This window comes from Ochrobactrum vermis, from assembly GCF_002975205.1.
In the GTDB taxonomy this organism is placed as follows: Bacteria; Pseudomonadota; Alphaproteobacteria; order Rhizobiales; family Rhizobiaceae; genus Brucella; species Brucella vermis.
The window spans coordinates 171,360-229,030 of record NZ_PCOC01000001.1; the positions used below are offsets into that span (position 1 = coordinate 171,360).

The window sequence follows — 57,671 nt, forward strand, 5'->3', positions numbered from 1 at the left end:
TGCAGGCGAGATAGGGGAACATGATGACGGCGAGACGGACCGTATTGTCGAATTTTACCGGATCGTCGGTGAAACCCGGCGCGATCACCGTCCGCACGATGAAGGGCATCGAAAGTTCCATCACGATGGTCAGGAACAGAAGCACGGTAAAGAGCACGCCAAAGACTTCTTCGGAAAAACGGCGGGCGCCGTCCATACCGTTCTTCTCGATTTCCTTGGCAAAGAGCGGCACGAAGGCGGAATTGAAAGCGCCTTCGGCAAAGAGCCTGCGAAATGTGTTCGGGAAACGGAACGCGGCATTGAAGGCATCGGCTACCGGACCGGTGCCGAGCGCTGCCGCCATGAACATCTCGCGCGTGAATCCGAAAATGCGGCTCATCAGCGTTCCGGACGCGACCGTGGCGAACTTTTTGACCAAACTCATATGACTGAAAAACCTATGCTGCGGCCTGCGACGAGCGACCGTTTGTCTTGCTGCCATTGTCCCCGCTGAGAACACCAAGCAGCTTGCGCCTGATATTGCCCTGGCGGGTGGCGTTTGAAATCTTGTGACCCACAAGGTCAGTCACATAAAAACTGTCGATCACCTTCTCGCCGAAAGTGGTGATGTGGGCTGAAGCAATATCCAGTGAAAGGTCGGAAATAAGGCCGGTCAGTTCTGAAAGCAGGCCGGGCCTGTCCAGACCTTCGACTTCGATGACGGTGAACTTGTTGGAGAGCGTGTTGTTGATCTCGACGCGCGGCTCCAGCTTGAAAGCCTTGGCGGCTCTCTTCGGCTTGGTGCGTTTGGCCAGTACGTCGGGCAGATGGGCCTTGCCGGACAGAACATCCTCGATGACCTTGCCGACGCGTTCGGCACGGCGGCGTTCGTCATCGTCAGTGTCGAACTCGCGGCTGATGAGAATGGTGTCCAGTGCGCGCCCGTCACCGGTGGTGAAAATCTGCGCGTCGACAATGTTGCCGCCTGCCGCCGCGCAGGCACCGGTGATGATCGACAACAGGCGCGGATGATCAGGTGCCAGAACGGTGATTTCCGTGACCGCCTCGAAAGTATGCGGTTTGGCCATGGTGGCCAGTGCCCGCTCGTTGCGATCAGCTTCGCGAATGAAATGGGCGTGCCTGACCTGATCCTCAAGGCTGACCGTCAGGAAATAGTTGGTGTAATGAAGGGCAAGATAGGCATCGCGCTTATCCTTCGGCCAATCGGAAAGCCGTTCCGCCAGTGCCTCCCGCGCCTGATGATCGCGGTCTGCGCGGGACAATTCCGAAAAACCGCCGGTCAGGACCAGCTCGGTTTCGTAGAAGAGTGTGCGCAGAAGCTGGCCTTTCCAGCCATTCCATACGCCGGGGCCAACCGCCTTGATGTCGCAGACGGTCAAGATCAGAAGAAGCTTCAGGCGCTCCATGGTCTGCACGGTGTCGGCGAAGTCGATGATGGTTTTGCGATCATTGAGATCGCGCGACTGCGCCACCATGCTCATGGTCAGATGTTCGCGCACAAGCCATTCGACGGTTTCCGTTTCGGCAGGGGTAAGGCCGAACCGTGGTCCAAGCCTGCGGGCAATGCGCGCACCGGCGATCGAGTGATCGTCCGGGCGCCCCTTGGCGATGTCATGCAGGAGCAGCGCCACATAAAGCAGGTTGCGGTCCCGCTTGATCGTGGTGATCAGGTGGTTTGAAAGTGGATGTTCGTTTTCCAATTCGCCATGCTCGATTTCCGAAAGTACGGCGATGCAGCGCAACAGATGCTCGTCCACCGTATAATGGTGATACATGTTGAACTGCATCATGGCGACGATCTTGCCGAAATCCGGAATGAACTTTCCAAGCACGCCGGATTCGTTCATGCGGCGCAGAATGAGTTCGGGGTTGCGCGGCGAAGTGAGAATTTCGAGGAAAAGCCTGTTGGCTTCGGAATTTTCACGCAGATCAGCATTGATGAGCTTCAGCGAGCGGGTCAGGCTCTGCATGGCTTCGGGATGAAATTCCAGCCCGTGCTTGTCGGCCAGATGGAAGAGGCGAATGATATTGACCGGATCTTCCTTGAAAACCTGCGGTCGTGCGATGTTGATGCGGTGATTTTCCGAAACGAAATCACCGTCTGCGGAAAGCTTGCGCTTGCGCCGCGAGAAGGTGAGGAAGATGCGGTTGAAGCCCGGCACATGCTTGGCCTGTTGTTCTTCCAGTGCCGCACTGATGATACGGGTGAGGTCGCCAACATCCTTTGCCACGAGGAAGTAATGCTTCATGAAGCGTTCGACGTAGTTCTGGCCGGGATGCGCTGTATAGCCGAGACGTTCGGCAATTTCAGGCTGGATGTCGAAGGAAAGGCGTTCTTCCGCCTTCAGCGTCGCAAAGTGCATGTGGCACCGCACGGCCCAGAGAAAATCCTCAGCCTTGTTGAACAGCTTCAGCTCGGCACGCGACAGAACACCAAGCTTGACCAGCTCTTCCTTCGTTTTGACGCGATAGAAGTATTTGGTGATCCAGAACAGCGTATGCAGGTCGCGTTGCCCACCCTTGCCTTCCTTGACGTTCGGCTCGACCAGATAGCGGGTTTCGCCTGCCTTTCGGTGACGCTGGTCGCGTTCGGCAAGCTTGGCCTGAATGAATTCCGGGCCAGTATCCTTGACGATTTCCTCTTCAAAGCGGGTGATAAGTGTTTTGAAGAGCTCGCGATTGCCGGTGAGAAATCGCGCATCGAGAACCGCCGTGCGGATCGTCATGTCCTCGCGCGCCAGACGAATGCATTCATCGATATTGCGCGTGGAATGGCCGACTTTCAGCCCCATGTCCCACTGCATGTAGAGCATATACTCGACGACCTGCTCGCCCCAGGGGGTCTGCTTGTAAGGTAGCAGAAACAGAAGATCGATATCCGACCCCGGCGCCAGTCCGCCGCGCCCATATCCGCCGACAGCGATGATGGCCATATTCTCGGCCTTCGACGGATTGACCATCGGATAGGCTTTGGTGGTGGCGAATTCGAACAGCGCCTCGATCAGCGTGTCCATGAGAAAGGAAAGGCGTTTGGCGCATAGCGTGCCGCCGCCATCCTTCATTAGCAAGCCTTCTGCATTGGCGCGACCGCGCACCAGCGCGTCCTTCAGAGCCTGAAGCACCACTTTGCGCACGGTAGAACTGGTGTAGCTTTCGTCCGTGGAATCCGCCAGTTCGTTGAGCTTGCGGCGCAGCGTCTCGGGATTGACGATCTCTTCCAGCTTAAGGTCGTGTGCGCTCATGCGGCATGTAGATCCGGTTTGCGGAGAAAGGATAGTGGACGGTGGTCACTATCCTATAGCCGCTTTTATGGATGATGAATATCCAAAAGCAAAGGCCGGGTTTCCCCGGCCTGTTTCACTATTATTCGCTGATTTTTCAGTTCGTCGCATTATAGGCAGTGATTGCCGCCATGTTGACGATGTCGGAATCCTTCGCACCGATGGTGACGATCTGCGCGGGCTTGTCGAGGCCTACGAGCAATGGACCGATGACTGTTGCACCACCCAGTTCCTGCAGCATGTCGGCGGCAATCGAGGCCGAATGATTGTCCGGCGTGACGATCACATTGGCCGGGCCTGACAGGCGGATGAATGGATACTGTTCCATCAGCTTCGGGTTCAGCGCCACATCGGCACTCATTTCACCGTCGAATTCGAAATCGACATGACGTGTCGCCAGAATGCGGACGGCTTCCTGAATGCGTGCGGAACGTTCACCACCCATATGGCCGAAAGTGGAGAAGGCGGTCAGCGCGACACGTGGCACATACCCCATGCGGCGCGCCATGCCTGCAGCTTCAACTGCAATATCGGCAAGTTCGGCTGCGGTCGGCATTTCATGGACGGCGGTATCGGCGATGAACACCGTACGACCGCGGCAAAGCGCGATGGAAACGCCGACCATGCGGTGGCCGGGCTTGGAATCGATCACACGGCGCACGTCGTCCAGACCCGTCGCGTAATTGCGGGTCACGCCCGTTACCATGCCATCGGCATCGCCGAGCGCGACCATACAGGCCGCAAAATGATTGCGGTCATTGTTGATGAGGCGGTGGCAATCGCGCGTCAGATAGCCCTTGCGCTGCAGTTTCTCGTAGAGATAGTCGGCATAGGCGGCATTGCGGCTCGACAGGCGTGCATTGATGATTTCGATGCCGGGACGGTCAAGATCGAGACCGGCAGCCTTGGCCGTATCCTTCACCCGTTCCTCGCGGCCAACCAGAATGGCGGTGCCGAGACCCTGATTGACGTAGGAAACGGCGGCGCGCATCACCTGTTCTTCTTCGCCTTCGGCGAAGACGATGCGCTTCGGCTGACGGCGGACACGTTCATAGATGCCGCGCAACGTGGAAGCGATCGGATCGCGACGCGCTGACAGTTCGCGCTTGTAGCCTTCAATATCGGCAATGGCGCGTCCGGCAACGCCGGTTTCCATCGCCGCCTTGGCGACCGCAGCCGAGACGGATGCAAGCAGGCGTGGATCGAACGGCACCGGGATGATGTAGCTCGAGCCGAAACGTGGGCGGCTGCCTTGATATGCGGCGACCACATCGTCCGGCACGTCCTCACGGGCAAGCTCGGCCAGCGCGTTGACGGCTGCAATTTTCATCGCATCGTTGATGGTGGTTGCACGAACATCGAGTGCGCCACGGAAGATATAAGGGAAGCCAAGGACATTGTTGACCTGGTTCGGATAATCCGAACGACCGGTGGCAACGATGGCATCATCACGGATGCGCGCCACTTCTTCAGGCGTGACTTCCGGGTCGGGATTGGCCATGGCGAAGATGATCGGGTTCGGTGCCATGGAACGGACCATGTCTTCGGTGAACGCGCCTTTGGCCGAAAGGCCGAACACGACATCTGCACCGTTCATGGCATCTGCGAGGGACCGCTTGTCGGTCTTCACCGCATGGGCAGACTTCCACTGGTTCATGCCTTCTTCGCGGCCCTGATAGACGACACCCTTGGTATCGCACAGGATGACGTTTTCCGAAGCAAAGCCCATTGCCTTGATGAGTTCGATACAGGCAATACCCGCCGAACCTGCGCCATTGCAGACGAGCTTCGTCGTCTTCATGTCGCGTCCGGTCAGATGCAGCGAATTGATCAGACCGGCAGCGGCAATGATTGCCGTTCCGTGCTGGTCGTCGTGGAAGACGGGAATATCCATCAATTCGCGCAGGCGCTGCTCGATGATGAAGCAGTCTGGCGCCTTGATATCTTCCAGATTGATGCCGCCGAACGACGGCCCGAGATAGCGTACCGCATTGATGAAGGCGTCGATGTCGGTCGTATCGACCTCAAGGTCGATGGAGTCGACATCGGCAAAGCGCTTGAACAGCACGGCCTTGCCTTCCATTACCGGCTTGGATGCGAGCGCGCCCAGATTGCCGAGGCCCAGAATGGCGGTGCCGTTCGAGATGACTGCGACCAGATTGCCCTTGGCCGTATAGTCATAGGCGCGGGCGGCGTCTTCGGCGATTGCCTTCACCGGCACGGCGACGCCCGGAGAATAGGCGAGCGACAGATCGCGCTGCGTGGTCATGGGCTTGGTGGGGTTGATCTCCAGCTTGCCCGGGCGACCCTGCGCGTGAAAGTCTAGCGCTTCCTTCTCACTGGCTGTGGGTGCGCGTTCTGATGTGTTGCCCTTCGGCGTCGAGGCTGGCATGTTCCCTCCGGTTTCATCTGCGGGAGAACCTCGATAGCGCCAGTCAGGCATCGTGTAAACAGTGCTTCGAGGAATAGATATTCATCCAAAAACGATGGAATACGAAATTTTATAACTTTAGCCTCGTCGGCTAAGCAATAAATGAAGGTTTTTAAATGGAAACGACGGCTAACGAAAACACCTCGGAAGCGGAAGACAATGCCGCCGAGGCAGCGCCCGTTCGCCTGACGCCCATGATGGAACAATATATCGAGATCAAGGCGGCGAATGTCGATTCGCTGCTCTTCTATCGCATGGGTGATTTCTACGAGCTGTTCTTCGATGACGCAGTGGAGGCATCAGCAGCACTGGGCATCACGCTCACCAAGCGCGGCAAGCATCTGGGCGAGGATATTCCCATGTGCGGCGTGCCGTTCCATGCTGCCGACGATTATCTGCAGAAGCTGATCGCCAGGGGCTATCGCGTCGCTGTCTGCGAACAGGTGGAAGACCCGGCAGAGGCGAAGAAACGTGGCTCCAAATCGGTGGTGAAGCGCGATGTGATCCGTCTCGTCACGCCGGGTACGCTGACCGAAGAAAAACTGCTGGATCCGTCCGAAGCCAATTTCCTGATGGCGATGGGACGCACACGCGGCGACGGCGCGCTGGCGCTCGCCTGGATCGATATTTCAACCGGAACCTTTCGCGTGGCGGAAACCACATCGGACCGGCTTTTCGCCGATGTGATGCGGGTAGACCCGCGTGAACTCGTCGTGGCCGACAGCGCCTTCCACGATGAGGAGCTGCGTCCGGTCTTCGATCTGGTCGGCAAGGCTGTGACGCCGCAGCCGGCGACCCTCTTCGACAGCGCAGCCGCTGAGGCGCGCATCCAGCGCTATTTCAACGTGGCAACGCTCGATGGTTTCGGCCAGTTCAGCCGTCCCGAACTCTCGGCCATTTCCGGCGCAATCGCCTATATCGAAAAGACGCAGATTTCAGAGCGCCCGCCCTTGATGCGGCCCGAACGTGAACATGAGGGTGGCACGCTTTTCATCGACCCGGCCACGCGTGCCAGCCTGGAACTTGCCCGCACCATGTCGGGCAATCGCGATGGCAGCTTGCTGAAGGCGGTTGATCGCACGGTGACCGGAGGTGGTGCGCGGCTTTTGGCGGAACGGTTGACCGCGCCGCTGACCGACCCCAAGGCAATTGCGTTGCGGCTCGATTCCGTTTCCTGGTTCCTGAGCGAGCAATCGCTCTGCGAGGCCATGCGTGCGGAACTGAAGGGTGTGCCGGATATGCCGCGCGGACTCTCGCGTCTCGCCGTCGGACGCGGTGGGCCACGCGATCTGGGAAGCCTTGCCCGCGGCTTCGAGGCCGCGCATATCATTGCGAGCCTGCTGGAAAGCGCCTTGCTGCCCGATGAACTGGCGCATGCCCGCGATGCTGTCAGCGCCATGCCCGCCATCTTTACTGCTCATCTCGACCGGGCTTTGGCCGACGAATTGCCGCTTCTGAAACGCGACGGTGGTTTCGTGCGTGGAGGTTATAATTCCGAACTCGATGAAATGCGGGCCTTGCGTGACCAGTCGCGCCGGGTGATCGCCGGTCTGCAGGCCAACTATATCGAAGAGACCGGTATCAAGTCGCTGAAGATCAAGCATAACAATGTGCTTGGCTATTTTATCGAGGTGACGGCCAACAATGCCGGGGCGATGACCGATACGGATGAAGCCAAGGGTCGCTTCATTCATCGCCAGACCATGGCTAATGCCATGCGCTTTACCACGACTGAACTGGCGGAACTGGAGAGCAAGATCGCCAATGCCGCCGACCGCGCATTATCCATCGAGCTTGCCGTGTTCGAGGAACTGACGGCGGAGGCCGTCTCCCACGCCGATAGTATCCGCGCCGCCGCATCGGCGCTTGCGGCTTTCGACGTCTCGGCATCGCTTGCCGTGCTGGCGGAAGAGCAGGGCTATTGCCGTCCTCAAGTCGATGACAGCCTGTCCTTCAATATTGTGGCTGGTCGCCATCCGGTCGTCGAGCAGGCGCTGCGACGTCAGGCGGCCAATCCGTTCGTCGCCAATGATTGTGATCTCTCGCCACAAACGGACGGCGGAAATGGTGCGATCTGGCTTCTGACCGGTCCGAACATGGGCGGTAAGTCGACTTTCCTGCGCCAGAACGCGCTGATCGCGATCCTTGCCCAGATGGGCTCATTTGTACCTGCTGGTTCTGCGCAGATCGGTGTCGTGGACCGGTTGTTCAGCCGCGTCGGTGCTTCCGACGACCTCGCGCGCGGGCGCTCGACCTTCATGGTTGAAATGGTGGAAACGGCTGCGATCCTCAATCAGGCGGGCGAACGCTCGCTGGTGATCCTCGATGAGATCGGGCGCGGTACGGCCACTTTCGACGGACTGTCCATTGCCTGGGCGGCCGTTGAATATCTGCATGAGAAGAACCGTTGCCGGGCGTTGTTCGCCACGCATTTTCATGAAATGACGGCGCTTTCGGAAAAGCTGGAGCGGCTTTCCAATGTCACCATGCGGGTCAAGGAATGGGATAATGATGTCGTCTTCCTGCATGAAGTGGCAAAGGGTGCTGCCGACCGGTCCTACGGTGTGCAGGTGGCGCGCCTCGCCGGTCTGCCGGAAGCGGTCGTCAACCGCGCGCGCGATGTGCTGCATCAGCTTGAAGCTGGCGAAACATCCGGCAAGGCGGACAAGCTGATCGACGATCTGCCGCTGTTCTCGGTCGTCTTGCAGCAGGAAAAGCCGAAGCCGCAGGCATCGGCAAAGGACAGCGAACTGGCGAAAGCCGTCTCTGGTATCAGTCCCGATGAACTGACGCCCCGAGAAGCGCTGGACCTGATCTACAAGTTGAAAGAACTGGCCGGAAAGGCGTGAGCTGGGCTTCAGAAGCAAAAAGGCGAAGCAGATGCTTCGCCTTTATTATTTACACGAAGCGGTTCGCTTCAGCGCCGTAATAGGTAATGTAGCGGCTGGAAATGCGCTCAATCGGCAGGATGATGAACACGTCGGTTGTGCCGAATGCTTCATCGATCACTGCGCCGTCCCCGATCATCGCACCAAGACGCAGATATCCCTTCACCAAAGGCGGCATCGAGAACAAGGCAACCTTGTTGTTGATGGCTTCCTTCGGCATCAGGTCCATGGCCTGATAGCGATTGGGCAGGGCACGAACGTCCCAGTCATCCGTGGCGCGGCAGTTGTGATGGAGGAATGACAGGCCGAGCGCGTGCGCAGCAGGCACAGCGCCGTGGAACGAAGCGCAGCCGAACATCACATCGATGGAATGGCGGCGGCAATAGGCCCACGCACCTTGCCACAAAAGCTCGACAGTACGCTTGGAACGATATTCCGCTTTCACACAGGAGCGACCCAGCTCAAGCAGACGAAGGTTCGGACGCGAAAGCGCGAGACGCTGCACGTCATATTCGTCGGCAGAGTAGAAGCCGAGTGCCTTTTCCGCCTGATCGCTGCGCATCAGACGATAGGTGCCGACAATCTGCTGGTGCTCCGGTACGGGCAGGGCTGTGTCGTAAACGAGCAGATGATCGCAAATAGCGTCGAAGCGGTCGGCATCACGAAGCTCTGCGGCTTCGATGGTCTCCCGGCGTGCGCCCATTTCTTCGAAGAAGACACGGAAACGCAGTTCCTGCGCGGCCTCGATAGCCTCGCGTGAGTTTGCAAGCCGTACTTCCAACGATCCGATGCGTCCCAGAACGATGGGATCGCCGTTGGACGCGAATAGCGCCTGTTGTGCTTCTAAGCCTGACATGACCGTATCATCAATGATTTGCTGGTCCATTCCAAGCAGTACTGTCATGATGATCGCTCCTGATTTGTCTATTCACGTATTCCTGAACGGCTTTCCCACTGATATTTCAGCAGGAGATAGAGGATTCCAATCCTCACCCGGTCTGATTGCGTGGACAGGATGTCCAGTTCGACCGAAGCAGTACAGATTCAGTGCTACGCGACGATGACAGAAGCATGTCACCAATGTGTCCATTCGGGTGGCCGGACCTTATCCCCTTCAAAAAGCTCTTAATTTCACGAGATCAAATTATGCGAAAGGTCTGAAGTGATCAAGCCGCGCCGTCAGCGGGCAGCCCGTTCGCGCCGCCAGCCGAGAAATTCCTCCAGAATTATGAGGCCGGCGCCGATGGTGATGAACGTGTCGGCGAGGTTGAACACGGCGAATGACCATGTTGGCAGGTGGAACAGAATATAGTCCACGACGTAACCGTGCATCACGCGGTCGATGAGATTGCCGATCGCACCGCCAACCACGAGCGCAAAGCCGTAGCGTGCAAAGATGCGGTCCGGTGCGTTGGTCCACCACAGATAAAGCACGAACAAAATAACTGCGGCGGTGAGCGCGACCAGTCCCCAATCGTGCAGCCAGGCGAGCATTGAAAAGGCAATGCCTTCATTGTGTGTGCGGAACAATGCAAGAAACGGCAGCAGGGCGATCTGCTGGCCATAACCCATCCGTGTTTCCACCAGATGCTTGACGCCCTGATCAATCAAGACTGTGAGAACGACGACGACAAGTGAGGACCAGACCGCGTGCCGCTTCATCCAGATGCCCTTTCATCGAGCGTAAGTGCGTCGCGACGGATTTCGTAGAGCATAACGCCGGTGGCAATTGCGAGATTGAGAGAATCTGCACGACCTGCCTGTGGAATGCGCGCGAGCTGGTCGCAAGCGTCGGCAAGATTGTCTGGCAGGCCTTGCTGCTCATTGCCCATCATCAGCACGACGGGCTTGTTGGCATAGGGAATGGTGCGATAGTCGACTGCACCTTTCAGATGAGTGCCGACGACGAGGCCGGAAAAGCCCTTGCGCCAGTTGAGGAAGTCGGCTTCCGTTGCCTTGTAGAGCGGCAGGGAAAAGACTGAGCCCATCGTGGCGCGCACGGTTTCCAGCGAATAGGGATCTGTGGTGTCGCCGATCAGAATAACGCCCTTGGCGCCGACCGCATCAGCGGTACGGATGACTGTACCCAGATTGCCGGGGTCGCGCACGCGGTCCAACGCGATGTAGACCTCGCTGTTCTTCGGCTTGAGACTTGAAAGCGGCCGGTACTGCTGCTCGAAAACGCCCACCACCACCTGCGGATTGTCGCGGCGGGTGATGGTAGCCATGATTTTTTCGGTTACTTCCAGCACCAGCCCGCCCTTGGCGAAGGTGCGGGCGGCGACCTGTTCGACCATTTTGTTGCCTTTGCCGGACTTGGCGAAGACCAGTGTCTTGATGCGCCAGTCCTGTTCCAGTGCGTCAATGACAAGCTTCAGCCCTTCGGCCAGAAAAACGCCCTGCTGGTCGCGGAATTTTTTCAGCGCCAGCGAGCGCAGGTCTTTCACAATAGGATTGGTGAGGCTGGTGACTTCCTTCACCTGGCCTACCTTCGAATATTCGGCACGAGAGCCGCTTTTGGAAAAATCGTCGTCACGGCTCATTTTGCTACCCAGCGGCTGAACATGGATGTGGAAAGCGCGCGTCCGCCAGAATGATCGTTCGAACGTTCGCGCAGAATAAGTTCGCCCGATTCGACCGTGCCGCCAAGGCCGGTGAAACGGTCGCGCATCAGCTCGTGAATGGCGAAGAACGATGCGCGGATCGAATAGGCAGTCAGGATGACGGCCAGCGGCTTCGGCGTCAGGATGGACCGGCAGGTATCGACCATGGCGGGCAGGTGCTCGAACAACTGCCAGACCTCGCCACTCGGTCCACGTCCGTAGGCAGGCGGATCAAGCAGGATGATGTCATAGAAGCTGCCGCGCCGTTCTTCGCGCGCCACGAACTTCATCGCGTCTTCGCAGATCCAGCGGATCGGCTTGTCGGACAGCCCGGCCATTTCCTGGTTTTCACGCGCCCAGTTGATGGCTTTCTTGGACGCGTCGACATGGGTCACTTCCGCGCCCGCACGTGCGGCCACCAGCGAGGCGACACCGGTATAGCCGAAAAGATTGAGCACCTTCACGCTACGTCCGGATTTGATCCCTTCCCGGATAAGCCCATCCATATACGACCAATGCGCGGCCTGTTCGGGGAACACACCGACATGGCGGAATGAGGTGAACCGGCCATGAAAGGAAATTCCGTCATGCTGCATAGGCCATGTTTCGCCGAGCGGCACTTTCGGAAACGCCCAGCGTCCCATGCCCTCCTCGTCGGTATTGCCGGTGAAGACGGCATCGGCCTGATCCCACTCCTTTTGCGGCAGGCTCGGCAGCCAGATGGCCTGACCTTCCGGGCGGACGATCCGATAGGGGCCATATTGCTCAAGCTTCAACCCGTTGCCGCTGTCGAGAAGCGCATAATCGGCAGATGGTTCGGTTTCGAGGATGACCGGTAATTTCTCGCCCGGGCGCGGGCCGGTATAGGGCTTGATTTCGCGCAGCAGGGAGACAGGACGTTCCCGCTCTTCGGTTATCGGCTTGGGCGCGGCCTTGGCGAATTGTGGGCGCGGCTTTTTGAAAGGCGCACCTTTACTCTCAAGCTTGCCTTCAAATTTGCGCTCTGGGCGTGGCGCATCATTTCTTGCGCGCTCGAAGCTGCGTTCCTGCTTGCCGCCCGACGGCTTTTTGCCTTTTCCTCTTGGCGTCTTCACCCGAAACTCCAATCATCATAATTGAGGTCTAGGTAGGATAAACAAGGCCAGTGGGGAAGGGGAAAACGACGTTCAATCGCGCACAAAAGGCTTTTCAAGGTTTGGAAACCCGGAAGTTTTGCTTCCGGGTTTGAGAATAGAGGGCGTTTCAGGAGTTCGCGACCGATATGTTGCGTTTTTCGGCGGCGGTGCTGCGTTCAAGCAGACGCGCCGCTTCCTGCTTGTACATGCGCTCCTTGCGGCGATGCTTGCCCTGCGTGAGCCAGGTCACCAGGGAACCGATGACGACACCAAGAAGAAGTGCGCCAAACAACCAAAGGAACAGCGGCGCATTATAGGACAGAGCGGGATTGCCTGGGTTGAACGGGTCGATCGTGAATTGCACCGATGCACGATTGGCAACCGACAATGCGATCAGTACCACTGCGAGCGGTACCAGAACGACGATGGCGATGATGCGTTTTGCCGCCATGATGTCTATCAGACTGCGCCGTTGAGACGGTCGCGCAGCTCCTTGCCGGTCTTGAAGAACGGGACCCACTTTTCTTCCACGTCCACCGTTTCGCCGGTGCGCGGGTTGCGGCCGCTGCGTGCAGGACGGTTCTTCACCGAAAAGGCACCAAAGCCGCGCAGCTCAACGCGATTGCCGTCGGCAAGGGCATTTGTGATCTCGTCGAATACCGCGCCCACGATGTTTTCGACATCGCGCTGAAAGAGATGCGGATTACGGCTGGCGATAATCTGAACGAGTTCCGATTTGATCACGGCTTTAAACCCCTGTTCTTCTGTTTGTTTCATCCGGTATCTACCGGATATTGTGTAAGTTTGCCCGGCTGGCGTCAATTCGCTTCAGGTGTACCGTCAACGTGCCAAACCGAGAGAAGTCCGTCAAGAAAGATGCGTTCCTTGGCGATCTCCTTCAACATGCCGTCGGCTTCCTGCGGCACGCCAAGAAGGCGCGCACCGGCATGAATGATAAGATCACGCAACGAGAAACCCGTGTCACTGCTGACCGGTTTCCATTCCAGGCGCGGCAAATCCTTGGAGAGCCCCTTGCTCGCAAGCCAGGCAACGGCCTCTTCTTCACCACCCAGTCCGTCGATCAATTTTTTATCCAAAGCCTGCCGTCCGGTAAAAACTGCACCATTGGCCAGTGCCAGCGCCTGTTCATGCGTAAACGAACGGCGCTTTTCGACAATATCCACGAACCATGCATAAGAATCCATGATCATGTTGCGGATCATGCTCTTGGCCTCTTCACTGGCCGGGCTGAAATAATTGGGCTCTGCCTTGAGCGGCGAAGATTTGATGGTCTCGACCTTGACGCCGATCGTGTCGAGAAGCTTCGAGACATCGGGATATTGAAACAGTACCCCGATTGAGCCCACGATGGAGGTCTGCCGCGCCACGATATGGTCAGATGCGCTGGCAATCATGTAACCGGCAGAGGCAGCAAGCGTTCCCACCTGGGTGACCACCGGCTTTTTCGCGGCAATCTTGCGCACGGCCTCAAAAATCGCTTCGCCGCCAACGGTGGTTCCGCCGGGCGAATCGAGGACCAGAATCACGCCCTTGACAGCGTCGTCCTTGGCGATTTTGTCGAGGCGTTTCAGCAATTCCTCGTTCTCGAAGATGGTGCCCTCGATACGAACCTTGGCGATATGCGGCTGGTTGAAATTGGTGCCGCGCATGGACCATGAAGCAAAGACGGCAATCAGGGCCGCAATCAGAAGCAGGAAGGCTGCACGCCAGATGGTCAGCTTTCTGCGCAGTTTCCGACGTTCAATGATTGCTTCGGCGTCTTGAGCCATTCCCGTCCATCCGTTCGTTCAACCAGCGCAGCTTGCGCCCGGCACTTCACCTTTTGCCTCGAATGAAGGCGAGCGGCAAGTATCTTTGGTGTAGCCATAGGGTCAGAGATAGTGCCTGAAATATATTGCAATGAACAATTCGCGATTCCGGTTGCTTCATTTGATAAGCCGTTCGAGCGCGCCGGGCCAGTATTATGTAGAAGCTGTAATTGGACCGGGTTTTGTGGTATCGAAGAGTTGATTAGCATTCTACCTAAATTCGGTGGAGTGTAAATTGGGCTGAATTATCAAAGGTATAAGCCGTTCCTGCTACCTGTTTGCGAGGCGGGTGCGGTGTTTTGTGCGGTATAAAGCTATTGAGCAACCGGCTATTTCACCCCAAATAAACCGTATTGAAATGAAACGGCGCGATATGGATGCGCTGATTATTGAACTCTATGAAAGCCGTTGAGGAAACGAACGAAACATGACTGCCGACACCACACAGAGCCATACGCCGCAGAACGCGACCGCTCCCGGTCGCAGCACGGGTGGCATGCGCTTTGGTGCGTCGGAGAAGGCCGATTCGCTCTTCCATGCTGCGCAGCGCCATTCGGTCCGTGTTCGTGTTTTGAAGACAGCTCTTCCGGTCGCCGCGATTATCGTTGGAGCCGTATTCTCTTGGTACACGTTCCTCGCAACGCCGAACACGCCCGTAAAGGTGGAAGTGAACAACGGTGGTGAAAGCGGCAAGCTTGTCATGACGAGCCCGCATCTGAATGGATATACCAAGGACAATCGGCCCTATTCGATGACCGCTTCCAAGGCGACGCAGGATGCGAAGAACAGTGGCGCGATTTCGCTTGAAGGTATCTCAGCCGAGCTACCAGTCGGTGAAAAGGGCACTGCCAAGGTCGAGGCAACGTCCGGTGTTTACGACAATGCCAACGGGCGTTTGCAACTTGATAAGGACTTTACTGTTACGACGGATGACGGTTTACGTGCAGTGCTGCGTTCTGCGGACGTAAACCTCAAGAGCGGGCAGATTACGACCGATAAGCCCGTCGATATCCGCAGTGGCAGCACGCATATTCTGGCTGACAGCATGCAGGTCAAGGACAACGGCAAAGTTCTGATTTTCGAGAACAAAGTTCGAATGACCGTTGACGGCAGCGTTGTTTCGCCCAACAAGGCTCCCTGAAAAGGGTCTTTGATTTGAGAATAGGGGAAGCGTTCGAGCCGATTTATATCTGTGCGGACGCTTGAGTGCATTCTGAAGCCGGTTTTCGGATCGGAATGTGCTCGAAAACAAATTGTTAGAGCGTGATTCTGATGCAATCAGAATGCTACACGCTCTAAACCACTTTTTTGATCGCATTTTGCGATGCCAAATGTTCCCATTTGGTCGCAAAGTGCTTAAAGTTGCGTCTGACCGCATGTCGGCCCAGGGATGGCTGAATGCTTCGGGGAGCTGAAATATATGAAACGCGAGACGGGCAAGATGAACAAGGGTACGATGGCCCGCACTTTGCGGATGGGATTTGCGGTTCTGGCGCTCGGCCTGACCGCGGCTCCGACAGCCTCTCTGGCTCAGGAAGGCGCAGCCGTAAACGGCCTGAAGCTTTCCAACAGCAAGGCGCCCGTCAAAATTGACGCTGACAAGCTGGAAATGCGCGACAAGGAAGGCATTGCCATATTCACCGGCAATGTTGCCGTGTCGCAGGGCGATGCTCTGCTGAAGGCAGGTCAAATGACGGTCTATTACAACAAGGCCAAGAAAGACGGCGAGGCGCAAGCTCCGGAACCGGCGAGTGCTGGCGTGGGCGGCCTCGATTCATCGAGCATTGATCACATCGACATCTCGGGGAAAGTTTATCTCAAGTCCGGTACGCAAGTCGCAACCGGTGATACCGGCCGTTACGACGCGAAAAACCAGGTGATGGTTCTTCAGGGGCAGAAAGTGGTCCTTACCGATGGCGACAATGTCGTGACCGGCTGCAAGCTGACGGCGCATCTCGACACAGGTCGCGCCAATGTCGAAAGCTGCAAGGGGCAGACCAAGGGTCGCGTATCGATCATCATGGCTCCGAAAGATCAACAGCAGGGCGGCGCCGCGCCCAAGCAGAACTGACCGGAGCAGGCGTGGGATTGTTCTGGAACAAGAAGGCCGACGGGCCGCAAGCCGCATCGCAAACTATGAACGCACCATCCGATGTTGCGGGCACTATGCCTGACCAACCGGGTAAATCAACGCGTCTCAAGGGCACGCTGGTAGCGCGCGGTCTTTGCAAGAGCTATCGCGGCAGGCAGGTCGTCAATGGCGTGTCGTTCGGTGTGCGCGCTGGCGAAGCGGTCGGTATTCTGGGTCCCAACGGCGCAGGCAAGACGACCTGCTTCTATATGGTAACCGGTCTTGTTCCGGCCGATGCCGGTTCCATCGAGATCGACGGTTTCGACGTCACTTCGATGCCGATGTATCGTCGTTCCCGTCTTGGCATCGGCTATCTCCCGCAGGAAGCTTCCATTTTTCGCGGCCTTTCGGTTGAGAACAACATCAAGGCTGTGCTGGAAGTGGTGGAGAAGGATCGCTCCAAACGGGCCTCCGAGCTGGATGCGCTGTTGGAAGAGTTTCACATCGCTCATCTGCGCAAGGCACCTGCCATTTCTCTTTCAGGCGGTGAACGCCGTCGCCTCGAAATTGCGCGTGCGCTTGCATCGCGCCCGAACTTCATGCTGCTTGATGAACCCTTTGCCGGCGTCGACCCGATTGCCGTTTCGGATATCCAGCAGCTCGTTCGTCATCTGACGAGCCGCGGCATCGGGGTTCTGATCACCGACCATAATGTGCGCGAAACGCTCGGTCTTATCGACCGTGCCTACATCATTCACGCCGGTCAGGTGCTGACGCATGGCCGCCCCGCCGAAATCGTTGCCAATCCTGACGTACGCAGGCTCTATCTCGGCGACCAGTTCACACTTTAAAGCATAATCCGATCGAAGTGAAACGAGGACGATCAAGATTATGCTTGAAATAGAAGAAGTTAGAGCGCCGATCTGATCCAATCGGATCGAAACGCGTTCTACTATCCAAGGCATTTTCAGGCCGTCCTGTGTTTTCTGGAAATGCCCTTCTTGCTGCCGGTTCAGGCCAGCAATGTTTTGTACAAAGTTGCAGAACACGCCGTTTAGGCGCGACTATTTTCCCTTTTGGACCAAATCCCGCACATTCTGAATTGACAAGCAAGGTTCATACCAGTTTTCATTGACGTGAACTTTCAGCTTGAAATGGCTGTGAGTGGGCGGCTTATTCCTCTGCGCCGGCTCAGGTCCGGTGCTGATGGAGTATCGCAAGAAGGTCGAATTTAACTGTCAGAGGGTGGCTTGTAGGTTGACCATGTGCTCCGCAGTTATTGGCAAGGATTAACTGGGGGAGAATAACGCGTCGCATGGCTTTGTCGCCCAAGCTCGATTTCCGTCAATCGCAATCGCTGGTGATGACACCCCAGCTGATGCAGTCGATCAAGCTGTTGCAGATGACGCATGTCGAGCTGGAACAGTTTCTCGACGTTGAAATCGAGAAAAATCCGCTGCTGGATAGAATTGAGGCAGCGAATGATGATTTTGCGGGCGCCGATCCTGCACGAGACAGCACCGACATCGGCGGGGATGAAGCCGCGTCAGACGACCTTTCGGATGGCGACTGGTTCAAAACAGGCGCCTCGAATGACGCCGAGGATCTCTCATCCACTTTCGACAGTTCGCTGGAGAATATCTTTCCGGATGATCCGGGGCGCTTTGACGAGATCGGCCCCGATCTTGCGGCGCAATGGAAATCGTCGGCCGGTGACGGATATGTTTCAGGCAGCAGTTACGACATCGATCAGGTTACGGCCAGCCGGGTCTCGTTGAGCGAGCATGTGACAGAACAGATCGCACTGAGTTTTTCCAGAACTGCCGACCGGTTCATTGCGACAGCACTTGCCGATGCGCTGGATGAAAGTGGCTATCTGCGTATCGATATAGTCGGGCTGGCCCAGAACCTGGGTGTGGAAACGGCTGAGGTCGAACATATTCTTGGAATAGTGCAAACCTTTGATCCGCCTGGCCTTTTTGCCCGTGATTTGGGAGAATGCCTGACAATACAGTTGCGTCTCAAGGATCGCTTCGATCCGGCCATGGAAGCGTTGATCGACCATCTTGATCTTCTGGCGCGGCGGGATTTCGCGACGCTCAAGAAGCTGTGCGGTGTCGATCAAGCCGACATTCTCGATATGCTGACTGAAATCCGCATGCTCGACCCCAAACCCGGTGCATTCTTCGAGATATCCGTGGTTGATGCCATTATTCCGGACGCGCTCGTGACGCCGTCGCGGGATGGTGGCTGGGCTATCGAACTGAATGCAGCCGCAATGCCGCGCCTCATCGTCAACAACGAATATTATGCCGAGGTGAGCAGCTCGGTAAAAGCCGAGGAGAAATTGTTTCTCTCGGACTGCATGCAGACTGCGAACTGGCTCGTACGCAGCCTCGATCAGCGTGCGCGCACCATCCTGAAGGTCACACAGGAAATCGTCCGGCAGCAGGACGGTTTTCTGCGCCATGGGGTGACGCATTTAAAGCCTCTTAATCTGCGCACCGTCGCGGATGCGGTTGGCATGCATGAATCGACAATCAGCCGTGTGACCGCGAACAAATTCATGGCCACGCCGCGCGGCGTGTTTGAATTGCGCTATTTTTTCACGGCGTCGATCGCCTCATCCGAGGGCGGCGACGCCCATTCGTCGGAAAGCGTGCGCCATCGTATTCGTCAGATGATCGACGCCGAAAAGCCGGACGATGTTCTCTCCGACGATGCTATCGTGGATGCCTTGAAGAAGGACGGTGTGGATATCGCGCGAAGAACGGTCGCAAAATATCGGGAATCGATGAATATTGCTTCATCAGTTCAGCGCAGGCGTGAAAAGAAGGCAAGATTGTCGGCCTCTTGATTGCGTAGCCAAGGCAACTCCACCGATCGCGCTGCGAAGGGGTTGTTTTAAATGACAGATTGCACCTCTGGGGTTCCATTCCCGTATTCGAATACGGAGATATGCTCTAAAATTTCGGATCTGCATCGCCGCTCTTTCAGAAAAATTCGATCTCGATTTGTGGAAAGAACGGCATTGCAAGACGACCAACTGGTAGGAGGACCAATTGACAAGCGCCAATTCACCCAATAGAAGCCCCGCTCGCGCTGCGGCACATGTCGGAAAGCCTTGGTTTTCTGGGGGCGATGATCGGTTGTCAGCGCGAGTTGGCGTGATGTAGGCAAAAACACCTGGTGTTTTTGCAACGGAAGATGCGTCGAAGCAGAATGAGGGCATGTCTCCCAAACGCGGAACCGGCTTTGGGGATACGGACATGGATAGGGCGTTTCCGGCGAATGTATTTTTGCGGGTACGCTTGATAATTTGACTGTAATTTCTGGAAGAAATTGCGGTTGTTCATATGCTTGAAGGAAGGGCAATGTGACGTTCCGGAATAATCCGGGCAACGGACCGGCTACTGGGGCGTTACGTAAATGAGCGATGTGCGGCAACCATCCCGTTGAGGGGCTATCTATGGGAACAGCTACGACTTCGGAGACTTTTGGGAAGGTGTTTCAACGCATCGCCGGAAAGTGTGCCGAGAAGTGTGCTTGCACCATGAATTTAGTTGGAAAACGCACAGGACGAAAAGCATCTTTGATGCTGGTTCGCTTTGCGCTTCGCTCGCCTTGTGATTAGACTGGGTCCTGTGGTGTAACGCAAATGAGGTGTGCCAAATGACTCTGCGTGTATCTGGAAAGCATATGGACGTCGGTGAAGCTTTCACAACCCGGATCGTTGATCGGGTGAATGAAGCTGTCGGCAAATATTTCGATCATGGCTTTTCCGGACAGGTTACGGTCACCAAGTCCGGTTCGCGTTACAGTGCGGATTGCACTTTGCACCTCGATAGCGGTGCAACCCTGCAAAGCACTGGCGACGCGCAGGATCCGCAGTTGGCTTTTGAAGCGGCTGCGGACAAGATCGAAACCCGCCTTCGCCGCTATAAGCGCCGTCTGAAGTCGCGCCCGGCTACGCAGCCAGATGCGATCTATGACGACGTTGCATATCGTGTTATGGCACCGCTGTCGGAGGAAGAGGAGGATCTTCCGGCGGATTATGCGCCGACTATCGTTGCGGAATCGTCCGTCGCTCTGCGCACCATGTCAGTGGCGTCGGCGGTCGTGGAACTGGATCTGATCGAGAACCCGGTTCTGGTATTCCGCAATGCTGGCAATGATGAAGTTAATATCGTCTACCGTCGCGCGGACGGCAATATCGGCTGGGTCGATCCATCGATGGTCACCCGGCAGGCCGCGCCACGCGCCTGACGGCAAACCTGAAGCGCACGCAGCGGATCGCGATTAGGCGGCCGCGTGCGCTTCCCAAAACCGGGCTTCAAAGGCCTGATTGAAGAAGGAACGGAGAGAATGGATCTTAGTGATCTGATTCAGCCTGGGGCGATTATCCCGGCGCTGAAAGCCAGCTCCAAAAAGCAGCTTTTGCAGATTCTATCTGAGAAGGCTGCGGAACTGACCGGTCTCCCTGAGCGTGAAGTTTTCGAAACAATTCTCCAGCGTGAGCGCCTCGGTTCCACCGGGGTAGGTAATGGCGTTGCCATTCCGCATGGCAAGCTGGCGAACATCAACAAAATAGCCGGAATCTTCGCTCGTCTGGAAACACCGGTCGATTTTGAGGCGCTGGACGATCAACCCGTCGATCTTGTTTTTCTGCTTCTCGCGCCGGAAAATGCCGGCGCGGACCATCTAAAGGCTCTCTCGCGCATTGCCCGTATGCTGCGCGACGCCGACACTGTTGCCAAATTGCGCGGCACGCATGACGCGCAGGCACTCTATTCATTCCTCACCACTCAGCCGGCTTCCAACGCCGCCTGAGTGCAAATAGTTTCGCGTAAACAAAACCGCCGTTCAGCTCGAACGGCGGTTTTGTTTGTTTGCTCGGAGAAACAATTTTCAAGGAATGGAAGCACTACAAGCAGAATGATGCTTACTGCGTGAAAACGACTAGCGGCAATTGAATGCACCGTAATCCTCCGCGCTGATCTCGCGCGGAAATGCGATACCGGCGCTTGCCGGTATCGCAGCATCAAACCCTAATGCAGCATCACCGTGCGCAGTTCGTGCTCTTGTGCACCCTGTAGTGCGGTGGCACGAACATCGGAAAGGACAATTGGCTCACCGCTGGCGCCAAAAAGCGCCCAGAGTTCCAGACCCGGTTCGATCGGTGGGAGAGCGGGGAAGCTGCGGGCAAGCTCATCAGAACGGATCTTGCGTACATAGGCAACTTCACCTTCGCCGAGATGGGCGAATTCATTTTCGGTGAAAATATGTCTGTTCATGGTCTTAGCCTCCATTTAGTCGGCATGTCATTTGCGACCACGCCGCATCAGAGCTTCACTTCTTCAATATAGCGGTATTGTGCTGAACAAAAACTGAACAAGTTCAATCCTTCACCGCTATGTTGATTCGTTTAACCAGTCGTTCGGGTTCTGGACGGTCGAGATCTATGGCCAGGAGACCATTCTTCAGATCGCAACCGAGAACCCTCATACCGTCTGCCAGAACGAACACGCGCTGGAACTGTCGGGCAGCGATGCCTCGATGCAGAAACTCGCGTTCGGTATCGTCGGTCTGGCGTCCGCGGATGACGAGCTGATTGTCTTCCGTCATGACTTCGAGGTCTTCGCTGGCAAAACCGGCCACCGCCAAAGTGATGCGCAGACGTTCGGAACCCGTCTCGCCGCGCAGGCGTTCAATATTGTAGGGCGGATAACCGTCGCCGGATTTTGCGATCCGTTCCAGCGTCTTTTCCATCGTGTCGAATCCGAGCAGCAAAGGGCTCGAAAACGGTGTCATTCTTGTCATTGCATCAGTCCTTGATGAGAAGCGACCGTTAAGAAGAGAACCCTGACGGCGTATCTCTTCGCTAACTGATATGGCTTGTGAAAAGCCTGACTTCAAGGGCCAATCCGGATTCCTTCGTTTCAGGATAAAACGACATTCAGGCACAATATAGCCGGAAAGATTAGGAGTGTTGCTATCGACGTGCTTCTGCGAGCGCTGTGCCGAAAGCCGTCGCAAAGCTCTCACGATCGTCTGGCGTAAGGAAGCTTCCTATCGCGACACTCTTTTCACGGCTCTCGATGCTCATGCCGGTAATTCCGATATCCGGCTTGCGTGCGACCTTGAAGCGAGTCCAGAACGGATTGAAGCGATGCACGGTCATCTTGCCTGACGCTGCGTATTTGCGAATATGCAAGGCAGAGCGCGACACGGAAATTTCCTCGCGAGCGCGGGCTGCACGGTAATTCCAACGAAAGGCCAGATAAATCAGCAATACGTCTAGGCCGAAAAAGCCGAAGATTGGCCAGGCGCCAATGGACCAGAAAAGAATACCGACGAATATCCAGCAGCCGATCAGGGCTCCCATCAGGATGGTGAAACCAGTCCGCCCCAGTGAACGATAGGGGGTGAGCAGGGCTTCGAAAATGGGTTTGTCGAACCGGTCAGGTTCTGCGCCGTCTGGATGATGCATAGCATTCAAGTCATCTGGCAGATTGTCCGCGTCGTCTTGAGGGGGCTGCGTCAAGCTGCTGATTGTTTTGTCGATAGGGAAACCATTATAGAGGCGGAATGGAAAAGGCCAAAATCAAATCGCCTGTGAACGCTTCTCTCGCCGCCCGCCCTCAACGTCGGGTGCGTGGTACGCTTTATACGGCGGATGAAATTCATGAGATATTCCGCCGTTTCTCCATCCAGAGGCCAGAGCCGAAGGGTGAACTTGAGCATGTGAATGCTTTTACACTTCTCGTTGCTGTTGTTCTGTCAGCGCAGGCTACCGATGCAGGCGTCAACAAAGCCACCCGTGGACTCTTTGCCGTAGCCGACACGCCACAGAAAATGCTGGCGCTCGGCGAGGAGAAAGTCGGCGACTACATTCGCACCATCGGTCTTTGGCGCAACAAGGCGAAGAATGTCATTCTTCTGTCCGAAGCGTTGATCCGCGATCACGGCGCTGAAGTGCCAGGGGATCGGGACGAACTGGTGAAGCTGCCGGGCGTCGGCCGCAAGACGGCCAACGTGGTGCTGAACATGGCTTTCGGCCAGCCGACTATGGCAGTGGACACGCATATTCTGCGTATTGGTAACCGGATCGGTCTTGCGCCTGGAAAAACGCCGGAGGCCGTGGAAGCCATCCTTGTCCGGGTCATCCCGGCGGAATACATGCTTCATGCGCATCACTGGCTCATCCTGCACGGGCGCTATACCTGCAAGGCGCGTAAGCCGGAATGCGAAAACTGTGTCATCGCCGATATCTGCAAATATCCGGCGAAAACTTGTGACGTCCCTGCGCCGCTTATCCCCTTGCCGCCGCAGGCGTGAGCCGGGCTTCGCGTTGCGAGACGGCCTTGTGCAAGTGCACCATCATTGTTGCGGCAAACAGTGGCGTCAGAAGATTGACGATGGGGATCGCCATGAAACCCGCAATCAGCAGTCCGGCCAGAAAGACCGTTACACCATAATGCGACCGTAGCGCTTTCGCCTCGGCCTCGGATCGATAGCGCATGGCTGCAAATTCGAAAAACTCACGCCCGAGCAGATAGGCGTTAATGACGAAGAAGGCGATCAGATTGACGCCGGGTATGAAGAGCATGAACAGCGCGACAATGTTGCCGAGGATGACGATGCCGAGAAATTTCAGTGAAACGAGGATGGAGCGGCCGGTCGGCAATGGTGTGCCGAGGGGATCGTTCGGATAGTCTTCGCGCTCGACGACATCTGCCACATCGTCGAGAAAGAGGCCCGCCACGAGCGCGGTGACAGGTGCGATCATCAATGCGAGCACCAGCGCCAGACCGAGACCGGCGACAATGGCGGCAACGATACCGAACCAGCCAGCCCATTCCGGCATGCCGGGCAGTATTTGTTCCATCCACGGCCAGGCAAAAGTAAAAAAGATTTGACGGGCAGCGGCCCAAAGGCCGACCAGAAGCAACAGTGTCAATCCAAGTGTCTTCCAGAAAACCGAGCGCAATTCTGGTGTGGTCAGACGTTTCAGGGCTTTCAAGGCAGCATCTAAGATCATTTTCGACCCAATTCTGAGCGTGGACGAAGATGGAAATAGGTATGCCTCCACCTTGGCGCAAGCTGCACTACCCACAATGTGGGAGGCGTGCAGGGTAGCCAAATGGGTTGCAAACGGCTAAACCCGCACCCGAATATCTATCTGATCGTATCATGCTAAAGGTAGATAGCTGGCGCCAAAGCCTCCTCCCGCCAAGTAATTGGGTGGGCTGGAGAATTGAAAAAAGGGGAGCTTCTCGCGCTCATGGCCACATTCGACGTTCTTTGCATCGGCAATGCCATTGTCGATATCATTTCGCGCACTGATGACTCTTTTCTGGAAACGAACGGTATCGTCAAAGGTGCGATGAACCTGATCGATGCGGAGCGTGCGGAATTGCTCTATAGCCGGATTGCGGGCCCTGCAACGGAAATGTCCGGTGGCAGTGCCGGAAATACGGCAGCAGGCGTGGCAAGCCTCGGCGGGCGCTCAGCCTATTTCGGCAAGGTGGCGACCGATCATCTGGGGCGTGTTTTTGCCCATGATATCCGTTCACAGGGCGTTGCCTTCGACACGCGCCCGCTGGAAAAAGGGTCACCGACCGCCCGCTCCATGATTTTCGTGACGCCGGACGGCGAACGCTCGATGAACACTTTTCTCGGCGCCTGCGTCGAGCTGGGACCGGAAGACGTCGAAACCTCGAAGGTATCCGATGCGAAGGTCACCTATTTCGAAGGCTATCTGTGGGATCCGCCACGTGCCAAGGAAGCTATCGTCATGGCATCGAAAATCGCACACGAGAAAAATCGCCAGATGGCCATGACGCTTTCTGATCCGTTTTGTGTAGACCGGTATCGCGAGGAGTTTCTGGAACTCATGCGTTCGCGCACGGTCGATATCGTCTTTGCCAATGAGGACGAGGCCAAGTCCTTGTATAAGACGAAGTCGCTTGAAACGGCGATAGCCTCCATACGCATGGATTGTGCGCTTTCGATCGTCACCCGTTCGGAAAAAGGCGCAATCATCGTCACGCCTGACCAGACCTTGACTGTTCCTGCCATCGAAATCGATACACTGATCGATACGACCGGGGCGGGCGATCTCTACGCTGCCGGTTTCCTTTATGGCTACACGAACGAGCGTTCGCTTGAAGATTGCGCTCGTCTTGGTTCCCTGGCAGCGGGTCTCATCATTCAGCAGATGGGCCCGCGTCCGCAGCTCAGTCTGCAGGCTGCTGCGAGCCAGGCTGGTCTCGTATAAGGCTTATTCCGGCCTGATGATCCGGTCGCGCTGAAGTTCTTCTTCCGTGCGCCCGGGACGGCTTTTGTAGACGGGCAGTGTCCAGCCAAAATAGAGTGCGCCCCCGCGAATGACAAATGCGGTCAAAGCTGCTGCGATTGCGCATATGGCTGGTTCAAGCTGCAGCCAGGCAAGCAGAACATAAAGATACGCACCGGCGAGCGACGCCGTGACATAGATTTCACGACGCATCAGCACGGAAGGCTCGCCAGCCACCATATCGCGCAATATGCCGCCGAGCGTGGCAGTAGAAATACCGGTCACTATAGCGACGGATGGCCCGAAGCCGAGTGCGAGCCCCTTGGCTGCGCCCAGTACCGTATAGGCCGCCATGCCGATGGCGTCGAGCCAGAGCAGGACGCGGTAGCGCGACTCGACCATATGTGCCGTGAAATAAACGAAGATGGCTGCCAGTGTACCGGCAAGCAGATAAGTGGGTTCGACAACCCAGAAAACCGGTGCGCCGAGTACGAGATCGCGGAACGTTCCGCCACCAATACCGGTAATATTGGCGAGGAACAGAAAGCCGATAATATCAAGCTGGCGGCGCGAAGCGGCGAGAGCGCCGGTCGCAGCGAAAACGAAAACGCCTGCGAAGTTCAGAAACTCAGGAATCGTCACGCTGCAGGTCTCCTCCATACATCCTGCGACAATTTTTCACCGGTTGGCTGCAATAGCAATATGCACTTCATTGCAAAGCGGACCGCAGATATGAAAAGAGCGGCAGACAAAGCCGCCGCTCCTGATTCATCAGTTATTACTGAAATCAGACATTGCCCTCGGAAGCAGCTCCGCCATTATCGACGGCTACCTTCGGGCCTCCCTTTGACACACCGACCATAGCGGGGCGCAGAACTCGGTCCCCAATGGCGTAACCATCTTGCACCACCTGCACGACGGTGTTGTTCGGCAAATCCTGATTTGGCACTTCGAACATGGCCTGATGGAAATTCGGATCGAACTTCTGGCCTTCCGGTTCCAGTTTCTTGACGCCATGACGTTCCAGAGCCTGCAGCATGGCGCGTTCGGTCATCTCGACGCCGTCCGCAAGCGATTTCAGGCTTGCGTCGGTGGCCAGAGCATCGGCAGGAATAGCCTCGAGTGCACGGCGCAGATTGTCGGAAACCGACAGCATGTCGCGCGCGAAATTGGTCACGGCGTAGGTGCGCGCATCCTGCACATCACGCTGGGTGCGTTTGCGTAGATTTTCCATCTCAGCCGCAGCGCGCAAGAGCTGGTCTTTCAGCTCGCCGTTATCGGCTTCGAGCGCGAGAAGCCGGTTAGCGGTTTCATCAGCCGCGTTGTCCGCTTCGTCTTCCGCAACTTCCGCGCTGGCTTCCGCCTTGCGCGCTTTCAGGAAATCGGCGGCAGCCCGGTTCAGCGCCTCACGATCCCGTGGATTGTTGATGTCGCGCTGCTCAAGATCGGGGTTCTGGGTTTTGTTCTTATCGTCAGACATAATGCTTCTTCCGTCTTGAATATCTTCTGGGGCGGATATCGAGTTTCATGCCATTAAAATCAAGGCTTAATTTCTGCTGACCCGGTAAGATTGACATCTCACCGCAACAGTCTCGACACGATCTGCGCCGTATAGTCCACCATCGGCACTATGCGCGCATAATTGAGGCGGGTCGGACCGATGACGCCAAGCGCCCCGACCACACGCTGTTCACTGTCGCGATAGGGCGCGACCACCAGCGACGAGCCGGAAAGCGAAAACAGCTTGTTTTCCGAGCCGATGAAAATGCGCACGCCCGAGCCGGTTTCGGCCAGATCCAGAAGCTGGACCATGCCGTCCTTGGTTTCCAGATCGTCGAAGAGATGGCGCAGGCGCTCGATATCTTCTTGAGCGTGAATGTTTTCCAGAAGATTGGCGCGTCCGCGCACGATCAGTCGCGATGGCTGGTCCGCACCGGTGCCGCCCCAGACGGCGAGGCCCTGTTCGACAAGTTCCTGCGAAAGCTGGTCGAGTTCCTGACGGGTTTCTTCCATCAGCACCTTAAGCTCGGCTTTAGCTTCGGAAAGCGTATGGCCGTGAATATGGGCGTTGAGGAAATTCGACGCTTCAATCAGCTGCGATGCGCTGATGCCGACCGGCAGATTGATGACGCGGTTTTCCACGTCGCCATTTTGCATCACCAGCACGGCCAGCGCACGGGTCGGCTCCAGCCGCACGAATTCGATATGTTTCAGCGCGCCTTCCGTCTTGGTGGCAAGCACCAGACCGGCACCACGCGACAGGCCGGACAGAACCTGACTTGCCTCGGTCAGCACACTTTCAACCGAATTGCTGTTTCCGGCGGCGCGCACCTGCGCCTCGATGGATGAGCGTTCGCCCGGCGGCAGATCACCGACTTCCATAAAGGCATCGACGAAAAAGCGCAGGCCGATCTGTGTCGGCAGGCGGCCCGCCGATATATGCGGTGCATAGATCAGGCCCAGATGCTCCAGATCGCTCATCACGTTACGAATGGTGGCAGGCGAGAGCGAATGCGGCAGCAGGCGGGACAGATTGCGCGATCCCACCGGGTCGCCGTCGTTGAGATAGCTCTCGACGACCAGCCGGAAAATTTCGCGCGACCGCTGGTCGAGCGAATTCAAAAGCTGATGTTCAGGCGATTTCATCATGATAGAGCGGCGAACCTGTTGATTGCTTGTCCTAAATATAAGGTTGCTGCGCCAAGCGTCAAAGCCTTTAGCTCCATACTGGCAATCCTCTCAACATATCTTTGGCTACGGACAGATGTGAAATGCCTTTCTATTTGCGCCCGGGGGGCCTAAAAAGCCGCACGGAAAACTTTGAATCCCAAAAAACTCGATCAAGGAATTTACTATATGCGTCCATCCAAGCGTGCTGCCGACGAAATGCGCGCCGTCTCTTTCGAGCGCGGCATCTCCAAACATGCGGAAGGCTCCTGCCTGGTCAAATTTGGCGACACGCATGTTCTGTGCACGGCAAGCCTTGAGGAAAAGGTGCCGGGCTGGATGCGCAATACCGGCAAGGGCTGGGTCACGGCGGAATACGGCATGCTGCCGCGCTCGACTGGCGACCGTATGCGCCGCGAAGCCGCTGCTGGCAAGCAGGGCGGACGCACGCAGGAAATCCAGCGTCTGATCGGACGCAGCCTGCGCGCTGTCGTTGACATGCAGGCGCTTGGCGAAGTGCAAATCACGGTGGACTGCGATGTCATTCAGGCCGATGGCGGCACGCGCACGGCAGCCATCACCGGCGGCTGGGTGGCCCTGCATGAATGTCTGCGCTGGATGGAAGCACGCCAGATGGTGCGGGTCGAAAAGGTGCTGAAAGACCACGTCGCGGCCATTTCCTGCGGTATCTATGAAGGCAATCCTGTTCTCGATCTGGACTATGCGGAAGATTCCGTCGCACAGACCGACAGCAATTTTGTCATGACCGGCACGGGCGGCATTGTTGAAATTCAGGGCACCGCCGAAGGCGCGCCTTTCTCGGAAGAAGAATTCCTGAACCTGATGAAGCTGGCGCGTAGCGGCGTCGATCGCCTCGTGTCACTACAGAAGATGGCGGTAGCCTGACGGTTCACCGTTATTCCGGCTCTGGCGGCCTGCAAATGGCGTTCTTTTTCGCTTCCGGTGCTCATGTACTTTAAGTACACTCCGCTCCGGGTCTCAAAGACCACCATTTTCGGCTCGCCATAACCGGAATCTCGACGAACCGTATCGGATGCGTCGCAACCGAGGGAAAATCCATGCGCGCTGCACGTATTCTTGAAACGGCTCTCTATGTTCGCGACGTCGCGGAGGCGGTAGAATTCTATCGCGACACGATGGGGCTGGAACCAGTAGGCCAGCTCAGCGAACGCAACGCTTTCTTCCGCTGCGGCGAGGGCATTTTGCTGCTCTTCAAGGCGGAAGAAACCTTGAAGCCGCCTTTGTCAGGCCACCTGCCTGTGCCCCCGCATGGCACGACGGGGCCGGGTCATATATGTTTTGCCGCAAGCCGCACCGAGATTGAGGACTGGCGGAAACATCTGGAAAAGCATGGCGTCGCCATTGAGGCCGGTTTCGATTGGCCCAATGGCGCACATTCGATTTATTTCCGCGATCCATCCGGCAATTCGCTGGAGATTGCCGAACCCAAACTATGGAATTGAAAATGAGAACGCTGGAAAAGGGCAAGCTGATTGTCGCCTCGCACAATGCGGGCAAGCTGAAGGAATTCGACGGGCTGATTGGCCCGTTCGGCTTCGATGTCAGCTCTGTCGCGGCACTTGGCCTGCCGGAGCCGGACGAGACCGGCACCACGTTTGAGGAAAACGCCTATATCAAGGCGCTTGCTGCGGCTGAAGCCACCGGCTTGCCCGCTTTGTCCGACGATTCCGGCCTGATGGTCGATGCGCTGGACGGTGAGCCGGGCGTTTACACAGCCAACTGGGCCGAGACCGAAGACGGCACGCGTGATTTCAACTTGGCGATGCGCAAGGTCGAAGATCTTTTGCAGGAAAAAGGCGCGACAACAGCAAACAAGCGCGGCGCGCGTTTTGTCTCTGTCATCTGCCTTGCATGGCCGAATGGCGAAGCGGAATATTTCCGCGGTGAAGTGGAAGGCGTTCTGATATGGCCGCCACGTGGTACGACCGGCTTCGGCTATGATCCGGTTTTCCTGCCGGATGGCCATGAAAAGACCTTTGGCGAAATGACTGCCGACGAGAAGCACGGCTGGAAGCCCGGCGACGCCGACGCCCTGTCGCATCGCGCCCGCGCCTTCAAGCTTTTTGCCGAAAAGGCGCTCAATGTGGAGCAGGTTTCCGCGAAATGAACAAGCTGTTTCCCCCTTTGCAGGCGATCGATACAGCCAGCGCGTTTCCTATCGCGCGGGTGAACGGGGAAAATGCGTTCGGCGTTTATGTGCATTGGCCGTTCTGTCTGGCCAAATGCCCTTATTGCGACTTCAACAGCCATGTCCGTCACAAGCCGGTAGATCAGGCGCGGTTTTCCGAGGCCTTCCGACGCGAGATGGAAACGCTGCGTGAGCGCACCGGCCCGCGCACCGTGACCAGTATTTTTCTGGGCGGTGGCACGCCATCGCTGATGCAGCCTGAAACGGTGGGTGCGCTGCTGGACAACATTGCATCCCATTGGTCTGTCGCCCCGGACATCGAAGTGACGTTGGAAGCCAACCCGACCAGTGTGGAAGCTGACCGTTTTCGCGGCTATCGCGCCGCAGGCGTCAATCGCGTCTCGCTGGGCATTCAGGCGCTCAACGATCCCGATCTGCGCCGTCTCGGTCGCATGCATTCGGTCGAGGAGGCAAAGGCGGCCATTCGCTTGGCGCGTGAGATTTTTCCGCGCCTGTCCTTCGATCTGATCTATGCGCGCTCGAACCAGACCATTGAGGCTTGGCGCGAAGAGCTGAAGGAAGCCATAGGACTGGCTGCTGATCACCTCTCGCTCTACCAGTTGACCATCGAGGAAGGCACTCAGTTCTATAATCTCTGGAAGGCTGGCAAGCTGACCACGCCGGAGCCGGATCACGCCGCAGCGCTCTATGAAGAAACGCAAAGGATCACGGCGGAGCATGGTCTTCCGGCCTATGAAATTTCCAATCATGCAGTGCCGGGGCGTGAATCGCAGCACAATCTCGTCTATTGGCGCTATGGGCAATATGTCGGCATCGGCCCCGGCGCGCATGGGCGTTTCGTGGAAAGCGACGTTCGCACCGTAACGATGACGGAAAAGCATCCGGAAACCTGGCTCGATCACGTTGAACGGCGTGGCCACGGCATTGTCGAGGAAGAATATCTCGACGGCGGGCAAGAGGGCGACGAGTTTCTGATGATGGGGCTTCGTCTGCGCGAGGGCATCGATCTGGATCGCTACAAGCGGCTGTCGGGTCACGATGTCGACCAGAAGCGTCTGGCGAAACTCATTGCCGAGGGCATGATCGAGACGATGGGCGGCAGCTTCATTCGCGCAACGCCGGACGGTGCGCTGGTGCTGGATGCGCTGGTCGCCGATCTGGCCGCATAAAGGACCCATGATGACGGAAGAAACAGGCGCCCAGAATCTTGGCGATGGACGGCGCGATTATGTGGTGGGTGGCACGGCCATGCGCGCCCGTCCGCTGGAGCCCGCGCTCTATATTGTCTCCACGCCGATCGGTAATCTTGGCGATATGACGCTGCGCGGCATCGAAACGCTCGCCGCAGCCGATGTTCTGGCTTGCGAGGACACCCGTGTGACCCGCGTTCTCCTCGACCGCTACGGCATTTCCCGCCGTCCGATCAGCTATCACGAGCACAATGCTGCGGAGGCTGGTGAAAAGCTGATTGCGGCACTGACAGCGGGTAAAAGCGTTGCGCTGGTGTCCGATGCGGGCACGCCGCTCATTTCCGATCCGGGTTTTCGTCTGGTCGGAGAAGCACGCGAGGCGGGTATTCGTGTCGTTCCCATTCCGGGCGCTTCCGCCGTTCTGGCCGCACTTGCCGCTTCGGGCCTGCCGACCGATGCCTTCATGTTCTGTGGCTTCCTGCCGTCCAAGCACGGGCAAAAGCAGACGAAACTCGAAAGTCTCAAGGGCATCGACGCGACGCTGGTTTTCTATGAATCGCCCAACCGGACTGCAGCGACGCTGACCGAAATGGCCGAAGTGTTCGGGACGGATCGTCTGGGCGCGCTCTGCCGCGAACTGACCAAGGCCTATGAAACCATTCGCACCGCGCCACTGGGTGAACTGGCGAAGGAGTTCGACGGCGAGGATCGCATTCGCGGTGAAGTGGTTCTGCTGGTCGGACCGCCGACAGGCAATGCCATTCCGCAAAGTGAGGAAGACATCGACAAGCTGCTTCTGTCGCTTGCCGCAGAGCTGCCGCCATCCAAGGCGGCAGGCGAAGCGGCGCGCATGACCGGCGGACAGAAATCGGTTCTCTATCAGCGTCTTATGCAACTGAAATTGGATCAGCAATGACAGGCCTCCGCGAGAAAAAGCGCATTGCTTTCTTTCGCGGACACTGCGCCGAACGCTTTGCGGCGATGGTGCTTCTTCTGAAAGGTTTTCGCATTGTCGCGCGACGCTATCGGACACGGCTCGGCGAAATCGACCTGAACGCCCGGCGGGGCAATCTGGTGCTGATCGTCGAGGTCAAGGCGCGGAGCAGTCTGGAAGCAGCGCAACTCGCCGTCACACCGCAGGCGATGCACCGTATCGAAGCCGCAGCCGATCTCTGGCTGCTACGCCAGCCCGACCATGCCCGCCTGTCGCTGCGCTTCGACCTGATTGCCGTGCTGCCGCTCCGCCTGCCGAAACACGTTCCGGCGTTCTTCACGAGCGGCGCTTATCGATAAGTCTATGTAAATCCTATAAAAATTGTGGGATATATTTCCGGTCTTATGGGAAATTAAAATCCCGCAATCGGCTGTTTTGAGAAAAAGTGATGCTCGCCATCATTTTCGCGCGCAAGCACGTTTCTTATAAATCTCCCGCTCTCCATAGATAATGGCGCCAACTTTCACAAGACGCATTCCCGCACGCGAAACCGGTATCCACTTTCGCTGGAAATGCTCCCAAGGATCGCGCCGTGTCTCTACCGCAAAAGCGTTTACTGGCTGATTTTCCTGCCTTCTTCCGGGTGTCGGAAGAGGTGGTTGTCGTCGTTGGCGGCGGCGAGGAAGCTTTGAACAAGGCGCGCCTCGTGGCGCAGACATCCGCACGTCTTCGCATCGTTGCCGAAGAAACAGAGCATCATCTGGCCGATTTTATTGCAAGCCATGGTGCGGAGCATGTGGCTGCACCTTTTGCGCCGAAACATGTCGCTGGCGCAAAGCTTGTTTTCGTGGCGACCGGCGATGAAGCGCAGGACCGCGCCGTTGCCGCTGTGGTCAAGGCCGAGAGGGTTCCGGTCAATGTCGTGGACCGTCCTGCCCTTTGCGATTTCCTGACGCCTGCCATCGTCAACCGCGCGCCGCTAACGATTGCCATCGGCTCGGAAGGAAGCGCTCCGGTTCTGGCGCAGATGGTTCGTGCACGTATCGATGCCGCCTTTTCGCCGCGCCTTGGCGAGCTTGCGCATTTCGCCGAAAGCTGGCGTCCACTGGTCGAGCGTGCGTTGCCCAAGGGTCTGGCGCGTCGCAGTTTCTGGCGCGGTTTCTTTTCGGGCCGTGTTGCCAGCGCCATTGAAAATGGCGACCGAGTGGAAGCCTATAAGGCTGCGAGCGACCTGATCGAGCAGCGCGACAATGCCGCCGGTTATGTCTGGGTGGTCGGCGCCGGTCCGGGTGCCGAAGACCTACTGACGCTTCGCGCGCACCGCGCTTTGATGGAAGCCGATGTCATCGTGCATGATGCGCTGGTGCCGGAAGGCGTCATCGCCATGGGCCGTCGTGACGCCGAGCGCCTTGCCGTCGGCAAGCGCAAGGGCTGCCATTCCAAAAGCCAGGACGAGATCAACCGTCTGCTGGTTTCGCTGGGTCGGGAAGGCAAGCGCGTTGTGCGGCTGAAATCCGGCGATCCTCTGGTTTTCGGGCGCGCAGGCGAGGAAATGGCGGCACTGCGTGCCGCCGGTATCGGTTTCGAAATCGTGCCCGGCATCACCTCGGCCTTTGCTGCCGCTGCCGATATGGAATTGCCGCTGACCCTGCGCGGCGTTGCCTCGTCGCTGGTGTTCACCACCGGTCATGACATGACGGGCGACGTGCTGCCGGGCTGGGCGAAGCTCGCCGTCTCGGGTGCAACGATTGCCGTCTATATGGGCTCCACGGTCGCGGCATCGGTTGCTGCGCGGCTGATTGGTGCGGGCCTGCACGAAGATACCGCCGTTGCGGTGGTGGAAAATGCGAGCCGGCAGGACAAGCGCCTGTTCCACGGCACGCTGAAGGATTTGCCGGATTTGGAAAGCCGCAAGGAGCTTTCGGGCCCGGTCATGGTGATCATTGGCGATGCAGTCGCCGGTGCCGCTATCGACAAAGCCGAAGCGCTGGCTCTCAAGCCGGTTTCCGTAGCAGCGTGATTTTGAGGAGTTTGGAAATGGTCGTAAAAGTTCTCACAGCAAACCGGCTGATCGACGGGCAGGCTGTGTGGCTCGGTGCTGACGGTTCGTGGCAGGAGACCATCGACGGCGCGCTGGTTGCTCGCCATGCCGAAGCTGTCACAGCGCTGGAAGACGCGGGCAAGGTTGCAGCGAAAGCCAATCTGGTTGTCGATGTGAATGTGATCGATGTCGAGGAGCGCGAGGAGGGGCTTTACCCAATCCGCCTGCGCGAGCGCATCCGCCTTTCCGGCCCGACCATCGTGACCTTTGGTGATCTGACTCTCGACAAGCCTGCTTTGAAGCGTGCCTCCTGAAACCGGACCTAGACTATGTATCGTTATGATGAATTCGACCGTGATTTTGTTGCGGCCCGCGTTGCCCAGTTCAAGGATCAGGTCGAGCGCCGCCTGACAGGAGAGCTGACCGAGGACCAGTTCAAGCCGCTGCGTCTGATGAACGGCCTCTATCTGCAATTGCACGCCTATATGCTGCGCGTGGCCATCCCCTATGGCACGCTGTCGAGCCGCCAGCTGCGCAGGCTTGGGTCGATTGCGCGCGACTATGATCGGGGCTTTGGCCATTTCACCACGCGACAAAACATCCAGTATAACTGGCCTTCGCTGAAGGACGTGCCGCGCATTCTGGAAGAACTGGCGGAAGTCGAGATGCATGCCATCCAGACCTCCGGCAATTGCATACGCAACGTGACCGCCGATCATTTCGCAGGCGCTGCCGCCGACGAAGTGGCCGATCCGCGTCCCTTCGCCGAAATTCTGCGCCAGTGGTCGTCGCTGCATCCGGAATTTTCCTATCTGCCGCGCAAGTTCAAGATCGCCATTGTCGGCTCGGACCATGACCGCGCCGCCATTCAGGTGCATGACATCGGCTTGCACCTGAAGAAGAACGAGGCGGGCGATCTGGGACTGGCCGTCTATATTGGCGGCGGTCAGGGTCGCACGCCGATGATTGCCAAGAAAATCCGTGACTTCCTGCCCATCGAGGACATGCTGACCTATGTTACGGCCATCGTGCGCGTCTATAATCTGCATGGTCGTCGCGACAACAAATATAAGGCGCGTATCAAGATTCTCGTCCATGAAACGGGCGTCGAAGAACTGACCCGCGAGATCGATGCTGAATGGGAAGATATTCGTTATGGCGAGCTGAAGCTGCCGCAGCGCGATATCAGCGCCATCGAAAGCTATTTCCGCATGCCGAACCTGCCGCAACGGCCGGAAGGCTGGGAAGTGCTGGCTGTTACCCAGAAGGCCGATGCGGAATTTGCAAGCTGGGTGGCGCGCAATGTCACGCCGCATAAGAACCCGGATTATGCCGTGGTCACCATTTCGCTGAAGCCCATCGGCGGCATTCCCGGTGACGCAAGCGCCGAGCAGATGGAACTGGTGGCGGATATTGCCGAAACCTATTCCTTTGATGAAATCCGCGTCAGCCACGAGCAGAATCTGGTTCTGCCGCACGTGGCGAAGGCCGATCTCGCAGCGGTCTATGATCTGCTGCAATCGGACGGTCTGGTGACGCCGAATGCCGGTCTCATCACCGACATTATCGCTTGCCCCGGTCTCGACTATTGCGCCCTTGCCAATGCGCGCTCCATTCCGGTGGCGCAGCGTATTTCCGAACGCTTCGGCGACCAGCAGCGCCAGCTTGAAATCGGCGATCTCAAGATCAAGATTTCCGGCTGCATCAATGCCTGCGGCCATCACCATGTCGGCCATATCGGCATTCTGGGCGTCGAGAAGAAGGGTGAGGAACTCTATCAGATCACGCTTGGCGGTTCGGCGGATGAGCATTCGACCATTGGTGACATCACCGGTCGCGGCTTCTCGTCGGAAGAAGTGGTGGATGCCATCGAAACGGTCGTGGACACCTATCTGTCCTTGCGTGAAAGCCCGGAGGAAAACTTCCTCGCCGCCTATCGCCGCGTCGGCATGGAGCCGTTCAAACGCGCGCTTTATGGAGAAATAAGCCGTGCAGCTTGATGCTGAACAAAGTGCCAGCGCCGAAGCCCGCCTTCTGGAGGTCAGCCACGGTGCGTCTACCCCGCAGGAAGTGATCGCGCTCGTCACGCGCGAACTCTTTGACGGGCAGATCGCGGTCGTGTCTTCCTTCGGGGCGGAATCGGCTGTGCTTTTGCATATGATCTCGGAAATTGACCCGGCCACCCCGGTGCTGTTTCTCGATACGGGCAAGCATTTCCGGGCCACGCTCGATTATCGTCACGATCTGGTGGACCGGCTGGGGCTGACCGATGTGCAGGATATCCTGCCGCTGGAGGATAGTCTTAAAAGCGATGATCCGTTCGGTGCCCTGTCGATGACCGACAAGGACCGCTGTTGCTTCATCCGCAAGGTTGAGCCGATGGCGCGCGCCGTCGCGCCCTATCGCGCCTGGATGACGGGCCGCAAGCAGTTTCAGGCATCGACGCGCGAAAGCCTGCCGGTGTTTGAATCGGTCGGCCCACGCATTCGCATCAATCCGCTGGCGCGTTTGCAGGCAGCAGACCTCAAAGCCTATGCCGAAAAGCATGATCTGCCGCCGCATCCTCTGACCGCGCAGGGCTATCGTTCCATCGGCTGCATGCCCTGCTCGCGGCCCGTGAGCGATGGCGAAGACCAGCGTGCCGGACGCTGGGCGGGATCGGAAAAGACAGAATGCGGCATCCATCTGACTGGCCTTGCCGACAGCCTTAAAACATTGGGAGCCACCGAGCGGAAATGAGCGATATCAACGAAACCAAACTCTGGTCCGCCGATGGCTTTCGTGAAGACGATTATGTCTTTGCCGACGATCTTGAAGCGGCGGGCGACGCCCCGGCGATCGTCATTCCGCTCGCCGTCTGGCTCGGGCTGGGTGAAGAGCGCCGCCGCGCCTCCAATCGCCGCATCGGCGTTTCGGTTGCACCGGGCGAAGCCATTGAACCGCTGCTGAATGATCTGGGCAGCGTGCCGCTGATCGCCTTGCAGTTCCCGGCTTTCAATGATGGTCGTTCCTATTCCAAGGCCGAGATTTTGCGCCGCGAAGGTTTTGCCGGTGAGTTGCGAGCCGTTGGCGACGTGCTGATCGATCAGGCCGCGCTGATGCTGCGCACCGGCTTTGACAGCCTTCAGGTGACCAACAAGGTTGCACAAGGCCGTCTCGGCGAAAATCGTCTGGTCGATACGCCCGGCTATTACCAGCCCGGTCGCGGTTCCGTGCAGGAAGAGGGCGGGTTTGCCTGGCGTCGTGTCCAGACCAGTTAGGCACATCACTCAAATTTGCCATTTTTCTGCGCGCCTTGATGCGCTAGACACGCCTCATTAGTTTCAAGGAGTCGAGGCGTGATCCGGCATATTGTTTTCTTCAGCGTCAAGGAAGGTCAGGATATAGAGGCCGTGAGGAAAGGGCTGGAGCAACTTGGCACCATCCCGCATTCCGAAGTCTTCGAAGTTCTGCCAAATTCCAAGGTCGATCCGATGTGTGAACGCATCGATCTCGTTGTCTATGCAGAGTTCAAGGATGAGGAGGCGCTTTTTGCTTTCAAAAGGCATCCGACCTATGACGCCACGACGCAGCTTGTGCGTCCGATGCGTGAATTGCGCTTTTCCGCAGACGTTGTGACAGACAAGCGCTGATTACCAGTCAGCCAGCGGCTTTTCCTGCAGCGGTAGACCACCAAACAGATCGGGCTCGCTAGAGATTTTGGCGCGCTCGATATTGAGAAGCTTCAGTTTCGTCGCCGTGCCCCCTGCCGCCGAAAAACCGCCAACCTTGCCATTGGCGCCCAGTACCCGATGGCATGGCACAATGATTGGAAACGGGTTTTTGCCCAGTGCATAGCCGACAGCCTGTGAGAGGCTGATATCGCCGAGCCGCCGCGCAATCGCGCCATAAGTCGTCGTCTCGCCCGGTTTCAGTTCCAGGATGATTTCATAGACCTGACGGTTGAGATCGGGTTGGGTATCGAGCGCCAGCGGTGCGTCGGAAAAATCGACAGCGGCTCCGGTCAAAAGCGCGCGCACCCCTTGGATTGTATTGGTGACGAAAACCGGAAGATCGGTATCTTCTGCACCGGGGAACCGCTCATCGAGCCGATAACGGGTTTCTTTCTCGTCGGCGTCTCCGATCTCGACGCCAACGATCTTTTGGCCGCGCCAGGCAATGCCGCACGGTCCGATCTCTGTTTCGAAAATGGTGATACCTGACGATTCCATGGAAGAGATACTAGCATGGTTTCGATCGCGGCAAGCCGGTTATCGGGCGACTATAGGAACGTTCAAGTGAAAAGTCGTAATAATTGCGGAAATTGCCGCAGTGAAATGGTTGAAGAACGACACGAATAATGATTGTGTGATGGCAACCGGCCAATGCCCTTAAATGGCCAAACGGATTGACGAGAGTTTCCGGCACCTGTCACGGCGGGAGCGGAACCGAGGAATTTAAATGGACGATTACGAGCGATATGCCACAGGGTTGATGATCGTTTTTGGTGCGCTGATTATCGGCGGCCTCATGGCGGCTAACCTGTATCACGGCGACAAGCCGGGCTTTTTATTCGCGCTAGGCGCTGCAGTTGTCAGCTGGTTCGCGGCCTTTGCCGTCTTGTTTGACAAGCCGCGCGTTTACGGCGTGATGATTGCAGTTGCGATCGGCCTGGTTGCGGCTTCAATCGGTGCCTACGTCACCTGATTTCTAAACCACGTCATTTAGAAAAAGCCCCGGACTATCCGGGGCTTTTTTGATTCAGAGATAGGGCGAGTAGCACTGGCGCCGCGGCCCGTAATTGGGCTGGAACGTGTTATCATAGGCTCGATAAGAGCGATAACGATTGTAGCACCAACGCACATGCGGGTTGCCGCCACGATAGACCGGAGCTGGACGGTAGCGATAAGCGGGAGGCGGCCCCCAATAACGACGATCATACCGATAGTAAGGGCGATAACGCGGACGGTCGTGTCGCCAGTGACGACGGTCTTCCCGCCAGTAGTCACGGTAGTCGTAATATTGAACATTCTGCACATTCGGTGCGGAGGTCTGTGCGGACGGTGTCACCATCAGAGACGGCTGTGCCGCATTTGCAGTCCCGGCAACAGCAGACAATCCCATGCCGAGTGACAAGCATGCGGCAAACAGGGAATAAGTAAACCTTTTCATAGGCCTCTCCTCACAGCGCATACCGAAAAGTGTGAAACGGCTTTCGGATAAGATGCGCGTAAAAATAAACAACACATACTGTCCTTGGTCCTATTTTGCCTGGACAATGTGGCGCAGCGGTGGCCCTGCGAAGTCACGATTTCTTCGAGCTGGCAACAGATGGGTGATGCTCGATTATAGGCCGGAGAACGGCTTCTCCGAATTGACATAAAGATATGTTTATGTCATTAAGCGACTTTCGCAATGTGCGTATGGCAGGCAATTTAGATTGGTATGTCCCGAACAGACCTGTTGCCTGGTAACAGATTGAATACAGGCGGTGTTTGATGGCCTCTTCCCTCGATGGTCTTTTTGGTGCAACGGCGGCGCAGCCGGATGGCTCTGAAGTACTGGCGGCTCTCACCAAGGCAGCGCGCGAGCGCATCCTGATCCTTGATGGTGCGATGGGGACGCAGATCCAGGGACTCGGTTTTCATGAAGAACATTTCCGGGGTGAGCGCTTCGGCGCCTGCGACTGTCAGCTTCAGGGCAATAACGACCTTCTGACGCTGACCCAGCCCAAGGCTATTGAGGAAATCCATTACGCCTACGCCATTGCGGGCGCGGATATTCTCGAAACCAATACGTTTTCGTCCACGACGATTGCCCAGGCCGATTACGGCATGGAAGAGCAGGTCTATGAGCTGAACCGCGACGGTGCGCGCCTTGCCCGTCGCGCGGCCTTGCGCGCGGAGCAGAAGGACGGTCGCCGCCGTTTCGTTGCGGGCGCTCTTGGACCGACAAACCGCACAGCGTCGCTGTCGCCGGATGTCAATAATCCCGGCTTCCGCGCCGTCACCTTCGATGATCTGCGCATTGCCTATGCCGAGCAGATCCGGGGGCTGATCGACGGCGGTTCCGACATCATCCTGATCGAAACCATCTTTGACACGCTGAATGCAAAGGCTGCCATTTTCGCCTCGGAACAAGTGTTCGAGGAAAAGGGCATCTTCCTGCCGGTGATGATTTCCGGCACGATCACCGATCTTTCCGGCCGTACCCTGTCGGGCCAGACGCCAACGGCATTCTGGCATTCGCTGCGTCACGCCAGGCCGTTCACGATTGGTCTCAACTGCGCGCTCGGCGCCAATGCCATGCGCGCTCATCTGGATGAATTGTCGACCATCGCCGACACATTCATCTGCGCCTATCCGAATGCCGGTCTGCCGAACGAATTTGGCCAGTATGACGAAACGCCGGAAGCGATGGCCGCCCAGATCGAAGGCTTTGCCCGTGACGGCATGGTCAATGTGGTCGGCGGCTGCTGCGGCTCGACGCCGGAGCATATCCGCGCCATTGCCGAGGCCGTTGCAAAGCACCCGCCGCGCAAGCCTGCCAAGGTCGCGCCGCTGATGCGTCTTTCGGGCCTTGAGCCTTTCACGCTGACCGAGGACATTCCCTTCGTCAATGTCGGCGAGCGCACCAACGTGACCGGCTCCGCCCGGTTCCGCAAGCTGATCAAGGCGGGCGACTTTGCCGCCGCACTCGATGTGGCGCGCGATCAGGTGGCCAATGGCGCCCAGATCATCGATATCAATATGGATGAAGGCCTGATCGATTCCGAAAAGGCGATGGTCGAATTCCTCAATCTGATCGCTGCCGAGCCGGATATTGCCCGTGTGCCGATCATGATCGACAGCTCCAAATGGGAAGTCATCGAGGCTGGCCTGAAATGCGTTCAGGGCAAGCCGGTGGTCAACTCCATCTCGATGAAGGAAGGCGAGGAAGCCTTCATCCATCACGCCAAGCTCGTCCGCGCCTATGGTGCGGCGGTGGTGGTCATGGCGTTCGACGAAACCGGACAGGCCGATACCGAAGCGCGCAAGATCGAAATCTGCAGTCGCGCTTACAAGATTCTGACCGAGCAGGTTGGTTTCCCGCCGGAAGACATCATCTTCGATCCGAACATCTTTGCGGTGGCGACCGGTATCGACGAGCACAATAATTATGGCGTCGATTTCATCGAAGCGACGCGGAAGATCATGGCGATCCTGCCGCATGTCCATGTGTCGGGCGGCGTGTCGAACCTGTCTTTCTCGTTCCGCGGCAATGAGCCGGTGCGCGAGGCGATGCATGCCGTGTTCCTCTACCACGCCATTCAGGCGGGCATGGATATGGGCATCGTCAATGCCGGTCAGCTGGCGGTCTACGATGCCATCGATCCGGAATTGCGTGAAGCCTGCGAGGACGTAGTGCTGAACCGCCGTTCCGACTCGACGGAACGGCTGCTGGAAATTGCCGAGCGTTTCCGCGATTCAGGTTCCAAGGAAGCCAGGGTGCAGGATCTTGCCTGGCGCGAATGGCCAGTGGAAAAGCGCCTCGCACATGCGCTGGTCAACGGCATTACCGAGTATATCGAAGCCGATACGGAAGAGGCGCGTCAGGCTGCCGAACGGCCGCTGCACGTCATCGAAGGCCCACTGATGGCTGGTATGAATGTGGTTGGCGATCTGTTCGGCGCAGGCAAGATGTTCCTGCCTCAGGTGGTCAAGTCCGCCCGCGTGATGAAGCAGGGCGTGGCCGTCCTCCTGCCTTACATGGAAGAGGAAAAGCGCCGCAATGCTGAAAATGGGGTCGGCGGCAGCGAACGTCAGAGTGCCGGCAAGGTGCTGATGGCGACCGTGAAAGGCGACGTGCACGATATCGGCAAGAATATCGTCGGCGTCGTACTGGCCTGCAACAATTACGAGATCATCGATCTCGGCGTGATGGTACCGTCGCAAAAGATTTTGCAAGTGGCGCGTGACGAAAAGGTGGATATCATCGGCCTTTCCGGCCTCATCACGCCTTCGCTCGACGAAATGGCGCATGTCGCGGCGGAAATGGAGCGCGAAGGCTTTGACATTCCGCTGTTGATCGGCGGGGCGACCACGAGTCGCGTTCATACGGCGGTCAAAATTCATCCGCGTTATGAACGCGGACAGGCAGTCTATGTCATCGATGCCAGCCGCGCTGTTGGTGTCGTATCCAGCCTGCTCTCGCCGGAAGGCAAACAGGCCTATGTCGACGGCCTGCGCGGGGAATACGCCAAGGTCGCAGCCGCTCATGCGCGCAACGAAGCGGAAAAGCAGCGCCTTCCGATCGCTCGTGCCCGTGCCAATGCACATAAGCTTGACTGGGAGAGTTTCGCGCCGACAAAGCCGACTTTTACCGGCACCAAGACCTTCGATGATTATAATCTGGCTGAGATCGCCCGCTATATCGACTGGACACCGTTCTTCCAGACCTGGGAATTGAAGGGCCGTTATCCTGCGATCCTGGAAGATGAGAAGCAGGGCGAGGCTGCGCGCCAACTCTGGGACGACGCACAGGCGATGCTGAAGAAAATTATCGACGAAAAGTGGTTTGCGCCGAAAGCTGTTGTCGGCTTCTGGCCAGCCAATACGGTGGGCGACGATATCCGGCTCTTCACCGACGAAAGCCGGAAAGAGGAGCTTGCAACCTTCTTCACCTTGCGCCAGCAACTCAGCAAGCGTGATGGTCGCCCGAATGTCGCTATGTCCGACTTCGTGGCTCCCGTCGAAAGTGGAAAGCAGGATTATGTCGGCGGTTTCGTCGTCACGGCAGGCATTGGCGAAGTCGCGATTGCCGAGCGTTTCGAGCGCGCCAATGACGACTACTCGGCCATTCTGGTGAAGGCGCTGGCCGACCGTTTTGCCGAAGCCTTTGCGGAACTGATGCATGAGCGCGTGCGCAAGGAATTCTGGGCTTATGCGACGGATGAAACCTATACGCCGGAAGAACTGATTGGCGAACCTTACAAGGGTATTCGTCCGGCTCCGGGCTATCCATCCCAGCCCGACCATACTGAAAAGACCGCGCTTTTCCGCCTTCTGGACGCGACTGCGAATACGGGCGTGGAATTGACGGAAAGCTATGCGATGTGGCCTGGCTCATCAGTATCGGGTCTCTATATAGGCCATCCGGAAAGCTATTATTTCGGTGTGGCCAAGGTCGAGCGCGATCAGGTCGAGGATTACGCAAGCCGCAAGGGAATGGCGGTTGAGGAGGTCGAACGCTGGCTTGCGCCGATCCTCAACTACACACCAGGTGCGGCTGCCGAGGATGCTGCGGCATGATGAATGTCGCAGCTCAATTAACTTAACCTCATATATTCGTATTTCTGACAGATGCGCCAAGCGCGTTCGGCTGGTTTGTAGTTGCTTATCGACTGCAGATCAGCAGACGAGGCGGCGTCAGCCCGGTATTCCGTGTTTTGGGGTGCAGATTTAGTTGTCGTTCAGAGCGCGTTTCATCTGATTGAACGAGATCCGCGCGTCTCAACGGTCTATTTTAACGCGCATCTTGTTCCGAAAGGTTGCGCTGTGTAGATATTAAGTATTTATTAAAGTAAAGCATAATTTATATAACTGTAATATTTAATTGGTGGTGATTTATATATTTCACAATACTATATATAGAAAAATACAGGGATGCGTTAGTGATTTGTTGGCGTTTTATTTAAATTCGTCGAATTTCAATAATCATCAATAGTTATATTTTTCATTGAGAAGTCTGCAATGAAATGGGAACAAATCTATGAATCCATGCAATCTGCTGACGATGCCGGACAGCTCCTTGAATACATAAATACCTATGCCAAACAGTGTGGTTTTGCACACACGGCCTATGTCATACGCGTGCCTTTGTTAAACGGTGTCGTCAAATAGCCTAGCTTTGGATCGTTGCCGCGGGAATGGATCGATCACTATGCGGCCATAAAATATGCGGATCTGGCCCCACTGGTTCGCAAGGCATTGAACAGCATCGAGCCGCTGGTCTGGTCATCAAAGCTGTTTGCAGATGCGCCGCAGATCTGGGCGGACGCACAGCGCTTCGGTCTGAAGGTTGGAATTTCCCAGCCGTGCTGGGCGGCACAGGGCGTGTTCGGAATGCTGTCGTTCCTGAGAAATGGCCAGGCATTATCTTCCGGCGAAGTTTCAATGTTGTGACGTCAGATGCAGATCGCAGCCAACCTTTTGCATCTTTCGATGTATGAACATCTCGATGTTCCGACGATGAATTGCGTTTCGGAAGTGAACCTGACGATGCGTGAACGGGAAATCCTGCGCTGGACAAGCGAGGGAAAGACTGCCGAGATAATCGGCACGATCCTCAACATTTCGACACGCACGGTGAATTTCCACATCAGTAATGTGCTTACAAAGCTGGTTGCGGTCAATAAAGTTCAGGCGGTCGCCAAAGCCCGCACCTTCGGTCTTCTCTAAATCTCTTCCAAGTCCCTCGGCGGTTTGATCCGAAGGGCAATTTTCAGCGGCTTTCCGGTTTGCGCTTTTTCGGAAACGGGCTACAAATTCATTATCTTTCCCGGAGGATCAATGAATGACTGCTCAGCCAAACTCTCTTGAAGCCCGCGATATCCGTTATCATCTCCATTCTTACACTGACGCTGTCCGCCTCGAAGCGGAAGGCCCGCTTGTCATCGAGCGTGGCGATGGCATTTACGTCGAAGATGTCACGGGCAAGCGCTACATCGAAGCGATGTCAGGACTTTGGAGTGTCGGCGTGGGCTTTTCGGAACCGCGTCTGGCTGAAGCAGCCGCAAGGCAAATGAAGAAGCTGCCTTTTTATCATACATTCTCCTATCGTTCACACGGCCCCGTCATAGATCTGGCTGAAAAGCTTGTTTCGATGGCTCCTGTTCCGATGAGCAAGGCTTACTTCACCAATTCAGGTTCCGAGGCTAACGATACGGTTATCAAGCTGATCTGGTATCGCTCCAATGCGTTGGGCGAACCGGAGCGCAAAAAAATCATCTCGCGCAAGCGTGGTTATCACGGCGTGACGATTGCCTCTGCGAGCCTGACTGGCCTGCCCAACAATCACCGCTCCTTCGATCTGCCGATCAACCGTATTCTGCATACGGGCTGTCCACATCACTATCGTGAAGGGCAGGTGGGCGAGAGCGAGGAACAGTTCGCAACGCGACTCGCGGATGAGCTGGAACAGTTGATTCTTGCTGAAGGTCCCCACACTATCGCCGCCTTTATCGGCGAGCCTGTGATGGGTGCTGGCGGCGTGGTCGTGCCGCCGAAAACCTATTGGGAGAAGGTTCAGGCGGTTCTCAAGCGCTACGATATTCTCCTGATCGCCGATGAAGTCATTTGTGGCTTCGGGCGGACGGGCAATCTGTTCGGCAGCCAGACATTCGACATGAAACCTGACATTCTGGTCATGTCGAAGCAGCTTTCGTCATCCTATCTGCCGATTTCGGCCTTCCTCATCAATGAGCGTGTGTACGCTCCGATTGCCGAAGAAAGCCACAAGATCGGCACGCTTGGCACGGGCTTCACGGCATCGGGCCATCCGGTGGCGGCGGCTGTGGCGTTGGAAAATCTCGCTATCATTGAAGAGCGTGATCTGGTCTCCAATGCGCGCGACCGCGGTGCCTATATGCAGAAGCGCCTGCGCGAGTTGCAGGGTCATCCTCTGGTCGGCGAAGTGCGTGGCGTCGGTCTCATTGCCGGTGTCGAGCTTGTCACCGACAAACAGGCCAAGACAGGCCTTGAGCAGGCTGGTGCGCTGGGTGCACAGGCAAATGCAGCTCTTCAGGAGCGAGGCGTCATTTCGCGCGCAATGGGCGACACACTTGCCTTCTGCCCGCCGCTAATCATCAATGATCAGCAGATCGATACGATGGTGTCAGCGCTTGAAGCGACGCTGAATGATGTTCAGGCGAGCCTCGCCAGGTAATAATTTGCTCTGGAGCTGTTTGAATGACGGGCAGCTCCAGAGCGCAAATTCGCTAAATATCACAAAAATTGTATGATTTTCCGTCACTTGGTCGGAAATCGGCCTTTTCGAGCGTGCGCAAGTTTGTTCCGGTCCAGCTTGCAAATACGGTAAGTTTTTCGCGCAAGCCAGTTGCAATACGCGATAGGTTTCTTTCACTTTTCCGCATCATTTCACGACAATGCGCGCATCGTGGCCTTTGCCGCACCTGCGCCGGATGAAGGCTTGCGCCACCCCTCCAGCCAGTATCGAGTCCCCATCCGGTTACCGGGAGTAAGTAGTCGTGCATCATGCATCCCTGACCAAGAACCTGACGCATCTGCAGCGCCTAGAGGCGGAAGCGATCCATATTTTTCGTGAGGTTGCAGCAACCTTCTCCAATCCGGTGATGCTTTACTCGGTCGGGAAAGATTCTTCGGTGATGCTGCATCTGGCGATGAAGGCATTCTATCCGGCTCCGCCACCCTTTCCCTTTCTGCATGTCGATACGACATGGAAGTTTCGCGAGATGATCGAGTTTCGTGATGCCCAGACACGTGAAAAGGGTTTCGAACTGCTCGTGCATATCAACGAGGATGGCGTGCGCGAGGGTATTGGTCCATTTAGTCATGGATCGAATATCCACACCCATGTGATGAAGACGGTCGCTTTGCGGCAGGCGCTCGACAAATACAAGTTCGATGCCGCTTTTGGCGGCGCTCGTCGCGACGAGGAGAAATCGCGCGCCAAGGAGCGCATCTTTTCTTTCCGTAACGCGCAGCATGGCTGGGACCCCAAGAACCAGCGTCCGGAAATGTGGAAGATCTATAATACGCGAGTTTCCGCCGGGGAGTCGATCCGCGTCTTTCCGCTGTCGAACTGGACCGAACTCGATATCTGGCAATATATCCTGCAGGAGAACATCCCCATCGTGCCGCTTTATTTTGCGGCGCATCGTCCGGTGGTCGAACGCGATGGCATGCTGATCATGGTCGACGATGACCGTATGAAGTTGCGTCAGGGCGAACAGGTAGAAAACCGACTGGTGCGATTCCGCACGCTTGGCTGCTATCCACTCACTGGCGCAATTGAATCCAGCGCGGCCGACCTCTCGGGCATCGTCGAAGAAATGCTGATTGCTCGTACATCCGAGCGGCAGGGCCGCGCCATCGATCGTGATGAAGCCGGATCGATGGAGAAAAAGAAGCGCGAGGGCTATTTCTGATGAATGCGATAATCAAGCCTGTTGCGACCAATGCCGCAGTTAGCGATTTTCTGGCCGATCAGGAGCGGAAAACTTTGCTGCGTTTTCTCACTTGCGGGTCAGTGGATGATGGTAAGTCAACGCTCATCGGGCGTCTGCTTTACGACACGAAACTCATCTTCGAGGACCAACTTGCATCATTGAAGAATGATAGCCGCAAGTTCGGCACGACGGATGACGACTTCGATTTTGCGTTGCTGGTCGACGGGCTGGAAGCCGAGCGGGAGCAGGGGATCACCATCGATGTCGCCTATCGCTTCTTTTCGACGCCACGTCGCAAATTCATCGTCGCGGACACGCCGGGGCATGCGCAATACACGCGCAACATGGCAACCGGTGCCTCGACAGCCGATCTCGCAATCGTGCTCATCGATGCCCGTCAGGGCGTACTGACCCAGACACGGCGCCATTCCTTCATCGCCTCGGCGCTCGGCATTCGCCACATCGTTCTGGCCGTGAACAAGATCGATCTGGTCGATTTCTCGCAAGAGGCTTTTGAGCGCATTGTCGCGGACTATATGAGCTTTGCCAAAGAACTAGGTTTTGTCAGCATCCAGCCGATTCCCCTCTCGGCACGCTTTGGTGATAACGTTACCCTGCCGTCGCCACGCATGGGCTGGTATGAGGGGCCGCACCTGCTTGAACATCTGGAAACCGTGCGCATCGATACTGAGGCAGCGGCAAAGCCGTTTCGTTTTCCCGTGCAATATGTAAACCGGCCCAATCTTGATTTTCGCGGCTTCTCCGGCACCGTGGCGTCAGGTTCGATCAGCGTGGGTGATGCCGTGGTGGTTGCCAAATCTGGCAAGACATCCCGTGTAAAGCGCATTGCCACCTATGACGGTGACCTGCCGCGTGTTTCCGAAGGGCAGGCTGTCACATTGGTGCTGGAGGACGAGATCGAGGTTTCACGCGGCAATATGCTGGTAGGGACGGAAGCCCGGCCCGAAGTGGCGGATCGCTTCTCAGCCAATATAGTCTGGTTCGGCGAAGAGGCGTTGCAGTCCGGCCGTTCCTATATCCTTCGTACAGAGACGGATCAGACACCGGTAACGATCAACGAGATCGTTTACAGAACTGATGTTGACAGTATTACGCATCAGGACACCTCTCGCCTCGACCTCAACGAGATTGGACTTTGCCATCTCCAGACAGTAGATCAGATTGCATTCGATCCCTACGCCGACAATCGTGTAACGGGTGCATTCGTATTGATCGACAGGCTTACCAACGCCACTGTAGGTGCAGGAACGGTCGATAGTGCTCTCCGGCAGGCGACGAATGTGCATCTTCAGCCTCTCGACCTCGACAAGCAGACACGCGCAGCGCAGAAATTCCAGAAACCGGCTGTACTCTGGTTTACGGGTCTGTCCGGCTCTGGCAAATCCACCATCGCAAACCGGCTGGAACAGCGCCTCCATGCGCTGGGAAAGCACACTTATCTGCTGGACGGTGATAATGTCCGCCATGGCCTCAACAGCGATCTGGGCTTCTCAGAGGAGGATAGGGCAGAGAATATCCGCCGTGTCGGCGAAGTCGCCCGATTGATGATCGATGCCGGACTGGTGGTGCTGGTCTCCTTCATTTCGCCATTTCGGAGCGAACGGGATCACATTCGCTCTCGGCTGCCTGAGGGCGAATTTGTGGAAATATTCGTGGATACGCCAATCGAGGAATGCATCGCCCGCGACCCGAAAGGGCTCTATGCGCAGGCTTTGCGCGGAGAGATCAAGGCTTTCACTGGGATAGATTCTCCTTACGAAGAGCCGGTTTCACCGGAACTTCGCCTGAATACGACAGGTCGTGACGTTGACGAACTCGTCGCAGAAGTAGAAAAGTATCTTGCCGAACATGGTATCATCGGCAGTTATGGCAGTGATTCCTGGTCGATCTGAGCAATGAAGATTTCAGCCTCCCCGAAAGCCGATCCAAACGGCGAAGCAATGCTGGCCGTCCTGCAGGAAGCTGCACTGGCGGCGGGGCGCATTATTATGAAGCACTATGCCAATGGTTGCGCGGTTCAGAGCAAAAAAGATGCTTCGCCCGTCACGGAAGCAGATCGTGACGCGGAGGCCATCATTCTTGCGGCAATCGCTTCTGTCATCCCAGATATTCCGGTTGTGGCGGAAGAAGAAGTGGCGGCGGGACGTTTGCCTTCGCAGTTGGGAAGGCGGTTTCTATTGGTCGATCCGCTGGATGGAACACGCGAATTTCTACTGCGAAACGGCGATTTCACGGTGAATATAGGCCTGATCGAGGATGGCGTTCCGGCTCTCGGCATTGTCTACGCGCCGGTTCGCAATCGTTTGTTCATCGGAAACAGCAACGGTGCCGAAGAAATAACGACGACCAAAGATCATGCGGTCGGATCACGGCGTGGGATAGCAGTGCGTGTTCACGGGCCGGAGCGCGTGGCCGTCTGCAGCCGGTCCCATAAGAACCCGGAGACGGAAAAGTTCCTGAACGACAACAGGATCAGCAACTGCGTTTCCATTGGCTCGTCGTTGAAGTTTTGCCTGATCGCCAGCGGAGAGGCCGACATCTATCCGCGGTTCGGCCCGACGATGGAATGGGATACGGCAGCAGGCGACGCTGTGTTACGCGCTGCGGGCGGCCTTACCACGACATTCGAGGGAACACCGCTCTCCTATGGTCAACGCGCCGATGAAGGTGTCGCCGGATTTGCCAACCCTAATTTTGTGGCTTTCGGCGGTGGAACACTGCCTGTTTTTGCCGCGATGTGACACCTATCGATAACAAACCGACAGAGTGTCCGGTTCTCATATTCAGCGCGCCCGAAAGCCGTGTCCAACTTTTCGGGTTGGGCATTTAAAAAAACGGCAAGATGCACTTGCAGCTTGAAATTTGGGGCGTTATAAGCCGCCTCAAGGTCACGACCACATGGTCACGGAGTGTAGCGCAGCCTGGTAGCGCACCTCGTTCGGGACGAGGGGGTCGGAGGTTCGAATCCTCTCACTCCGACCATTTACTTGAGGGCGTGCCCTCATTCATCTGATGTTTCACTTTCCAGTTCGGTGGCAACAAGTTGTTGTATGCGAATTGCACGATGCAACTCTTTCAAAAGAACTCAGCGCAGGGCTACATCTTAAGCTGATATTGTGTTAAGTGCTTCGTCGAAGAGCATTGGCGCATTGAGGTAGATTTTGCCTAATTAATACCGGTCTCATCCAGTTTCACCTGTACACCTGATAGCAAGAAGCTGTCGGGGTATGAACTTGTTCATCGGGTGGCGGTAGAGACCGGTTTGGCATTGTCAAATGTGCCGGACAGCTTGTGCTGTCTCTGCTCTTCAGCCACTCAAAACATCGCCATACCGCGCCCGGAACGGGGCACCTCATTCGCCATCTTGGTGAGCTTCCAAAATGGAAGACCGAGATATTATGAGCGATACTCTTCGGGTACGGTGGATCATCACACCGAAAATTGCCCCTCAGCCTTGGATTGCGTGCGGTGGATGCAGCAAATTGAAGGCTTTTCAGTCGAGCGGAAAGGTTCGACTGAATGCCAATGGTCGCAAGCTGGATGCGTGGCTGATCTATAAGTGTCTGACATGTGACAAAACATGGAATCGGCCGATCTTCGAACGACAGAATGTTCGCGAGATCGACCCTAAGATATTGGAGGCACTTCAGTCCAACGATCCGCAATGGATCCGGAGGGAAGCGTTCGATATCCAGGCACTGAGACGTAAATCGCAGCGCGTCGATGAGTTTTCAGAGTGCGAAGTTGTGAAAGGCATCGCGCATGGCACAGCAAACTCCAAACTAATCGAGATCGAATTGCAGGTGGCCTTGACCGCCAGCATACGCCTCGATCGTCTCTTGGCAACCGAGCTTCAAATCTCTCGCGCCAGCCTTCAGGCGCTTTGCGATAGGCGGGTAATTCGGATTGCACCGGACGAAAACAGCATCTTGCGGCGACGCGTCAAGACCGGTGTCGTGATCTCGATAAATCCGGGGGGACTGGATCGCGAGACCGGATGGCAGGCGCTTGTCGCGGGAAGAGCGTTAGAGCGCCGATCTGATTGAATCCGATAGGCGCGTTAAAACAATGAAGGCCCGGTTTCGGGCCTTCTGTCGCTCTGCGAACAGATGACTGAGGTCGGCAGTCCCTGCCTATTCCCTCTTCCCGAAAACCGACATACGCATGAACTCGCCGTCATATTCAGCGAGAGCAACCACGCGTTTTCGATCCAGTATTTCCACACGATTTGATCGAAACTGGATCAATCCTTCCTCGCGCAGGTCACGCAGCATCCTGTTGAGATGGATGGGCGTCAGTCCCAGAGCATCAGCGAGCTGATATTGCGTAAGGGGGCAATAGAAGGAGTTCGGGTCGCCCATCCCGCACGATTCCACACGGTCGGAAAGCTCAAGAAACAGATGTGCGGTTCGGACGAACGCGGCGCGACATCCGATATTGGTAAGGTGCTCGATCAACATGGACCGTTGGCGTGCAAGAAGCTCGATAAGGATCAGACTGAGGCGCGGCGCGCGTTCAATAGAGGCTTCAAGCGAGGCGAGTGGGATCTCGAAAACCGACATCGGTGTGATTGCCGCGATTGTGTTGTAGCTATATCCATCGGCGGTTCTAAGGCCGAGAAAATCGCTCCGCATGGGGAAGTCGATAATCTGCCGTTCACCACTCGACAGATCGCGATAAACGCATCCCCAGCCGGAGCGCACAAGATGGATGCTTCTGACGCGCGCACCTTGCTCGATGATGGTGGCATCGGCGGCAAAATCGTTTTCAATCACAGTGAGCGAAGAAAGCGCGTCTGTTTCCCGCGCTTCAAGCTTGGCCAGAATTGGAGCCGTCTCCAATAAACCAATAAGCGCTTCAATCGATGGGGCTGTGGTCTGCTTGCCACTATGCATTTCTAACCCACTAGGACGTATTCCGAGATGCATGGAATAGCTTTTCGGAAAAGATGCGCGTTAAAACGAACAATTAGAGCGCGATTTGATTCAATCAAATCGAAATGCGTTCCGAAGCATTTCCCGCAGGACCGCATTGCGATCTTGCGTTTGGAAAAACGGATAAACCATCAAACGGTTTTTCCGTCAGAATTTTGAGTATTCTTGAATTTGGGAATACGCAACTGCCCCATGCTACGTCGATAAATTCTGTAAGCCCGAAAACCATCTAAACGAAAGATATAGAGGCTATATCCTCCCGCTCTACAAGTCGTTCTTATGGACGGTCATAAATTTTCTGCATTGCTAACATAAGTTAATGACACGATTATTTCCCGATAGCAATATTTACCCCAGTCAACGCCATAGGTCTATCCAGGCAGGCACATGAAATCACTCGTCTCTGACGAAAGTAATAGTTGGATGCATAAACATAGAGCAACTTGAGTAGCGCCGGGAGTATCACATGTTGGAAACAAGAGGGGATAGCCTTTGGGCGGCTTCGGAGAGCGTTGGCGATAGGGGCAACGCCGCAAGCGTTGAGGCAGCGCGTGGACGGCGTATGTTGCTCGTATGCAAAAGCAACCTTGAGCGCCAGTGCCTTTATAACGGGCTCGTGCTGAATGGTCTCAAGCTTCCCGTGGAGACACAAGCGGCGGTCGAGCTCGCGGATCCAACGGACGATATTGCTGTCGTTCTCATCAATATCGGCTCGAAACGATTGGCCGATCCATTTTTCTCGGAAAAATTGCAGGCTGTGATCGAACTTTGGCGTCCGGTTCCGGTCGTTTTTCTTGCTGAACGCGAAGAGTGGGCTCAGGTTGTGCGCGCAATGGAAATCGGCGCGCGCGGCTATATCCCAACTTCAGTCGATATAAAAGTCTGCGTCGAGGCCATTCATCTTGCAACTGCCGGCGGCATGTATGTGCCCGCTTCGATGGTTTTCCAGACCGCGCCGACCGATATCGATGATGATGTTCTGGGTGAACTGCTTACGGCGCGAGAAATCGAAGTCGTCCATGCCATCCGGATTGGCAAGTCGAACAAGATCATCGCATTCGAACTCGGTATGAGCGAAGGCACGGTCAAGGCGCACGTGCACAACATCATGAAGAAGATCGGCGCTGCGAACCGCACCGAAGTAGCATGCAAACTGCACAGAATGTACGGAGAGAAGTTCGATCTCGACTGAACCATCCGATTATTTTCATCGGTTTGGTGCCGTTCGCCTAAAAAGTTTGGAGAGGCGAATTGGCGATCGCCTCTCCAGAATCGAACATATTCCGAAAAGTGTGAAACGGCTTTCGGGAAAGATGCGCGTTCGAAAAAATGAGAGCGGGGTGTTCCTTTATTGGGTTCTTATTCCGGTCTTGCCGAAGACACCGCCCTGCCTTCCGGAGCCCATCACACACTCGGTCTGTTACGCATCAACACCACGCATCACTCCCCGCATTCTTTTGCCTGAATTGAACAGCTCGATAGTCTTGATTGTATGTTTGCGTCGAGCTGGCATGAGCGCATCATGCTTTGTTTGCGGTCCTTGCGCCCTTGTCTCCTGCATTATTTCAGTCTTTTCTGCGCAAGAGATGATTTAAATAATAGGTTGTTTTGGCTCCTTGTGAATATAGATATTAGATTTTCCTATAACAAATAGGTTTATGAGGATTCTATGGACTCCCCCGAAGGGATCGTTCGAGTTTAAGCATTAACAGACGAAATATCTGTTTTGTCAGAAATGTAAACGAAGGTTTATATTTGAATTTATACTTGTATTCCGTAAATCGTGGGTAAGGGGTGATGAATGTCAAAAACTGCTGGAATGGGAATGCAGTCGATGCCATTCGAACTGAAGTGGTTGCTTTCTATTGAAAAACCGCGAAATTACCCTAACGCAATCAGACGAATTCCAGCTCTGGGATAAAAATGCAGCTTACTCCCCGTCACAACGCAATTCTTGAGCTCGCGCGCAAGCAAGGGCAGGTTCTGGTGGACGACCTCGCCGCGGCTTTCGAGGTGACGCCGCAGACGGTGCGCAAGGATTTGAACGACCTTTGCCGCGCCCGGATGCTGCGCCGTATCCACGGGGGGGCACTCTATCCGTCTGGCGTGGAGAATATGGAATATGAAGCGCGACGCCGCATCGCCGCGCATGAAAAGGAATCGATCGGGCGGGCTGCTGCGGAGATTATTCCTGACGGGGCTTCCTTGTTCATCAATATCGGCACTACGACCGAAGCTGTCAGTCAGGCACTGGTCGATCACAGCAATCTGATGGTCATCACAAATAATATCAATGTTGCCAACACGCTGCGTGTCCACCCTTCGATAGAAGTGGTGGTTGCAGGTGGTGTCGTGCGCCCGTCTGATGGGGGCATCGTCGGCGAAGCTGCCGTTGATTTCATCCGGCAGTTCAAGGTTGATTACGCGATCATCGGCGCTTCCGCCATGGACGAGGACGGGGCCCTGCTCGATTTCGATTTCCGTGAAGTGAAAGTGGCGCAGGCCATCATCGCCAATGCCCGACATGTAATTCTCGTGACCGATTCCACAAAGCTGGAGCGGACCGCACCGGTGCGCATCGGCCACATATCGCAGATCGATACCTTCATCACCGATCACTGCCCGTCAAAGCAGTTGCGGGAATTGTGCCGTGAAAACGAGGTTGAGTTGATCGAAACCCTTGGAGAAAGTCCGGCGGAAGAAAAACGAATGTAGTTTCGTTTTATTTTCGGTTTGCTTTCGTATGAAATGAATTATATTCGCTTTGGTTTTCGGAGAGTGGTCTTCGGGGTTCGCCATGGCGCAAGAGAAACTATTCGACATTTTTGTAATCGGCGGCGGTATTAACGGCTGCGGTATCGCGCGTGATGCGGTTGGCCGGGGATTTTCAGTTGGTCTTGCCGAAATGAACGATCTGGCAAGCGGCACCTCGTCGCGCGCAACCAAGCTCATTCATGGCGGTTTGCGTTATCTGGAGCACTACGAGTTTCGTCTGGTGCGCGAGGCGCTGATGGAGCGCGAGGTGCTGTGGGCCAATGCACCGCACATCATTCATCCGATGCGGTTTGTGCTGCCCTATCATAAAGGCGGAATGCGTCCCGCGTGGCTGTTGAGGCTCGGATTGTTCCTCTATGACCACTTGGGCGGGCGTAAAAAGCTTCCCGCGACGCGTACGCTTGATATGCGTTCCGATCCGGCAGCAGAGCCCCTGAAGCCGCTTTTTACAAAGGCGTTCGAATATTCGGATTGCTGGGTGGACGATGCGCGCTTCGTCGCTTTAACCGCCCGGGATGCAGCGGATCGCGGCGCGATCATCAGAACGCGAACCAAAGTCGTGGCGGCTCGCCGCGACAGGGAATACTGGACCATTACGCTCGAAGATACTGGTACATACGAACGCGAGGAAGTTCGCGCTCGCTTGCTGGTCAATGCCGCTGGCCCTTGGGCTGACAAGGTTCTGCAAGGTGTCGAGGGAGATCGACAGCTTCACAATGTCCGCCTTGTGCAGGGCAGCCACATCGTGGTGCGAAAAAAATTCTCCGATCCGCGTTCCTATTTCTTCCAGAACAATGACGGGCGTATCATATTCGCTATTCCCTATGAGGACGACTTTACTCTGATTGGCACGACCGATCAGGACTATCGGGGCGATCCAGCCAAGGTTGCGATCACCGATGGTGAGACCGACTATCTCTGTGCGGCAGCCAGCGAATATTTCAAGGAGCCGGTCACGCGGGCGGATATCGTGTGGACCTATTCCGGGGTGCGTCCGCTATATGATGATGGTGCAAGCAAGGCACAGGAAGCAACCCGCGATTATGTGTTGAAAGAAGACGCTCCCGACGGGCTTGCTCCCCTGATCAATGTGTTCGGCGGCAAACTGACGACAGCGCGTCGGCTCGCCGAACATATGCTGGAGAAGATTGAACAGCGGCTGGGTGAAAAGGGCGCGCCATGGACACATGCTGCTCCGTTGCCCGGCGGCGATTTCGTGGACGTCGAGTTCGAGCTTGAGCTGCAAAAGGTGAATGCTGTTTATGCTTTCCTGGCACCTGCTCATGCTCGGCGTCTGTTCCGACAATATGGGACGCGTATTCATGTCCTCCTCGGGCAAGCCGTTTCACTCGCCGATCTCGGACAGTATTTCGGTGCCGATCTTTATGAAGCTGAAGTGCGTTATCTCCTGGAGAATGAATGGGCAGTCAGCGCTGAGGATATTTTGTGGCGGCGCACGAAACTTGGCCTTCTCCTCAATGCGGCGGATGTTTCCTCGCTTGAGCGATATCTGAAGCCAGCACGTGTCGCTTGAACTGATCGTCAATCTGCAGTCACACTTGCCAGTTGTGTTTTGAGCAGTCATTATTCCTCCAGACAGCGGGTTCCAGCCTTCCTGGGAGGAAAAGATGGGCACACCGCAAGACCGAATACATGCGGATCGGATTCAATCCGCGATAATGACGGCAGGTGGGGCTGCAAGATCTGCTCTGGTTGCCTCCTGGCGCCGCTCGGCTGAGCTGCACGGACTTGATCCTGCTGAGCTGGGGGCCGTGCGCACGCTTTCCGATGGCGAGTTTAGGACCGCACATCAGCGTATCGAACGCCTTGTCAGTATCGCTCAAGCCAGCATGGATCGCCTCTATCTGGCCGTCGGTGGTGTTGGCTGTTGTGTGCTTCTGGCTGATAGCGAAGGTGTGCCGGTCGAACGTCGCGGCGCACCGGGCGATGACGATACCTTCTATCGCTGGGGGCTTTGGACCGGTGCTGTCTGGAGCGAGCAGAGCGAAGGCACGAATGGCATAGGTACCTGTATTGTCGAGCAGCGGCCACTAACGATTCATCGCGACCAACATTTTCACACCCGTAATATCGGACTTTCCTGTACGGTCGCTCCAATCCACGATCATCAGGGGCGTTTGATGGCCGCGCTTGATGTGTCCTCGTGTCGTGCGGATCTGACCGAGGCGTTCGCACAGTTGATATCTGTCGCTGTAATTGATGCTGCACGGCGC

General features: G+C 56.4%; 51 protein-coding genes, 1 tRNA gene and 2 pseudogenes (2 of these 54 cut by a window edge). 34 read left to right on the forward strand and 20 right to left on the reverse strand.

The annotated features are described in order from the left end of the window. The 3 genes from murJ to CQZ93_RS00805 form a co-directional block, all read right to left on the reverse strand. A protein-coding gene (gene murJ, locus CQZ93_RS00795; RefSeq protein ID WP_105540889.1) for a murein biosynthesis integral membrane protein MurJ crosses the window boundary here: on the reverse strand, positions 1–424 show its 5' portion. 1,166 nt of this gene lie to the left of the window's left edge; only the first 424 of its 1,590 coding nucleotides appear in the window; it begins with the start codon at positions 422–424; its stop codon lies off the left edge, out of view. A gap of 13 nt (positions 425–437) precedes the next feature. Further along, a complete protein-coding gene (locus CQZ93_RS00800) occupies positions 438–3,242 on the reverse strand; it encodes a [protein-PII] uridylyltransferase (RefSeq protein WP_105540890.1) in 2,805 nt (934 codons plus the stop codon). A gap of 136 nt (positions 3,243–3,378) precedes the next feature. Beyond that, complete coding sequence (locus CQZ93_RS00805) at positions 3,379–5,673, reverse strand: NADP-dependent malic enzyme (protein ID WP_105540891.1); 2,295 nt, start codon at positions 5,671–5,673, stop codon at positions 3,379–3,381. Between the two features lie 155 nt (positions 5,674–5,828). On the opposite strand from CQZ93_RS00805, the gene mutS reads away from it, so the two are divergent. Continuing rightward, complete coding sequence (gene mutS / locus CQZ93_RS00810; protein ID WP_105540892.1) at positions 5,829–8,561, forward strand: DNA mismatch repair protein MutS; 2,733 nt, start codon at positions 5,829–5,831, stop codon at positions 8,559–8,561. 49 nt (positions 8,562–8,610) lie between these two features. Here mutS and olsB read toward each other — a convergent pair whose 3' ends face one another. From olsB to sppA, 7 genes are all read right to left on the reverse strand, one after another. Beyond that, positions 8,611–9,504 carry a l-ornithine N(alpha)-acyltransferase gene (gene olsB, locus CQZ93_RS00815; RefSeq protein WP_181153289.1) on the reverse strand — a complete coding sequence of 298 codons (894 nt, stop codon included), beginning with the start codon at positions 9,502–9,504 and terminating at the stop codon, positions 8,611–8,613. A gap of 275 nt (positions 9,505–9,779) precedes the next feature. Next, positions 9,780–10,262, reverse strand: a complete 483-nt coding sequence (gene lspA, locus CQZ93_RS00820) for a signal peptidase II (RefSeq protein ID WP_105540893.1) — start codon at positions 10,260–10,262, stop codon at positions 9,780–9,782. Continuing rightward, the gene (locus CQZ93_RS00825) at positions 10,259–11,143 is read right to left on the reverse strand and encodes a TrmH family RNA methyltransferase (RefSeq protein WP_105540894.1); all 885 of its coding nucleotides are present in this window, start codon (positions 11,141–11,143) and stop codon (positions 10,259–10,261) included. The genes lspA and CQZ93_RS00825 overlap by 4 nt, the downstream gene beginning before the upstream one ends. Continuing rightward, positions 11,140–12,297: an RsmD family RNA methyltransferase gene (locus tag CQZ93_RS00830; protein WP_105540895.1), complete on the reverse strand. Its 1,158-nt coding sequence runs from the start codon at positions 12,295–12,297 to the stop codon at positions 11,140–11,142. Before CQZ93_RS00830 ends, CQZ93_RS00825 begins: the two co-directional genes overlap by 4 nt. 148 nt (positions 12,298–12,445) lie before the next feature. After that, complete coding sequence (locus tag CQZ93_RS00835; protein ID WP_105540896.1) at positions 12,446–12,769, reverse strand: LapA family protein; 324 nt, start codon at positions 12,767–12,769, stop codon at positions 12,446–12,448. 8 nt (positions 12,770–12,777) lie between these two features. Next, complete coding sequence (locus CQZ93_RS00840) at positions 12,778–13,062, reverse strand: integration host factor subunit beta (protein WP_061344837.1); 285 nt, start codon at positions 13,060–13,062, stop codon at positions 12,778–12,780. A gap of 74 nt (positions 13,063–13,136) precedes the next feature. Then, complete coding sequence (gene sppA, locus CQZ93_RS00845; protein WP_105540897.1) at positions 13,137–14,108, reverse strand: signal peptide peptidase SppA; 972 nt, start codon at positions 14,106–14,108, stop codon at positions 13,137–13,139. Between the two features lie 466 nt (positions 14,109–14,574). On the opposite strand from sppA, the gene lptC reads away from it, so the two are divergent. From lptC to ptsN, 6 genes and pseudogenes are all read left to right on the forward strand, one after another. Beyond that, positions 14,575–15,288, forward strand: coding sequence for an LPS export ABC transporter periplasmic protein LptC (gene lptC / locus CQZ93_RS00850; protein WP_105540898.1), 714 nt, complete (start codon positions 14,575–14,577; stop codon positions 15,286–15,288). A 279-nt stretch (positions 15,289–15,567) separates the two neighbouring features. Further along, positions 15,568–16,218 carry an LptA/OstA family protein gene (locus CQZ93_RS00855; protein WP_105540899.1) on the forward strand — a complete coding sequence of 217 codons (651 nt, stop codon included), beginning with the start codon at positions 15,568–15,570 and terminating at the stop codon, positions 16,216–16,218. A 113-nt stretch (positions 16,219–16,331) separates the two neighbouring features. Next, positions 16,332–17,069: pseudogene (gene lptB, locus CQZ93_RS00860) on the forward strand (LPS export ABC transporter ATP-binding protein); the annotation flags it as partial. A gap of 464 nt (positions 17,070–17,533) precedes the next feature. Further along, positions 17,534–19,075 (forward strand): RNA polymerase factor sigma-54, encoded by a 1,542-nt coding sequence (rpoN, locus tag CQZ93_RS00865; RefSeq protein ID WP_105540901.1) that lies wholly within the window; start codon positions 17,534–17,536, stop codon positions 19,073–19,075. Positions 19,076–19,890: 815 nt separating this feature from the next. After that, a complete protein-coding gene (hpf, locus tag CQZ93_RS00870) occupies positions 19,891–20,484 on the forward strand; it encodes a ribosome hibernation-promoting factor, HPF/YfiA family (protein ID WP_105540902.1) in 594 nt (197 codons plus the stop codon). Between the two features lie 99 nt (positions 20,485–20,583). Beyond that, positions 20,584–21,048 (forward strand): PTS IIA-like nitrogen regulatory protein PtsN, encoded by a 465-nt coding sequence (gene ptsN / locus CQZ93_RS00875; protein ID WP_105540903.1) that lies wholly within the window; start codon positions 20,584–20,586, stop codon positions 21,046–21,048. A 218-nt stretch (positions 21,049–21,266) separates the two neighbouring features. Here ptsN and CQZ93_RS00880 read toward each other — a convergent pair whose 3' ends face one another. The 3 genes from CQZ93_RS00880 to CQZ93_RS00890 all read right to left on the reverse strand — a co-directional run bounded on the left by CQZ93_RS00880 (position 21,267) and on the right by CQZ93_RS00890 (position 22,708). Next, positions 21,267–21,512 (reverse strand): BQ00720 family protein, encoded by a 246-nt coding sequence (locus tag CQZ93_RS00880; protein ID WP_105540904.1) that lies wholly within the window; start codon positions 21,510–21,512, stop codon positions 21,267–21,269. A 103-nt stretch (positions 21,513–21,615) separates the two neighbouring features. Further along, positions 21,616–22,038: an Hsp20 family protein gene (locus CQZ93_RS00885; protein WP_105540905.1), complete on the reverse strand. Its 423-nt coding sequence runs from the start codon at positions 22,036–22,038 to the stop codon at positions 21,616–21,618. A gap of 172 nt (positions 22,039–22,210) precedes the next feature. Then, the gene (locus tag CQZ93_RS00890; protein WP_105540906.1) at positions 22,211–22,708 is read right to left on the reverse strand and encodes a DUF2244 domain-containing protein; all 498 of its coding nucleotides are present in this window, start codon (positions 22,706–22,708) and stop codon (positions 22,211–22,213) included. 98 nt (positions 22,709–22,806) lie between these two features. Here CQZ93_RS00890 and nth point away from each other — a divergent pair, with 98 nt between their 5' ends. Beyond that, on the forward strand, positions 22,807–23,556 hold the full coding sequence (nth, locus tag CQZ93_RS00895) for an endonuclease III (protein ID WP_105540907.1): 750 nt from the start codon (positions 22,807–22,809) through the stop codon (positions 23,554–23,556). On the opposite strand, the gene CQZ93_RS00900 is transcribed toward nth, so the two are convergent. Beyond that, complete coding sequence (locus CQZ93_RS00900; protein ID WP_105540908.1) at positions 23,531–24,259, reverse strand: sulfate transporter family protein; 729 nt, start codon at positions 24,257–24,259, stop codon at positions 23,531–23,533. The two genes, nth and CQZ93_RS00900, sit on opposite strands and share 26 nt — an antisense overlap. 243 nt (positions 24,260–24,502) lie before the next feature. Here CQZ93_RS00900 and CQZ93_RS00905 point away from each other — a divergent pair, with 243 nt between their 5' ends. Then, positions 24,503–25,498: an adenosine kinase gene (locus CQZ93_RS00905; protein WP_105540909.1), complete on the forward strand. Its 996-nt coding sequence runs from the start codon at positions 24,503–24,505 to the stop codon at positions 25,496–25,498. 3 nt (positions 25,499–25,501) lie between these two features. Here CQZ93_RS00905 and CQZ93_RS00910 read toward each other — a convergent pair whose 3' ends face one another. The 3 genes from CQZ93_RS00910 to hrcA form a co-directional block, all read right to left on the reverse strand. Then, positions 25,502–26,158, reverse strand: a complete 657-nt coding sequence (locus tag CQZ93_RS00910; protein ID WP_105543122.1) for a trimeric intracellular cation channel family protein — start codon at positions 26,156–26,158, stop codon at positions 25,502–25,504. A gap of 145 nt (positions 26,159–26,303) precedes the next feature. Continuing rightward, the gene (gene grpE, locus CQZ93_RS00915) at positions 26,304–26,996 is read right to left on the reverse strand and encodes a nucleotide exchange factor GrpE (RefSeq protein WP_105540910.1); all 693 of its coding nucleotides are present in this window, start codon (positions 26,994–26,996) and stop codon (positions 26,304–26,306) included. 98 nt (positions 26,997–27,094) lie between these two features. Then, positions 27,095–28,165, reverse strand: a complete 1,071-nt coding sequence (gene hrcA, locus CQZ93_RS00920) for a heat-inducible transcriptional repressor HrcA (RefSeq protein WP_105540911.1) — start codon at positions 28,163–28,165, stop codon at positions 27,095–27,097. Between the two features lie 207 nt (positions 28,166–28,372). Here hrcA and rph point away from each other — a divergent pair, with 207 nt between their 5' ends. From rph to CQZ93_RS00980, 12 genes are all read left to right on the forward strand, one after another. Continuing rightward, positions 28,373–29,089, forward strand: coding sequence for a ribonuclease PH (rph, locus tag CQZ93_RS00925; RefSeq protein ID WP_105543123.1), 717 nt, complete (start codon positions 28,373–28,375; stop codon positions 29,087–29,089). A gap of 173 nt (positions 29,090–29,262) precedes the next feature. Then, positions 29,263–29,667 (forward strand): VOC family protein, encoded by a 405-nt coding sequence (locus CQZ93_RS00930; RefSeq protein WP_105540912.1) that lies wholly within the window; start codon positions 29,263–29,265, stop codon positions 29,665–29,667. Positions 29,668–29,669: 2 nt separating this feature from the next. Beyond that, a complete protein-coding gene (rdgB, locus tag CQZ93_RS00935; protein WP_105543124.1) occupies positions 29,670–30,332 on the forward strand; it encodes an RdgB/HAM1 family non-canonical purine NTP pyrophosphatase in 663 nt (220 codons plus the stop codon). Further along, positions 30,329–31,543, forward strand: a complete 1,215-nt coding sequence (hemW, locus tag CQZ93_RS00940) for a radical SAM family heme chaperone HemW (protein WP_105540913.1) — start codon at positions 30,329–30,331, stop codon at positions 31,541–31,543. The genes rdgB and hemW overlap by 4 nt, the downstream gene beginning before the upstream one ends. 10 nt (positions 31,544–31,553) lie before the next feature. Further along, the gene (rsmI, locus tag CQZ93_RS00945) at positions 31,554–32,480 is read left to right on the forward strand and encodes a 16S rRNA (cytidine(1402)-2'-O)-methyltransferase (protein WP_105543125.1); all 927 of its coding nucleotides are present in this window, start codon (positions 31,554–31,556) and stop codon (positions 32,478–32,480) included. Further along, complete coding sequence (locus CQZ93_RS00950; protein ID WP_105540914.1) at positions 32,477–32,857, forward strand: YraN family protein; 381 nt, start codon at positions 32,477–32,479, stop codon at positions 32,855–32,857. The genes rsmI and CQZ93_RS00950 overlap by 4 nt, the downstream gene beginning before the upstream one ends. Before the next feature lie 233 nt (positions 32,858–33,090). Beyond that, complete coding sequence (gene cysG / locus CQZ93_RS00955) at positions 33,091–34,518, forward strand: siroheme synthase CysG (RefSeq protein WP_105540915.1); 1,428 nt, start codon at positions 33,091–33,093, stop codon at positions 34,516–34,518. Between the two features lie 17 nt (positions 34,519–34,535). Further along, positions 34,536–34,853, forward strand: a complete 318-nt coding sequence (locus CQZ93_RS00960; protein ID WP_105540916.1) for a DUF2849 domain-containing protein — start codon at positions 34,536–34,538, stop codon at positions 34,851–34,853. A gap of 15 nt (positions 34,854–34,868) precedes the next feature. After that, positions 34,869–36,539 (forward strand): nitrite/sulfite reductase, encoded by a 1,671-nt coding sequence (locus tag CQZ93_RS00965; protein ID WP_105540917.1) that lies wholly within the window; start codon positions 34,869–34,871, stop codon positions 36,537–36,539. Beyond that, a complete protein-coding gene (locus tag CQZ93_RS00970; RefSeq protein WP_105540918.1) occupies positions 36,529–37,278 on the forward strand; it encodes a phosphoadenylyl-sulfate reductase in 750 nt (249 codons plus the stop codon). The genes CQZ93_RS00965 and CQZ93_RS00970 overlap by 11 nt, the downstream gene beginning before the upstream one ends. Beyond that, positions 37,275–37,799, forward strand: a complete 525-nt coding sequence (locus CQZ93_RS00975; protein ID WP_105540919.1) for a DUF934 domain-containing protein — start codon at positions 37,275–37,277, stop codon at positions 37,797–37,799. Before CQZ93_RS00970 ends, CQZ93_RS00975 begins: the two co-directional genes overlap by 4 nt. A gap of 78 nt (positions 37,800–37,877) precedes the next feature. Next, positions 37,878–38,171 (forward strand): Dabb family protein, encoded by a 294-nt coding sequence (locus CQZ93_RS00980; RefSeq protein ID WP_105540920.1) that lies wholly within the window; start codon positions 37,878–37,880, stop codon positions 38,169–38,171. On the opposite strand, the gene CQZ93_RS00985 is transcribed toward CQZ93_RS00980, so the two are convergent. After that, complete coding sequence (locus CQZ93_RS00985; RefSeq protein WP_105540921.1) at positions 38,172–38,750, reverse strand: methylated-DNA--[protein]-cysteine S-methyltransferase; 579 nt, start codon at positions 38,748–38,750, stop codon at positions 38,172–38,174. Positions 38,751–38,979: 229 nt separating this feature from the next. Between CQZ93_RS00985 and CQZ93_RS00990 the strand changes: the two genes are divergently transcribed. Next, positions 38,980–39,225: a hypothetical protein gene (locus tag CQZ93_RS00990; protein WP_010658028.1), complete on the forward strand. Its 246-nt coding sequence runs from the start codon at positions 38,980–38,982 to the stop codon at positions 39,223–39,225. A 54-nt stretch (positions 39,226–39,279) separates the two neighbouring features. Here the strand turns inward: CQZ93_RS00990 and CQZ93_RS00995 are convergent, their stop codons facing one another. Further along, complete coding sequence (locus CQZ93_RS00995; protein WP_105540922.1) at positions 39,280–39,690, reverse strand: BA14K family protein; 411 nt, start codon at positions 39,688–39,690, stop codon at positions 39,280–39,282. 326 nt (positions 39,691–40,016) lie between these two features. Here CQZ93_RS00995 and metH point away from each other — a divergent pair, with 326 nt between their 5' ends. The 8 genes and pseudogenes from metH to CQZ93_RS01035 all read left to right on the forward strand — a co-directional run bounded on the left by metH (position 40,017) and on the right by CQZ93_RS01035 (position 51,774). Next, complete coding sequence (gene metH, locus CQZ93_RS01000; protein WP_105540923.1) at positions 40,017–43,808, forward strand: methionine synthase; 3,792 nt, start codon at positions 40,017–40,019, stop codon at positions 43,806–43,808. Between the two features lie 441 nt (positions 43,809–44,249). After that, positions 44,250–44,957 (forward strand): annotated as a pseudogene (locus tag CQZ93_RS01005) (LuxR family transcriptional regulator). Between the two features lie 115 nt (positions 44,958–45,072). Further along, positions 45,073–46,443, forward strand: coding sequence for an aspartate aminotransferase family protein (locus CQZ93_RS01010; RefSeq protein WP_105540924.1), 1,371 nt, complete (start codon positions 45,073–45,075; stop codon positions 46,441–46,443). Between the two features lie 322 nt (positions 46,444–46,765). Further along, positions 46,766–47,686: a sulfate adenylyltransferase subunit CysD gene (gene cysD / locus CQZ93_RS01015; RefSeq protein ID WP_105540925.1), complete on the forward strand. Its 921-nt coding sequence runs from the start codon at positions 46,766–46,768 to the stop codon at positions 47,684–47,686. Further along, positions 47,686–49,620 carry a sulfate adenylyltransferase subunit CysN gene (cysN, locus tag CQZ93_RS01020; protein WP_105540926.1) on the forward strand — a complete coding sequence of 645 codons (1,935 nt, stop codon included), beginning with the start codon at positions 47,686–47,688 and terminating at the stop codon, positions 49,618–49,620. Before cysD ends, cysN begins: the two co-directional genes overlap by 1 nt. Positions 49,621–49,623: 3 nt before the next feature. Next, positions 49,624–50,469, forward strand: a complete 846-nt coding sequence (cysQ, locus tag CQZ93_RS01025; RefSeq protein ID WP_105540927.1) for a 3'(2'),5'-bisphosphate nucleotidase CysQ — start codon at positions 49,624–49,626, stop codon at positions 50,467–50,469. Positions 50,470–50,633: 164 nt separating this feature from the next. Further along, a tRNA-Pro gene (locus CQZ93_RS01030) sits at positions 50,634–50,710 on the forward strand. A 416-nt stretch (positions 50,711–51,126) separates the two neighbouring features. Beyond that, complete coding sequence (locus CQZ93_RS01035) at positions 51,127–51,774, forward strand: DUF1062 domain-containing protein (protein ID WP_105540928.1); 648 nt, start codon at positions 51,127–51,129, stop codon at positions 51,772–51,774. 87 nt (positions 51,775–51,861) lie between these two features. On the opposite strand, the gene CQZ93_RS01040 is transcribed toward CQZ93_RS01035, so the two are convergent. Further along, a complete protein-coding gene (locus tag CQZ93_RS01040) occupies positions 51,862–52,623 on the reverse strand; it encodes a Crp/Fnr family transcriptional regulator (RefSeq protein ID WP_105540929.1) in 762 nt (253 codons plus the stop codon). Between the two features lie 505 nt (positions 52,624–53,128). Here CQZ93_RS01040 and CQZ93_RS01045 point away from each other — a divergent pair. From CQZ93_RS01045 to CQZ93_RS01060, 4 genes are all read left to right on the forward strand, one after another. After that, positions 53,129–53,854 carry a response regulator transcription factor gene (locus tag CQZ93_RS01045; protein WP_105540930.1) on the forward strand — a complete coding sequence of 242 codons (726 nt, stop codon included), beginning with the start codon at positions 53,129–53,131 and terminating at the stop codon, positions 53,852–53,854. Between the two features lie 731 nt (positions 53,855–54,585). Next, a complete protein-coding gene (locus CQZ93_RS01050) occupies positions 54,586–55,377 on the forward strand; it encodes a DeoR/GlpR family DNA-binding transcription regulator (protein WP_105540931.1) in 792 nt (263 codons plus the stop codon). A gap of 82 nt (positions 55,378–55,459) precedes the next feature. Further along, entirely contained in the window at positions 55,460–56,971 is a 1,512-nt protein-coding gene (glpD, locus tag CQZ93_RS01055; RefSeq protein ID WP_105540932.1) for a glycerol-3-phosphate dehydrogenase, read from the forward strand. A 94-nt stretch (positions 56,972–57,065) separates the two neighbouring features. Continuing rightward, positions 57,066–57,671 carry the 5' portion of a GAF domain-containing protein gene (locus CQZ93_RS01060; RefSeq protein ID WP_105540933.1) on the forward strand. It continues 366 nt past the right edge of the window, so the window shows 606 of its 972 coding nt (coding positions 1–606); it begins with the start codon at positions 57,066–57,068; its stop codon lies off the right edge, out of view.

Bases quoted from the DNA above. Each gene is read 5' to 3' on its own strand.
- hpf (WP_105540902.1), top strand. From the start codon at position 19,891: ATGACTCTGCGTGTATCTGGAAAGCATATGGACGTCGGTGAAGCTTTC.
- CQZ93_RS00880 (WP_105540904.1), bottom strand. From the start codon at position 21,512: ATGAACAGACATATTTTCACCGAAAATGAATTCGCCCATCTCGGCGAA.
- nth (WP_105540907.1), top strand. From the start codon at position 22,807: ATGGAAAAGGCCAAAATCAAATCGCCTGTGAACGCTTCTCTCGCCGCC.
- rsmI (WP_105543125.1), top strand. From the start codon at position 31,554: ATGACGGAAGAAACAGGCGCCCAGAATCTTGGCGATGGACGGCGCGAT.
- mutS (WP_105540892.1), top strand. From the start codon at position 5,829: ATGGAAACGACGGCTAACGAAAACACCTCGGAAGCGGAAGACAATGCC.
- CQZ93_RS00985 (WP_105540921.1), bottom strand. From the start codon at position 38,750: ATGGAATCGTCAGGTATCACCATTTTCGAAACAGAGATCGGACCGTGC.
- ptsN (WP_105540903.1), top strand. From the start codon at position 20,584: ATGGATCTTAGTGATCTGATTCAGCCTGGGGCGATTATCCCGGCGCTG.
- CQZ93_RS00995 (WP_105540922.1), bottom strand. From the start codon at position 39,690: ATGAAAAGGTTTACTTATTCCCTGTTTGCCGCATGCTTGTCACTCGGC.
- CQZ93_RS00835 (WP_105540896.1), bottom strand. From the start codon at position 12,769: ATGGCGGCAAAACGCATCATCGCCATCGTCGTTCTGGTACCGCTCGCA.
- lptC (WP_105540898.1), top strand. From the start codon at position 14,575: ATGACTGCCGACACCACACAGAGCCATACGCCGCAGAACGCGACCGCT.
- grpE (WP_105540910.1), bottom strand. From the start codon at position 26,996: ATGTCTGACGATAAGAACAAAACCCAGAACCCCGATCTTGAGCAGCGC.
- CQZ93_RS00855 (WP_105540899.1), top strand. From the start codon at position 15,568: ATGAAACGCGAGACGGGCAAGATGAACAAGGGTACGATGGCCCGCACT.
- CQZ93_RS00965 (WP_105540917.1), top strand. From the start codon at position 34,869: ATGTATCGTTATGATGAATTCGACCGTGATTTTGTTGCGGCCCGCGTT.
- CQZ93_RS01050 (WP_105540931.1), top strand. From the start codon at position 54,586: ATGCAGCTTACTCCCCGTCACAACGCAATTCTTGAGCTCGCGCGCAAG.
- glpD (WP_105540932.1), top strand. From the start codon at position 55,460: ATGGCGCAAGAGAAACTATTCGACATTTTTGTAATCGGCGGCGGTATT.
- CQZ93_RS00800 (WP_105540890.1), bottom strand. From the start codon at position 3,242: ATGAGCGCACACGACCTTAAGCTGGAAGAGATCGTCAATCCCGAGACG.
- CQZ93_RS00905 (WP_105540909.1), top strand. From the start codon at position 24,503: ATGGCCACATTCGACGTTCTTTGCATCGGCAATGCCATTGTCGATATC.
- rdgB (WP_105543124.1), top strand. From the start codon at position 29,670: ATGAGAACGCTGGAAAAGGGCAAGCTGATTGTCGCCTCGCACAATGCG.
- rpoN (WP_105540901.1), top strand. From the start codon at position 17,534: ATGGCTTTGTCGCCCAAGCTCGATTTCCGTCAATCGCAATCGCTGGTG.
- rph (WP_105543123.1), top strand. From the start codon at position 28,373: ATGCGTCCATCCAAGCGTGCTGCCGACGAAATGCGCGCCGTCTCTTTC.
- CQZ93_RS01010 (WP_105540924.1), top strand. From the start codon at position 45,073: ATGACTGCTCAGCCAAACTCTCTTGAAGCCCGCGATATCCGTTATCAT.
- cysQ (WP_105540927.1), top strand. From the start codon at position 49,624: ATGAAGATTTCAGCCTCCCCGAAAGCCGATCCAAACGGCGAAGCAATG.
- CQZ93_RS00950 (WP_105540914.1), top strand. From the start codon at position 32,477: ATGACAGGCCTCCGCGAGAAAAAGCGCATTGCTTTCTTTCGCGGACAC.
- CQZ93_RS00900 (WP_105540908.1), bottom strand. From the start codon at position 24,259: ATGATCTTAGATGCTGCCTTGAAAGCCCTGAAACGTCTGACCACACCA.
- CQZ93_RS00825 (WP_105540894.1), bottom strand. From the start codon at position 11,143: ATGAGCCGTGACGACGATTTTTCCAAAAGCGGCTCTCGTGCCGAATAT.
- CQZ93_RS00990 (WP_010658028.1), top strand. From the start codon at position 38,980: ATGGACGATTACGAGCGATATGCCACAGGGTTGATGATCGTTTTTGGT.
- hrcA (WP_105540911.1), bottom strand. From the start codon at position 28,165: ATGATGAAATCGCCTGAACATCAGCTTTTGAATTCGCTCGACCAGCGG.
- CQZ93_RS00930 (WP_105540912.1), top strand. From the start codon at position 29,263: ATGCGCGCTGCACGTATTCTTGAAACGGCTCTCTATGTTCGCGACGTC.
- CQZ93_RS01045 (WP_105540930.1), top strand. From the start codon at position 53,129: ATGTTGGAAACAAGAGGGGATAGCCTTTGGGCGGCTTCGGAGAGCGTT.
- hemW (WP_105540913.1), top strand. From the start codon at position 30,329: ATGAACAAGCTGTTTCCCCCTTTGCAGGCGATCGATACAGCCAGCGCG.
- CQZ93_RS00885 (WP_105540905.1), bottom strand. From the start codon at position 22,038: ATGACAAGAATGACACCGTTTTCGAGCCCTTTGCTGCTCGGATTCGAC.
- sppA (WP_105540897.1), bottom strand. From the start codon at position 14,108: ATGGCTCAAGACGCCGAAGCAATCATTGAACGTCGGAAACTGCGCAGA.
- CQZ93_RS00805 (WP_105540891.1), bottom strand. From the start codon at position 5,673: ATGCCAGCCTCGACGCCGAAGGGCAACACATCAGAACGCGCACCCACA.
- olsB (WP_181153289.1), bottom strand. From the start codon at position 9,504: ATGACAGTACTGCTTGGAATGGACCAGCAAATCATTGATGATACGGTC.
- cysN (WP_105540926.1), top strand. From the start codon at position 47,686: ATGAATGCGATAATCAAGCCTGTTGCGACCAATGCCGCAGTTAGCGAT.
- metH (WP_105540923.1), top strand. From the start codon at position 40,017: ATGGCCTCTTCCCTCGATGGTCTTTTTGGTGCAACGGCGGCGCAGCCG.
- CQZ93_RS01040 (WP_105540929.1), bottom strand. From the start codon at position 52,623: ATGCATAGTGGCAAGCAGACCACAGCCCCATCGATTGAAGCGCTTATT.
- CQZ93_RS00975 (WP_105540919.1), top strand. From the start codon at position 37,275: ATGAGCGATATCAACGAAACCAAACTCTGGTCCGCCGATGGCTTTCGT.
- CQZ93_RS00890 (WP_105540906.1), bottom strand. From the start codon at position 22,708: ATGCATCATCCAGACGGCGCAGAACCTGACCGGTTCGACAAACCCATT.
- lspA (WP_105540893.1), bottom strand. From the start codon at position 10,262: ATGAAGCGGCACGCGGTCTGGTCCTCACTTGTCGTCGTCGTTCTCACA.
- CQZ93_RS01035 (WP_105540928.1), top strand. From the start codon at position 51,127: ATGAGCGATACTCTTCGGGTACGGTGGATCATCACACCGAAAATTGCC.
- CQZ93_RS00960 (WP_105540916.1), top strand. From the start codon at position 34,536: ATGGTCGTAAAAGTTCTCACAGCAAACCGGCTGATCGACGGGCAGGCT.